This is a genomic window from Hymenobacter rubidus, assembly GCF_016734815.1.
In the GTDB taxonomy this organism is placed as follows: domain Bacteria; phylum Bacteroidota; class Bacteroidia; order Cytophagales; family Hymenobacteraceae; genus Hymenobacter; species Hymenobacter rubidus.
Map to the genome: position 1 here is coordinate 1 of NZ_JAERQF010000033.1, position 57,653 is coordinate 57,653.

The following is a 57,653-nucleotide window of genomic DNA, read 5'->3' on the forward strand; positions in this document are numbered from 1 at the left end:
ATGCCGCCGAAGGTGGGCTCGAGCGCCTTCACGATGCGGATAAACTCGTCCGGGTCGTTCGCGTCAATCTCAATATCGAAGCAGTCGATGCCGGCGAATTTCTTGAACAATACGCCCTTGCCTTCCATCACCGGCTTGCTGGCCGCCGGGCCGATGTTGCCCAGCCCCAGCACCGCCGTGCCGTTGGAGATGACGGCCACCAGGTTGCCCTTGGCCGTGTACTTGTACACGTCGTCGGGGTTGGCGGCAATGGCTTTGCAGGGCTCGGCCACGCCGGGCGAGTAGGCCAGCGCCAAATCGAGTTGGGTACTGACGGGCTTGGTGGGCACCACCTCAATCTTGCCCGCCGGCTCCTGCGAATGGTAATTCAGCGCGTCCTGTTGGTTGATTTTTAGCATCGGGAATTCTTCAGAAATGGAAACGGCCGCGCGGGGCAGCGCGGCCGTGTAGGGCGAAATTAGCGCCAAAAGCGCGGTAAAGCCGGGTTTATTGACTTTTTGCTCAATATCATCACCCAGGCTCCCGGCAAAGTAGCGCCGCCTCTACAATATGAGGTTTGCGATTCCCGACATAAAACAGCCTCAACGCTTGCAAAAGCTGCACTGTAGCGCTTCGCTAAGCCGGCGCATTTTACACACTGCTGGTGTCACCGCTCTTACTTTAAATATACGCGCTATTCACCAAGGCATGATTATTGGTAGGCTAGCTACCACACAATTATCTACCATGCAGAACATTACTCCTCTATTCCCCTGCTTACGCCGGCTTAATCACCTGCCGCTGATTCAATCGCCCACAAGTAGTAACGCTTAGCCGCTATGCGTGCCCACCTATTCCTATTGCTCTTCGTGCTAGGCATAAGCAGCAACGCCCAGCCCACTTTAGTCTGGCAAAACTACATTCGGGGCGGAACGCAAAGCACCGACTATCCTTATCGGATTCTTCGACTTAGTTCCAGTCGGTTAGCCATAATTGGTGCGCGTTGGTATGATGACCCACCTGTTGCAGGCCGTTTGCAATACGGTACAATGCCCTCGGTATGGTTTGTGAATAATACCGGCGACTCCATCGGCAATAAATCCATCACCCTGCGCGATTTTCGCTACGGTTCGTGGTACACCGATGGCAAACGCTTGCCGAATTCGGACTTATTATTGGTGGGACACGGCGACAGCAGCCGTACGTTGACCAGCAAGCCCTTTCAATTTATTGAACGGGCCGATACGCTCGGCAATGTGCGCTGGCGGCGCTTTCTTCCGCTAACAGGGCCCTTCACTCCGTTGAGTGTATCACCGGTTGTGATACCCTTGTCGGACGGAGGCGCATTGATTTCGTTGGCTGACTGTTTCATGCCCGGCAGTACCCGCAGCAGTCCCATTCCGATTGCCACACTGATAAGACTGGATTCCACTGGCAACGTCGTCTACTCACGCCGCTACGGCCAGCCTTACGGCGCACTATTCGCCATGCAGCCCAGCCGCGATGGCTCCTATGTGCTGGCGGGCTACCAATGGCGGGCGGCCCCCAACCAAGCCTACCGCGCCGATGGCTGGGTCCTGCATGTTAACGGTCTCACCGGCGACACCATTAGTTCACGCTATTTCACCAGTCCAGGACGGTTCGATGACAGTTTCTATGACGTTAAAGCTGCCCCGAACAACGAGGTGCAGTTAGCTGGCAAATACAACGGGCAAGGCTGGCTACTGCGCTTAGACAGCTTGAACAATATGAAGTGGCAACACACCGAACCGCCCTTATTGAGCACTTCTTCCGCCCAATTTGACTTCACTTATCTGCTGGCGAATGGGCAAGTATTGGTAATCGGTTCACGCGGGAGCAGCGTCCCCTACCAAAGCAATTACTTGGCCAGCTACGTCCCTCCTTCGGTCGGCAGCCCCGTCGGCACACCTGCCACTGCCAGTTGGCAACGCCAATATGGGCATGCCGGCACCGAACGTTGCGCTTGGCTTGACCCTAACGGCAACCTCACCTTAGCGGGATGGTTTGACCCCACCGCGCCCCCCGCCCCGCCGAACCCCAATATCGGCGGGCAGGACATTGTCCTTTCCCGCTACGCCAGTGCCGGCGTGCCCTTCGTGCCCGACCTGTGCCGCACGCCGCCCCAGGCGGTGTTTGGCTACACGGCCACGGCCGGTGGCGACAGCCTACGCTTCGTGAGCCTCTCCACCGCCGGCCCGCGCTACGCCCAGCTGCTGCGCTGGCGCTGGGACTTCGGCGACGGCACTTACTACGATGGGCCCACCCCGCCGCCCCACCGCTACGCCGTGGGCACGGGTGCCGGCACCGCCGTGCGCCTCACCGTGACCAACAACCTGGGCTGCGCCAGCACGCAGGTGGTCTATCCCTTTGCTTTGGCCACGGCCGCCCAGCGCGCCTTGCAGGCCCGGCTGGCCCTCTACCCCAACCCCACGGCCGGCAGTGCCACGCTGGAGGTGCCGGGCTGGGCCGGCACTGCTGCCGTTCCGGTCGAAATCACCAATGCCCTAGGGCAGGTGGTGCTGCGCCAGCAGGTGCGCCCGCAACAGGGCACGCTGCGCGCCGTGCTCGATGTGGCGGGCCTGGCCCCCGGCGTGTACGCCGTGCGCCTGACTTCCTCGGCCGGCCCCGTAGTGGGGCGGCTGGTGCGCGAATGAGCCGGCGCGAAAAGCACGTCCAATAATAGAAAAAGCACTTCATGCTGCGACAATCGTAGCGTGAGGTGCTTTTTCTATGTAGTCATGCGGAAATATCCGCGCAGTAAAAGGCCGTTACGCTGAGTTGTTCCAAGCATTTCTACTGCTTCGGCTGGCTCCCCTCTCTTTCGGAGAGGGGCCGGGGGTGAGGCGCCACGTTCAACGAAGCGGTAGAGATGCTTCGACCAGCTCAGCATGACGTTCAACACGATTCCATTGTTTACCCCTGCGGTACCAGCAACTTCTGCCCCAGCTTCACCTCGTCCGACGCGAGGTGGTTGAGCTCCCGCAAAGTCTGCACACTCACCCCAAAGCGGCGCGAAATGTTGAACAGCGTATCGCCGGGTTGCACCAGATGCACTTTGGGCGTTTCCAGCGGCTTATCCACCTTTGGGCGAGTGGTGGCGATGCTCCGAGTAGCAGCTCTGGATGCCGGCTGAGTTGGTTCTGTTGTGGTGGCAGCCTCCAGAGGTCCGCGCAACAGCAGGCGCTGGCCGGGCACGACGGTTTCCGATTCCAGCTTGTTCCAGGCCACCAATTGGGCCACACTCACGCCGTGCTCACGGGCCAGCTTGGTCAGGTATTCGCCCTTGCGCACGATGTAGGTGGCGCTACCATCAGGTTCTTTGGCTGAAGTTGAGATGGGTTCAGTGGCCTGCTCTACTGCTACTTCGGCCACTGCCGGAGCTTTTGCTTCCGTTCGCTTTGCTTCAGCCGCCTCAGCTTGAGCCAAGCGACGGGCAGCGGCGCGAGCCTGCACTTCGGCAGCCGCCTGCTGAATGGCCTGCCGCTGCCGCACGGCTACCAGCCGCGCCTCCTGCATTTTTTCCTGACGGGTCAGCTCCTGAATGCGGGCCACTTCGCGGGCATTGGCTTCGGCTTGTTCCTTGCGGGCGGCCGCTTCTTCCGCCGATATTACCGGCCGCACGGTGGCTACTACCGTTTCGGCAGAAGCCGTTTCAGCTGCCGGCGCGGAGTGGCGCGGAGCAGCCACGGCCGGCAGGGGCACAAATATCACCAGCTCCCGGCCCGGTTTGAGCGCCCGGCCTTTGGGTAGCTCGTTCCAGCGGCGCAGCTGGCTTTGGCTCACCTCAAATCGTTCGGCCAGACTGGCCAGGGTTTCACCCCGCTTCACTTTGTGCGGTACGCGACGGAAGCGGGGCGCCGCGGCTTCGTTGTCGGCGCGGGGGCCTTCGGTAGCGGCCAGCAGCTCGCGGCTCACCCACGGCTCCACGCCTTCGAGGCGGGGCGGCAGCGGGGTTATGGGGCGGGGCAACTCACTGGCAGGCTGGCAAAACGTGAGCAGCGTGGTTCGGTCAACATCCCCCAAGTGCACCGCCGCTGCGGCCGGAAACCGCACCACATACGGCCGGTAGCCGGCTGGCAGCGCGGCCCGCCGCAGCTCCGGGTTGAAGCGTGTGAGATACAAAGAGTCATCGTAGCCGCAGGCCCGGCTCAGGCGGCGCAGGTCGAAGGCGTAGCCGCGCAGGTTCAGCGTGTCCATGGCCTCGGCGTATTGATAGTGCAGGGTGGAGGTGCGCAGGCCGTGGGCCTCGGCGTACTTCATGCTGTACATAATGGCCGTGAAGGTGGGCACGTAGTTGCGCGTTTCGGCCGGCATGTGCGGGTACAGGTCCCAGAAGGTTTTTTTGCCGGTGCGACGCATCACGCGCTGCACACTGCCCGCCCCCCAATTGTAGGCCGCCAGCACCAGCTCCCAATCATGAAAGATGCCGTAGAGGTACTTCAGGTGCTTGCAGGCGGCTTCGGTAGCCTTTTCGGGGGCCATTCGCTCGTCTATCCACTCGTCGCGCTTCAGGCGCAGGTCACCGGCCGTGGGGCCCATAAACTGCCACAGCCCCGTGGCGCCTACCGGAGATTTCGCCGTTGGAATCAGGGCCGATTCCACTACGGCCAGGTACTTCAAATCGGTGGGCAGGTTGTACTGCGCCAGGTATTTCTCGAAAATGGGGAAATAGAAGTTCTCGCGTTCCAGCACGCGCTGCATATAGCTTCGGTTGCGGGCCGTGAACAGCGTCACGTAGGCCATCACCGAGTTGTTGAACTGGTGCGGCACGTCGGTTTCAATGCAGCCCACCCGGTCGCATACCAGGTCGCGCAGCGTGGGTGGGGTCCGCAGCCACTCCAGCCGCGCCGAATCGACGGGCGCAGTGGGCACGGCCACCAGCGAATCGGGCTGCAATTCCAGCCGCACCCGCACGGTATCGCCCAATAGCGCTGGCATGGTGGAAATCACGCGGCCGGCCGAATCCAGCTGGGGTACCTGCTGGGCCTGGCTTTTGAGCGTTGGTACCAGCAGCCCAAGCAGCGCCACCCCCAGCCACCGCTGGGAGTACGTGAGAGATTTTACGCGCTTAATCCCTTGCTTCATAGCACTAAGATAGGGCAGATATAAAGAACTTGTAGAGATGAATTGAAAAAAGTTGATACGCAGCCCGCTTAACATTGGTCGGGGCCACAAACGAAAAATGCCCCGACTATTAAGCCGAGGCATTGATACTTACTTCGTTCCGGCGCTAATCATTGGCCCCTGACTTGCGGTTTTGCTCCGCACAGGAATCCTGCAACTGCACCATTATCAGGCCACTACTTCCTCCGTGAGCGTACTGGCGAAAGCCAGCAAATCCGCTTCGCGGAAGGCGCCGGCCATCACCTGCAAGCCGATGGGCAGACCAGTGGCATCCTCTCCAACCGGCACCGAAATGGCCGGCACGCCCGCCAGCGAGGCCTGCACCGTGAAAATATCGGCCAAGTACATGGAAACGGGGTCCAGCTTCTCCCCTATTTTAAAGGCCGTGGTGGGCGTGGTGGGCAGCACCAGGAAATCGTACTGACGCAGCAGCTCATCGGTTTTGTCCTTGATGAGCCGGCGTACGCGCTGGGCCTTGGTGTAATACGCGTCGTAATAGTTGGCGCTGAGCACGAAGGTGCCGAGCAGAATGCGACGCTGAACTTCGGCTCCAAAGCCCTGAGCTCGGCTCTTTTTGTAGAGCGACTCCAAATCCGTGGCATCCGGGGCGCGGTAGCCGTACTTCACCCCGTCGAAGCGGCCCAGGTTGGAGCTGGCCTCGGCGGTGGTGAGGATGTAGTAGGTCGGAATCATGTAGTCGAGGTAGTGGAAATCCACGGGCTCTACTACGTGGCCCTGGCCGCGCAGAAGGTCCAACTGCGTTTCCATGGCCGCTTTGATTTCCGGATTCAGGCCCTCGTTATCAATGGCATCGGCAATGTAGCCGATGCGGTAGTGCGCGGCGGGCGCGAGCAACTGGCTGTACGCCGGCACTTCGCGCTGGCTGGCGGTGCTGTCCATGCCATCGGGCCCGGCCATGATTTCGGTCAGGAGCGCGGCATCGGCCACGGAGCGGGTGATGGGCCCAATCTGGTCAAACGACGACGCAAACGCCACCAGCCCGTAGCGCGAAATGCGCGAGTAGGTCGGCTTGAAGCCCACCACCCCGCAAAACGCCGCCGGCTGGCGCACCGAGCCGCCCGTATCGGAGCCAATAGACGCCAGGCACATATCGGCCTGCACGGCCACGGCCGAGCCGCCCGACGAGCCACCCGGCACCCGGCTGGTGTCGGCCGCATTACGAGCCGGACCGAAATAAGAACTCTCGTTCGAGCCGCCCATGGCAAACTCGTCGCAGTTCTGGCGGCCAATGATGATGGCGTCGGCATCGAGCAAGCGCTGCACGGCCGTGCCGGTATACAGCGACTTAAAGCCGTCCAGCATCAGGCTGCTGCTTTGCAGCGAATGGCCGGCATAGGCCAGCACATCCTTGATGCCAATGACCATGCCGGCCAGTGGCCCGGCCGTGCCGGCCGCCAGTTTGGCGTCCACGGCGTCGGCCTGGGCACGGGCCTCGTCGGGCCACACCTCCAGAAAAGCGTTGAGGGTGGGGTTCTGGCGCTCGATGTTGCCCAGGTAATACTCAACGAGCTGGCGGCAGGACGTGGTGCCCGCCGCCAGCTCGCTACGAACTTCGGATAAAGACTGAAAACGCTTCAAACTACTTGCAGATTAGGTGACCGAAACGGGACTTACGCGTCGGGAGATGCGGGAATATACGGCTGGCGGGGCTGCGTGCCCTCGGGGGCCAGATTGGGCGGCAGGGCCGGCGCTACGAAAGGCGCATCGGCCGTGGGCAGCGTGGGCTCGGCATGAGCTGTGGTAACAGCCGCGGCGGCAGGTGTGGCCCAAGGGTCGAAACCGGAGCCCGGCTCGGCAGCAGCAGCTTCCGGAGCCGTAGGCAGCGGGGCCGGGTACTGGTTTTGCGGGCCGTAGTTGGGGTTGGGCTGCTGGGGCACGTAATTCGGATTGGGCTGCTGCTGGGCATAGCCCTGGTTGGGCTGGCCGGCCTGCTCGAACTCGCGGCGAATTTCGGTGCTGGCGTCCTTGAACTCGCGGATGCCCTTGCCCAGGCCACGCGCCAACTCAGGGATTTTATTGGCCCCGAAGAACATCAGGATGACGACCATAATGAGCAGCAACTCAGAGCCGCCAATGTCGCCTAAAAACAGAATGAGAGGAGTTTGCATGGTTCGGATGCGCTTACTGACGCGGTTGGTTGTTGGGGTCGTTGGGGTTGAAAACAGGAGGTGCCGGCTGCTGGTAGCCCGGCTGCGGAGCCCCCTGGGGATAACCCTGCTGGGGTGGGTAGCCGCCCTGCTGGGGGTAGCCCGGTTGCGGGGGCTGCTGCGGGTAGCCCGGCTGCGGGTAGCCTTGCGGCGGGTACTGCTGCTGATAGGGCGGGGCGGGCTGGTCGCGGTACTGGGGCTGTTGGTCTTCCGGCTTGGCGGTGGCATCTTTAAACTCGCGCACGCCCTGGCCCATGCCGCGGAATAGCTCAGGAATTCGCTTGGCTCCGAATAGCAAAATGATGACAAACAGAATAAGCAGAATTTCGGTCGTGCCGAAGCTGCCGATTAGGAACAAAGAATGGAGCATGAAGCGGTGGGCGCCTGGGCCCGGTTGGGGTGATAAAGGAGGATATACGCAGCCGGGCGTCCTTTGGAGTATCAAAGATACCCGATAGTCCTGTTTTGCGGATGAAGCCTGCTTTCTTGCAGGTAAATCGTCCCTGTTTACCGGGCAAGAACAGGGGTTGAACGGATTGCATTTCCCGGCGCTGGCCCCAGGACTTAGCTTTGCTAAGCTTTTCACTCCGAGCCTACTCCATGAAAATGGTTTAGTGCCAACAATTAATTTTCTTCTGCCCTCCCTGTGAAATCATCCAAGCGCACTGCCCCACCCGAAGATGCCCTACGCCAAGTAAACGAACCGGAGCGGTTGGAGTCTCTTTACAGCTACCATGTTCTTGACACCGACCCAGAGCCGGCGCTCAACGACTTGGTGCAACTCTCGGCGTTCATCTGCGGCACGCCCATGTCGATGGTTTCGCTGATTGACAGCGAGCGGCAGTGGTTTAAGGCCAAAGTAGGCATTAGCACCCGCCAGACGCCCCGCGAATATGCCTTTTGCCAGGACGCCATGCGGGCCAGCGACGTGTACGAAGTGCCCGATGCCACTGCCGATAACCGCTACGCCGAAAACCCCTTGGTGACCGGCGACCCGCACATCCGCTTCTACGCTGGGGCGCCGCTGCTCACGCCCGAAGGCCTGCCCCTCGGCACCCTTTGCGCCCTCGACACCGTGCCGCGCCAGCTCACTTCTGACCAGCGCGAAGCCCTGCGGGTGCTGGCCCGCCAGGTAATGGCGCACCTCGAACTGCGCCGCACCCGCCTGCAGCTCGAAGACGAGCGGCAAAAGATGGAAGGGGTGCTGCGCATGGCCAACAGCTCGGGCGAGGCGCTGTATGCCAACAACCGCAACGAGATTTTTGTAAAGCAGGACCAGCGCTTGGTCCGCGTGGCCACCGCCGATTTGCAGTACGTAGAAGCATTGGGCGACTACGTGAACCTGTACACCATCCGCGAGCGCCTCACGGTGTACGGCACCATGAAAGACCTGGAAACCAAGCTGCCCGGCCGCGATTTTGCCCGCGTGCACCGCAAATACATTGTGCGCCTCGACCGCATTGTGGCCATTGAAGCCGACGCCGCCCTGCTCGATAGCAGCATGGCCGGTGCCCAGGGTCGCACGCCGGTGCGGGTGCCCATCGGCAGTTCCTACAAATCAGGATTGCTCGGCCGCCTGAACCTGGTATAGGTCCGGCCTGCTTTGCGCCCCGCCAGAGCCAACGTTCGCCGGGTGCTGCTGGCTGTTCGCCGAAATATCCGGCAAAGGCCCTCGCCCAATTAGCATCTTTGAAGTGGTTATCGGTTGCAGCTGGCTTTAGCCGCTCCTGCCGACAGCTAAGTTTGTTTTCATAGCTCAGAAAGACCCGCGCCTTTGGTTCGGGTTTTTTTTTGCCCGAGTATTTGTAACCGGCGAAGCTGATGAGGCCGTCTGCAGAAGCTGTAGAACGTCATGCTGAGCGTAGTCGAAGCATCTCTACCGTGCAAGTAACTATTTACTGCTGCACGCGAGATGCTTCGACTCCGCTCAGCATGACCGTTTTGGTTAACTCAAACAGCTTTTTAGAGATACTTCAATTTCGCTCAGCATGATTGCCTTTCAAGGTACGGCACTGCTACCGCCCCCTCCTACTTATGCCCCAGCCAGTTTTCCGGGTTGAGGTTGGCTGAGTTGTGCCACACCTGGAACTGCACCTCGGAGGTGCCTTCGGTGTCGGTGGCCACGGTGCCGATGACTTCGCGGGCACTCACGCGCTGGCCTTCGTGCACGTTCACGGAGCGGAGCTTGGCATACACCGTGAAGAAGTCACCGTGCTTAATCATGACGATGGTGTTCATGCCCGCGATGCTGGCAATCTTGTCTACGCGGCCATCGAAGCAAGAGCGCACGGCCTCGCCCTCGCCGGTCTGAATGTCGACGCCCCGGTTTTCGACGGTCACGTTTTTCAGCACCGGGTGCGGGTGGCGGCCAAAATGCTGGCTGATGAAGCCGCGGCTCACCGGCCAGGGCAAGTGGCCACGGTTGCCGGAGAAGGCCGAGGAAGCCAAGGCCGTTTCGGGCGTGAGGGCGATGCGCACGGCACGGCGGTCGGCCGCGGCTTCGGCGGCCGTTTCGGGGGCATCGGTTTCGGGGTTTGCGCTGGGGTCGTCGTTGCCGGCCGTTTCGGTGGCACCGTTTTCAGGGCCGCGGCGCGGCCGGGCCGGGCCGGCACCACCCGCCACATTGCGTGCCGCGGCGGCCCGGCGTGCGTCGCGGGCGGCGGCCAGGGCGGCTTCGCGACGGGCCGCCAGGCGGGCGGCGCGGGCGGCCCGCGCTATTTCTTCGCGCACCCGCTCGGCAATGAGGTTGTCGAGGCGGTTCATGGCTTGGCGGCGCTCCTCCAACTCCTGGCGCAGGCCCTGCTCCTGCTGGCTGAGCTGCTGCACCATCTCATCCTCTTTCGACTTGAGCGTGAGCAGGTTTTTATTTTCGTTCAACTGCGTGTTCAGCAGGCTGCTTTTGCGCTTTTGCTGCTCCGTGAGGCCCGAAAGCTGCTGGTGCAACCGGTACTGCGTGCCCATGATGCGGGCGGCCTGCCGCTGCCGCTCCTCGGTGTATTGGCGGATGTAGCGCAGCCGCAGCGCGAATTGGTTGAACGACTCCGAGGCAAATAAAAACATCAGCCGGTTGAAGCCGTTGGCCGTTTTGGAGGCTGTGTAGAGCAGGCGAGCGTATTCGGCTTTGAGCTGCCGCAGGGTTTGCTGGGTTTGCAGCACTTGGGTGGCCGTCTGGTGCACGTTGGTTTCGATGCCGTGCAGCTGGGTCGAAATGCCCTGGATGACCTGCTTTTTCTCCGTCAGCTTTTCGGTGATGACGTGCAGCTGGCCCAGGCTCACTTTTTTCTTTTCCTGGGTCTGGTTCAGGGCTTGGCTGGCTTGCTGAATCTGGCGCAGGTTGTTTTGGCGCTCACGCTCCAGTTGGGCTTTGCTCTTGGAGCTGCTGGCGGCAGCGGGCCGGCGGGTACGGGGCGCTGGTTTGGCCGTGTTTTTTTTAGCCGGTTGCTTTTTATGGCGCTGCTGGGCCGCAACGGGACTCAGCAGGCTCAAGCCGAACAAGAGAAAACCCAGGCAAACCAGCAACTGGCCCAGTCCGCGCCCTGCAAGCGCTTGGGAGCACGCGCCTGTGCCGCTCTTAGCCGTTCGTACCTGCTTCTCCAACGTGCGCTTTTACTTTGTTAAAATCAAAATTTGGGAGTCCGCAATCGGCTACTGCTTCATGCGCTTGTAGCCTTTGGGCACCGCAAAAGGGAAGGCCAGCCGCTCGCGGCCCACGTTCACCTTGCTGTAGTTGATGGCCGCCGTGACCACACCCGCTGCCGGCTGCTGCGCCTGAATAAAGGTGGAATGGGCGAATGGCACCGTAGGCTGTTCGTCAAGCACTTTGAAATCGGTGTAATCCACAGTCAAGTTGCGCTGGGTGGCTTCGTCGCTCACCTTCAGCTGCTGCACGCGGCCGGTGCCGGCTTGGAGCAACCGCTCTACCAGCACGCCGGCCAGCGGGTAGCTCACGCGCTGACGCCCGGCTTCTTCCACCGCAATTTTGGGTGTGATGCCGATAGGCGCGGGCAGGTAGTCGCCCAAAAGCAGGGCCTGCATCTGGGCGAAGGTGACGGGCACATTCAGCAGCTTGCTGAGGTAGTCGTAGCCGCCGGTGAAGTAGGTTTTTTCCAGCTTGTTGATTACCCGTACCGAATCGGGAGTGAGCACGGCGCGGACGCCTTCAATGCCCACCAGCCCGGCCGTGACCCAGATAATGCTGTCGCGCCGCATCCGCAGGGCAATGTTGGCGCTCTGCTTGTTGCCCTTCATGTTGATTTGCGCCTTGCCTTTGGCGTTCATGAACAAAAAGGCGGTGTTGGTGGCGTGCACCGCCGGCTCGGCCACGGAAACCGAAGTGCCGGGCCCTTTGGTAGACGTAGTGGGCACGGCCTTGCGGGCGCAGCTTGTTGCAATGAGCAATGCGCAATGCGCAATGAGCAATGTCCCCAGCTTGGCTACGCGGACAGAGGCGAGGCGGACGGGGACTTTGTGACAACGCCCGGTGGCGGCGACCGGAACCAAGTAGTCGTTATTACTCACTGTTAATTGTTCATTGTTCATTGAAGCAAGATTATTCATATAGCTTGTGTTCTTTCAGTTTGCGCTCCAGCTGGTCGGAAGTACCACCGATTTTGTGGGCGCGCTGCCATTCGGCCTCGGCTTTGGTTTTGTCGCCGAGCTGGTACAGGATGTCGCCGTAGTGTTCGATTATGGAGCCGTCTTTGGTGGTTTGCGCGGCTTTTTCCAGCGTGGATTTGGCGCCAGCGTAGTCCTTCATCTTATAGAGCACCCAGGCATACGTATCGAGGTAGGTGTCATTTTCGGGAAACTGCTTTATCACCTTGCCCGACATCTGCTTGGCCTTGTCCAGCTTTTCGCCGCGCAACGACAGGAAGTAACTGTAGTTGTTCAGCACCTGCACGTTGTTGGGGTCGCTCACCAGCGCGGCTTCGTAGGCGGCGTCCGACTTGTCGTACTGGTGCAGCTCGTGGTAGGCATCGCCCAGCTGCGCATCAAACTGGCCCAGCAGCTCGGTGTTGTTCACCACCAGCTTGCGGCCATGCTCCAGGGCTTTCACGCCCTTCGTGGGCTGCTTTTTCAGAATGTGGGCCACGCCGTTGTAAAACCACAGCGAGGCTTGGTTGGGGAATAGCTCCAGGGCCCGGTCGGTGTGCACGAGCAACGAATCGGTCTGGTTCAGCTCAGCGTCAATCAGCACCACCTGCTGCCAGATTTGAAACTTGGAATTGTCGTAGCGCAGGGCTTGCAGATAGGTGTTGCGGGCCTCTTTCTTGTGGTCGGTCAGGGTTTGGATGTCGCCGGCCACAGCGTAGGATTTGGCGTCCTTGGGGTATGTTTTGATGGTGGCCACGGCCAGGTCCCGGGCCATCTGGTTCACCGATTCTTTGGGGTTCGGCAGCTGCTTGATGTACCCCACCAGAATCCGTACCCGCGCATCAATGTCCAGCGCCGGGCTGGCGAAAGCCTGCTTCAGCTCCTGGTCCGACTGCTCGGGCTGGTTCTGCTGGCGATACACTTCGGCCAGAATCATGTGGGCCTGGGGGTTGTCGGGGTCGAGGCGCAGGGCCTGCTGAGCCACGCGCACGGCATCGGGCAAGCGGTTGTTGCTGGCGTACATCTCGGCCTGGGCCAGCACGTAGCGGGCCTCCGTCGGGTTGGCTTTGATGAGCTTGTCGCCCTCGGCCAGCGCCAAATCCAGCTTGTTCTGCTTGAGGAAAATCTGCTGCTTCTTGAAGGAAATTTCATCTACCTGCCCAAACTCTTTCTCGGCCTGGTCGAGGGTGGTCAGGGCTTCGGGGAGCTTGTTTTGGGCCAGGTACAAATCCGCCAGATTGAACAAGTAGTTGCCCGAGTTGGGCACTTCCTTGATGAGGCTGGCGTAGGTTTTGGTGGCGCCGTCGTATTGCTTCTGGCTGGCCTGAATCTGGGCCAACAGCAGGTAGTAATAGGCGTTATGAGGGTCGAGACGGATGGACGCCTCCGAGTAATTAGTAGCGTCGCGCAGGTTGCCGCTCAGCAGGTTAGCCTCGGCTATCTTGTAGTTGATGGCGGCGTTATCGGGACTGAGGGCGTAGGCGCGCAGCAGGTTTTCCAGGCCCTTGGTGTAGTCCTCCAGCATCACATACTTCACGCCTTCCACGAACAGGGCCTCGCTCTGCTCCCGCTCGCGCTCCGTGAGCACCGGGGCCGTGGGGCGTTTGGCGCGCGCCTCGGCCACTTTCTTCTCCAATTCGTGCTGCTCTTTTTCCAGGGCCCGCTGCTGCTTGCGCGTCAGCTTCGCCGGCGGCACCACGGTGCCGTCGGTAGACTGTGCGTAGCTCGTTGCCGCCAGCCCCAACCAAAACAACAGAATAAGAGCAACTTGACGCATACAAAAGAACGCCGGACCCATGGCCCGGCCCACGAAATTACGGGTATAATAACCAACGACGCGGCCCCCGGCAGAGGGTCGCGTCGCTAGTAACGTATTTAGGTGTTAAAATGTCACACGCGGAGCTGGTTATAATCGCCGAGGCTCAGGTCGTCGGGCGTGCCCACCACCGAGGCGAAGTTGCCAATCATGGAATTGGTGATGACGGCGTTGAGCACCGTGGCCGACTGCTGCACGATGGAGTTCGACAGGCGCGAGTCGCGCACGTTGGCGTGGTCGCCTACCGACACGTGCGGCCCCACCACCGAATCGGTGATAATGGCGTTTTCGCCGATGTACACCGGCTCCAGCAGCACCGAATTTGTGATTTTGGCCGACTCGGCTACCAGCGACTCGCCGCGCTCCTGCAGGTATTCGAGGTAGCGCTTGTTGGTGAATACCGTGGCGTCCTTGTTGCCGCAGTCCAGCCATTCGGTCACTCGGCCGGGCACGAAAACAGTGCCCTTGTTTTTCATGTTCTCCAGGGCATTGGTGAGCTGGTACTCGCCTTTGTCCTTGATGTCGTTGTCGAGCAGGTATTGCAACTCGCTGCGCAAGTACTCACCGTCCTGGAAGTAGTAGATGCCGATGATGGCCAGGTCCGAAACGAATTCCTGCGGCTTCTCCACAAACTCGGTAATCTGGCCCTGCTCGTTCAGCTTCACCACGCCAAAGGGGCGCGGGTCGTCCACTTTCTGCACCCAGATGGTGCCGGGCACTGAGGAATCCAAGGTAAAATCGGCCTTAAATAAGGTATCGGCAAAAGCCACTACCAGCGGGCCGGTCAGGCTTTCCTTGGCGCACAATATGGCGTGAGCGGTGCCCAGCGGCTCGTCCTGGTACACAATGGTACCCTTGGCGCCCACCGATTCGGCAATTTTCACGAGGCTTTTTTCTACCGCCTCGCCAAAGCGGCCGATGATGAAGGCCACCTCGTCCACGGGTTCGCCGCACACCTTGGCAATGTCCTCCACGAGGCGCTGCACTATGGGCTTGCCGGCAATGGGAATGAGCGGCTTGGGAACGGTGAGGGTGTGGGGGCGCATGCGCTTGCCCATGCCGGCCATCGGGACAATGATTTTCATGTGAGGAGAAGTAGTCAGATGTTGGGGGTCAGTTTTGCAGATTTTATAGGCTTAGCTTCGGCACGGAGCCGGTTGCCGTTTGGTGCCCCGAAGCTAGGGCCTGACCACGGACAACCAATTGCCGGATATTAGCTTTTTCCTGTACTTCCATACCCACCGGCGCCGCGTTGGGTTTCGCTCAGGGTTTCAACCGGCTGCCACGTAATGGTTTCGTGCTTCGCAACTATCAGTTGGGCAATGCGTTCGCCGTCGTTTACCACAAATGGCTCGTTGGATAAATTTACCAGCAGCACCCGGATTTCGCCCCGGTAGTCGGCATCAATAGTTCCCGGACTGTTCACGATGCCGATGCCGTGCTTCACGGCCAGCCCGCTACGGGGCCGCACCTGGGCCTCATACCCCACCGGAATTTCCATGCTCAGCCCGGTCGGAATCAATTGTCGTTCCAACGGCCCGAGTGTGACGGGACCCTCCGGCAAATGGGCCCGCAAATCGAGGCCGGCGGCGTGGGGAGTCTGGTATTCGGGAAGGGGATGGTTGGAATGGTTGAGAACGGGGATGTGCATAAAGAAAGGGCTGCCGCGAACGGTGCCATAAAGATAGGAACGGTACTATACCAGCCAACAGGAGTATTATGCCACGGCCGCAGCAGCGCGGGGCCGCTCCACCAGATACAGCGCTGCCAGGAATACCAGCGTCAGCCCAGCGTGCCAGGCGTGCCGCAGCCACCAGTCGGCTACCGGCACCCACCAGCCCAGCGCCACCAGCGCCGTGGCAAACAGCAGCCACAGGCCCAGCCGCACCGCCGGGTAGGGCACCGGAAAGTGCCGCTCGCCCAGCCGCCAGCACAGCATGGCCATGGTGAAATAACAGGCCAGCGTGGCCCAAGCGCATCCCATGTAGCCGAGCAACGGAATTAGCAGCAGGTTGAGCGCAACGGTTAGCACCGCTCCGCCCAGCCCAATGTAAGTGCCGTAATAGGTTCTATCCGTGAGCTTGTACCAAACCGACAGGTTGTAATAAACGCCCAGAAACAGGTTGGCCATCAATAGAATGGGCACCACGCCCAGTCCCTGCCGGAACTGCAGTCCCAGCATCTGGCCAAAATCTTCCAGGTTCAGGCTGATGAACACGAAAATGAGCGCGCAACATATCGTAAACCACTTCAGAACCAGTGCAAAGGTGGCGGGTGAGTTTTTCTGCGTGCTTTGCGCGAAGAAGAAGGGCTCGGCCGCGTAGCGAAACGCCTGAATAACCAGCGACATGAAAATACTCAGCTTGTAGCAGGCCCCGTATACCCCAACCGCCGCCTCGTTGCTCATTCCCGGATAAAAGCCTGCTGGCAGCCAGTATTTCAGCACAATACGGTCCAGCACCTCGTTCACCATGCCCGCCAGGCCCATAAACATCAGCGGGTAGGCATACTTCAGCAGGGGCCGCAACACGGCCCACTCCGGCCACCGGAACTGAAAGCCAAACAGCTCCCGCGCCAGCAGCGGCACATATAAGGCATTGGCTATCAGATTGACGAGAAATACGTAGCCAACGCCCAGCGTTGGGTCGTACAATGCTTCAACCAACGGGCGCAAAAAAGGCAGCATTTTGCCCGCCAGCACATCGGGACACAGCTTAATAAAGAACAGGTTCAGCCCCACGTTCACCCCAATGTTCAACAGCCGCACCGTGGCAAATTTGCGGGCCTTGTTTTCGAGCCGCAGCCGGGCAAACGGCAAGGCCACCACCGCATCAAGCCCCAGAATGATTGCCAGCCAAACGATGTACTGCGATTGGTCGGGGTAGTGCAACAGCGTCGCCAGCGGCCGCGCCAATAGCGCCAACACCCCGCTTAGTACCACGCTGGTAAGCACCAACAGGCTCAACACCCGGTCGTAGAGCATTTTTTGGTCGGCCCCTGCTTGGTTGGCAAAGCGGAAATACGCCGTTTCGATGCCGTACGTGAACACGATATTCAAGAAGGCTACGTAGGCATACAGCTCCGTAACGATGCCGTATTCGGCCCGCCCGAATACCCGCGTGTACACCGGCACCAGCAAGTACGTGAGCACCCGGCCCACAATGCTGCTCACGCCATACACGGCCGTTTGCGACGCTAGTCTTTTCGCTACACTCATTCTTGGATAATGAAGAATGAGGAATGAAGAATGAGGAACTGTGAACAGACGCGCATGGTCAATTCCTCATTCCTCATTCTTCATTCCTCATTATAAAGACGGCTTATTTACCTGTGAAAACCGCCGGGCGCTTTTCCACAAATGCCGTGGTGCCCTCCTTAAAGTCGTCGCTCTCGAACGCCTGCCCAAAGGCGCGGGCCTCGGTGGCGTAGCCATCAGTGTCTTTGGCGTAGTGCGCGTTCACGCAGTCGAGCACCAGGCCCACGGCCAAGGGCGCCTTGCCCAGTATTTTGGTCAGCACCTGCTCGCAAAACGGCAACAGTTCGGACTGGGGCACTACGTGGTTTACCAGGCCCAAGCGCAGGGCTTCGTCGGCCTTCACCATATCGGCCGTCAGGAGCAATTCAATCGCCTTGCCCTTGCCGATGAGCTGGGGCAGGCGCTGGGTGCCGCCGTAGCCGGGCGGCAGGCCCAGATTCACTTCCGGCTGCCCGAAACGGGCATTTTCGGAAGCAATGCGCATGTGGCAGGCCATGGCCAGCTCGCAGCCCCCGCCCAGCGCGAAGCCGTTCACGGCGGCCACCACCGGCTTGGTGCTTTCCTCAATCCGGCAAAAAGCCTCTTGGCCGCGCTCCGAGGCGCGGGCGGCCTGCGCGGGCGTGAGGGCGGCCAGCTCGGCAATGTCGGCCCCGGCCACGAAAGCCTTTTCGCCGCTGCCCGTGATGATGATGCCGCGCACCTGCGGCTCGTCCAGGGCCTGCTCCATGGCCGCATCAATCTCGGCAATGGTGGCCGCGTTCAAGGCATTGAGCTTGGTGGGCCGGTTGATGGTGAGCGTGAGAATGCCGCTGGCGACATCTAGGCGATACAGTAGGTTTTCAAACGAAGCAGACATGGCAAAAAGAAGGCGGGTTGGCTTGGTCCCGTCAAAGATAGTGCCCCGGGCCGGTGGGGCTGGTCGGGCCAGCGGCGGGGTTGAACGCCGTTTTGCCCCGGCCAACCGAAACCAGTCATTCGGTACCGCCGACAATAGCCAATTTTACCACTGTAAAGCGGCTATGTATTTGTTTTTAAATAAGTAGCTTTAGCACCAACTCATTCCTTCACCTACTTCATCCCCAACCGTTATGAGCGTCGTCTCCGAATTCAAGGAATTTATTGCCAAAGGCAATGTGCTCGACCTCGCCGTGGGCGTCATCATCGGCGCGGCCTTCGGCAAAATTGTCACCTCCCTTACCGATGATATCATCATGCCCATCGTGGGCCTGGGCCTCGGCAAAGTCGATTTTGCCAACCTTTTCGTGGCCATGAACGGCCAGCACTATGCCACCATCGAAGAAGCCAAGAAAGCCGGTGTGGGTACGCTCAACTACGGCCTGTTCATCAATGCCGTCATCAACTTCCTCATCATTGCCTTCATCATTTTCCTGATTGTGAAGGGTGCCAACAGCATCCGCAAAAAGCCCCTGGAAGTGGTGGCCGTCCCCGCCACCCCGCCCCCGCCCACCACCGACCAGCAGTTGCTGATGGAAATCCGCGATGCGCTGCGGGCCGGTCGCATCTAAAATCATCCGGCTTCGTTCGGCAAGAAAAAACCGCTGTCTACCGAGTAGTAGGCAGCGGTTTTTGCGTTTTTAGCTCAAGTTCAGGTTTTATTTAAGTCGGGTAATTGGCCGATTCAAAATAAGTTGCGAACTTAGGGGCGGTCAATCAATAAATGGCTACTAGCGTTGGCGGATTTTGAACCACCCATTCCCCGCTGCCGTTAGGCGACTATCCTCCCCTTCCACCCCTCAATTTTTTCCGCATGAAAGTATGGTTTGCTGCCGCGTTCCTGAGCGGCCTGAGTTTCGCGGTTACCTCGGCCGCTAATGCCCAGACCGGGCCCGCCTTTCCCATGCCGGGCAAGGCCACGAGCGAGGAAGGTGCCCGCAGCACCTCCGGCAACAACGCCCAGGAGCTAGCCCGCAACCAGCGCCGCGCCGCCATGACGCCCGATGAGGTGAAGCGCGACCAGCAGCTTGAGTTATTGGAAGCCCGCACCGGCAACACCAGCTTCGGCGGCCGCAGCGGCCCCGAGCGCCAGTTCGACCGCAGCGGCAATGGCTTTATGGTACGGAAGTACAAAGCCAAAGCCGGCTTCCTGGAGAACAAACGCGGCCAGAGCCACCCCGTTGGCGGCTCTAACCCCGCCGGCAAGCCGTTGGTGCACAATCATAATCGCAAGAAGTTTCTGTTTTTTTAGTTTCGATTTTTTTCAAAGAAAGCCCCGGCTGCACTGCAGCCGGGGCTTTCTTATTCGTATTGGCGTAGAACGTGTCAACCTGGTAATCGGGCGCAGACCACGAGTGTGGAGCTAAACAAGAGTGTTCGCTTCTATCGTTTGCGTTGACTTGCACTGTTCACCAACATAGTCCTCAACACCGATAAATCAAGCCGACGGATAGGCTGATGCCCCACCGACGCAAACAAGAATCCCCGGCTGCGGGCAGCCGGGGATTCTTGTTTTTCACAGCAAGCGCCATGCTTACAGCGTGCGCTTGATTTCCTTTTCTTCGAAGCCCTCAATGTTGTCGCCTTCCTGCAACTCGTTGAAGTTCTTGATGGAAATACCGCATTCGTAGCCTTGGCGCACTTCGCTCACGTCGTCCTTGAAACGCTTGAGGTCCTGAATTTCACCGGTGTGCATCACAATGCCGTCGCGTACCACCCGCACCTTGGTTTTGCGGGTCAGCGTGCCTTCCGTCATCATACAGCCGGCAATGGTGCCCACCTTGGTGATGTTGAACACCTGACGAACCTCGGCGTTGGCCACCACCACTTCCTGCACCGTCGGGGCCAGCATGCCTTCCATGGCATCCTTCACCTCGTTGATGGCGTTGTAAATGATGGAATACAGACGGATGTCAATCTGCTCGTTCTCCGCCAGCTTGCGGGCACTCTGCGAGGGCCGCACCTGGAAACCGATGATGATGGCGTCGGAAGCCGAAGCCAACAATACGTCACTTTCCGAGATGGCGCCCACCCCTTTCGAGAGGATGTTCACCTTCACTTCCGGCGTACTCAGCTTCAACAGGGAGTCGGCCAGTGCCTCCACCGAACCGTCCACGTCGCCCTTCACCAAGATGTTGAGTTCCTTAAACGAACCGATGGCCAAACGGCGACCAATTTCGTCTAGCGTGATGTGCTTCTTGGTCCGGATGGTCTGCTCACGAGCCAACTGCAAGCGCTGGGTCGCGATTTCGCGGGCTTCGCGCTCCGTCTCCATCACCTGGAGGCGGTCGCCGGCCTGCGGAGCACCGGTCAGGCCGAGCACCTGCACCGGCGTAGCGGGCGGGGCGGTCTTCATCTTCTTGCCGCGGTGGTCGGTCATGGCCTTCACGCGGCCGAAGTGCGGGCCGGCCAGAATCACGTCGCCCACGTTCAGCGTGCCGGTTTGCACCAGCACGGTGGTTACGTAGCCACGGCCTTTGTCCAGCGAGGCTTCAATCACGGTACCGATGGCGTTGCGGTCGGGGTTGGCTTTCAGGTCGAGCAGTTCGGCCTCCAGCAGCACCTTTTCCAGCAAGTCCTCAATACCAATGCCGGATTTGGCCGAAACCTCCTGGCTCTGGTACTTGCCCCCCCATTCTTCCACCAGAATGTTAATCTGAGAAAGCTCCTCGCGGATTTTCTCGGGGTTGGCGGCCGGCTTGTCAATCTTGTTGAGGGCGATGATAATCGGTACCCCAGCGGCTTGCGCGTGGTTGATGGCTTCCTTCGTCTGCGGCATTACCGAGTCGTCGGCCGCCACTACGATGATGGCAATGTCCGTCACCTTGGCACCGCGGGCACGCATGGCCGTAAAGGCTTCGTGACCAGGGGTATCGAGGAAGGTGATGGGCTGGCCCGACTTGGTTTTCACCTCATAAGCCCCGATGTGCTGCGTGATACCACCGGCTTCGCCCTTGGCCACACTCGCGTCGCGGATGTAGTCAAGCAGCGACGTTTTGCCGTGGTCGACGTGGCCCATGATGGTCACAATGGGGGCGCGGGGGCGCAAATCTTCTTCGGCGTCGCCGGCATCGATGCTAATTTCCTCTTCTTCTTTCGAGAGGAATTCTACATCGAAGCCAAATTCATCGGCAATCACGGTAATGGCTTCCGCATCAAGACGCTGGTTGATGGACACGAACATGCCCATGCCCAGACACACCTTGATGACCTCGTTCACGTTCACGTCCATCAGCGAAGCCAAGTCATTGGCCGAGATGAATTCGGTGAGCTTGAGGGTCTTGGCATCGAGCTCGTTCTGCGCGCGCAGGGCCTCGCGGTCCTCGGCCAGCATACTCCGCTTGTCGCGGCGATACTTGGCGCGGTTGGCCTGGCCGGTGGCTTTGTTACCGCCAAGCTTGGCCAGCGTGGCCTTAATCTGTTCCTGAATCTGCTTTTCAGCTTGTTCTGGCGTGAGCGCAGGTGCGTTCGGCTTGGGTCCGGGCTGGCCGGGGCGCTGGTTGCCGCCCTGGCCGGGGCGGTTGCCCTGGCCGCCCTGGCCACCACCTGGCCGGTTGCCTTGGTAGCCGCCCCCCTGACCGCCTTGGCCACCGCCAGCAGGGCGGTTGCCCTGATAGCCGGGGCTGGGCGGCGAAGTGGTGTTGCCGGGGGGGCCGGGCAGGCGCGTGCGCTTCTTCTGGCCGGGGCCAGCGGGCAAACCGCGCTTGCTCACATCCGACGACGCAATGGGACGGGGACCACGGCCACCCGGGCCACGCCGGTCGTTGTTGATGGACGATAAGTCAATCTTGCCCAGTACGGTCAGGCCTTTCAGTGTGTCCGACTTGGCAACGATAGTGCTGGTATCCTCGGGAGTTGCACCTTCAACCGGGGCTGCCGGAGCTTGGGCAGCAGGTACCGGAACCGGTGTAGCCGGGGCTGGGGTCGGAGCAGGTGCTACCGGAACGGGCTCAACCCGGGCTTGCGGCGGAGCTACCGGCGCGGCCGGTGCTGGTGCAGTTGCAGGTGCTTCTACTTTAGGAGCCGGTGCCGGTGCTTCCACTTTGGGCGTAGCGGGCGCGGGCGCAGCCGGCGCGGCAACTGGTGCAGCCGGAGCCACTGGCGCTACCGGAGCTGCTGTTGCAACGACAGCCGGAGCGGGCGCTGGCCGGGGCGGCACTACGCGGCCACGGCTGTCCAGCTCAATTTTGCCCAACACCTTCAGGCCAGGCGCCGCGGGGGCCTGAGCAGCGGGAGTTGGCGCAGGAGTTGTGGCAACAGGCGCCGCCGGGGCAGGCGCTGGTGCCACCGGAGCCGGTGCGGGCGCAGCCGCCTGTACCGGACGCGGAGCTGGAGCCGCCGGCTTAGGAGCAGCCTCAAGGTCGCTCTGGCGCTTGGCCTGAATGACCTTCTGAGCTTCCTGCCGGTCGTGGGCAGAGGCCGCGAATTCCTTTTCAAGCGAGGCCACTTGCTCACCCGTGAGCTTTGTGGTCGGCTTGTTTTCTACTTGTATGCCTTTCCGGGCCAGGGCTTCTACCACCCGGTCCATTCCAACGTTCAGGTCTTTGGCCGCCTGTTGTAGCCGTTTCGGGGTTGCTTCCGCCATTCTATCTTTCTCGCGTACGATACGCTTCTAAGTGCAAAGGTATTACATTAAATCTTGCCAGCAGGGCGCAAACCGCACCTGCTGGCACGATTTGTTACCCTTGCCGTACCGGCCGCGCGGCCGTCATTGGGCTGGCTCGGCGGGAGAGCTGGCGCCCGCTTCCTCAGTCGAGGGGAAATCTTGGCTGGCCGCTTCCGTTGCCAACAGGGTGTGTTCGGGGGCCGTTTCGGTGGCCGAAGCGTGCGTTACGGCAGCTTCTTCGTCGGTCGTTTTAGCGGCTGCAACGCGGTTTTTGGCCGCATCGAGCGTACTGTCGTCAAGGTCTTCGTCGTCGGCAAATTCTTGGCGGATAATGCGGTACACATCGTCCACCATTTCTTCTTCGAGCTCCGTGCGGCGCACGATGTCGTCTTTCTTCACGGCCAGTACGGCACGACCAGTATCGAGACCGATTTTTTTCAATTCGGCCAGTACCCAAGGCTCAATTTCGTCTTGGAACTCGTCCAGTGAAATGTCTTCCTCGTAGTCGATGGCTTCGCGGAACACGTCAATTTCCATGCCCACCAAGCGGCTGGCCAATTTAATATTGGCACCGCCGCGGCCGATGGCCAGGCTCACCTGGTCAGGCTTCATGAACACGGAAACGCGGCCATTCTCCTGGTTTATTTTCATAGAACCTACTTTGGCCGGCGATAGTGCCCGCGCAATATAAAGCTCTAAGTTATCCGTGTAATTGATAATATCAATATTCTCGTTCTCCAACTCGCGCACCACGGGGTGAATACGGCTGCCCTTCATGCCCACGCAGGCGCCTACGGGGTCGATGCGCTCGTCGTAGCTTTCAACGGCTACTTTAGCACGCTCGCCGGGTTCGCGCACCACGTTTTTGATAACGATGAGGCCGTCGTAAATCTCGGGCACTTCCAACTCGAACAAACGCTCCAGGAAAGCCGGCGCGGCGCGGGAAAGAATGATTTTCGGCGTACCGTTAATCACCTCCACGCGGTGCACCACGGCGCGCACGGTGTCGCCTTTGCGGAACCGGTCTTTGGGGATTTGCTCGCCTTTGGGCATCACCAGCTCGTTGTCGTCCTTGTCCATGATGAGGGCCTCGCGGCTCCACACCTGGTACACTTCGCCAGTCACGATTTCGCCCACTTGGTCCTTGTACTTCTGGTACAGGTTGTCGCGCTCGAGGTCTTTCACGCGCTGAATCAGCGTTTGGCGGGCCATGAGGACGGCGCGACGGCCGAAATCCTCCAGCTTCACGCCTTCGGCCACGGACTCGCCGACTTCAAAATCGGGCTCGATTTTCTGCGCTTCGGTCAGCGGAATTTTGTCGTGGTCCCAGATATCCTCGGAGTTGTCGTCCACAATTTCGCGGTTGCGCCATATTTCGAGGTCACCATTATCGGGGTTGATGATGACGTCGAAGTTTTCGTCTTGGTCGTACTTCTTCCGAATCATGGTGCGAAACACGTCGTCCAGGATGCTCATCATCGTGGGCCGGTCGATGTTCTTGCTCCGGGCAAATTCGCCGAAGGATTCAATGAGTTCGTGGCTGTTCATATTAGTACTGTCATCCTGAGCAGAGCGAAGGACCTTATCACGTCCGCGCCGCAGTGAGTTAGTAAATCTGACGAAAGCAGCGGTGATAAGATGCTTCCTTCGTCAGCATGACAAAATGCTTTACTTAAATGAGATAACAACTTTGGCTTCCTTAATGTCCCCGAAAGAATAAAAGGCGGCGGGAAGGGTCGTTTTTTTAGTTTTTTGCTTGATAACCTCTTCAATTTCCACGCCCTCAGGGGTAGCGGCGGTGAGGGTGCCGGTTTTCTCGGTGCCATCGGCTAGCTTCAGGGCCAGGGAGCGGCCGATGTGGCGCGGGAACTGGCGCGGGTCGGTGAGTGGTTGGTCGGCGCCGGGGCTGGTGACTTCCAGCGAGTAGGCCGAATCTTCGCCGTAGTGCTCGTCGATGCGGCGCGCCAGGCGGCGGCTGATGGTGGCGCAGGTCTGGATGGGCAAGCCCTCGGGGCCGTCGAGGGTGACGGTTACTTTGGGCAGCACCGAATCGGACACGGTGAGGCCTACGATGAACAGCTCCTGGTCGCCGATGGCGTCGCGGAGCATTTCCAGCAGCAGGGTGCGGTCGATGGTCATGGGATAAGAATCGGGGCAAAAAAAGAGGGGACTATGCGTCCCCTCTTTGCTAAAGCGAATACCAACTTCGGGGCAAAGGTACGACAATTGGCGGCGGAATGCAAGATAAGGCCGCGACAGCTGGTAGGGACGGTGCCCAACGCAACTATAGGCGAAGTTTGCGGACCTTAAACCTTGCGTTGCCGCGCGAGGTTGCTGGACAATACTCCGCGGCGCTTCATCCACCCTCACTCATCTTCAATTCCCATGCAAAACCTTCAACTGTTCCGCCGCCTGGCTTTTGGGCTGGCTGCGGCCCTCACCACCAGCGCCGCCTACGCTCAGGCTACTTCGGCCACGCCCGCAACACCGGCCACGCCCGCCAATGAAGCCAAGCCTAGCCCGGCCGCCACGGCCACCGGCAAAATCGGCAGCACGGATGTGACGGTGAACTACAGCAGCCCGGGCGTGAAGGGCCGCAAGATTTTTGGCGGCCTGGAAACCTATGGCAAAGTGTGGCGCGCCGGCGCCAACGAGGCCACCACCGTAGCGTTCAGCAAAGACGTGACGGTAGAAGGCAAGCCGCTGCCGGCCGGCAAGTATGGCTTCTTCGTGATTCCGGCTGAAAAAGACAAGTGGACGGTGATTTTCAACAAAGTACCGAACCAGTGGGGCGCCTTCAAATACGATGAAAAGCAGGACGCCCTACGCGTGCTGGTGACGCCCCGCAAATCGGCAACCCTAACGGAGCGGCTGGTGTACGAGGTGAAAGCTCCGGGCTTGGTGCTGCGCTGGGAAAATATGGAAGTGCCGGTAGCCATTAAGTAAGCGAAGCTAAACCGCCCTCATGCAGCGCGCAGCGAGGCTTGACGTTTTTTCTGTGGGCGGCCCAGCTTGGGCCGCCCGCGTACTTTTGTGCCTTTCCCTGACCTTATGGACTCTATGGAATACAAGCTCACCCAATACAGCCACGGCGCGGGCTGCGGCTGCAAAATTGCGCCGGCCGTGCTCGACCAGATGCTGCACACCAGCATTGCCCAGCCCCAGCACCCCAACCTGCTGGTGGGCAACGCCAGCCGCGACGACGCGGCCGTGTACGACATTGGCGGGGGGCAGGCGGTGATTTCGACCACCGACTTCTTCATGCCCATTGTGGACGATGCCTACGATTTTGGCCGCATTGCCTCAGCCAATGCCATTTCGGACGTGTACGCCATGGGTGGGCGGCCGCTACTGGCCATTGCCGTGCTGGGCTGGCCCGTAGATAAGCTGCCGGCCGACGTGGCCCGCCGCGTGCTGGAAGGCGCCCGCAGCATCTGCGCCGAGGCGGGCATTCCGCTGGCCGGCGGCCACAGCATCGACTCGCCGGAACCTATTTTCGGGCTGGCGGTGACGGGCATGGTCGACATTGTGGATTTGAAGCAGAACGACACGGCCACGGCCGGCTCGGAGCTGTTTCTGACCAAGCCGCTGGGCGTGGGCATCATGACCACGGCGCAGAAAAAAGGTCTGCTGCGGGATGAAGATGCCAACATCGCGCCGGCCCAGATGATGCAGCTGAATAGAATTGGGGCCGAACTGAGCAGACTCTCGGCGGTGACGGCCCTGACGGATGTAACCGGTTTCGGCCTGCTGGGGCACCTGGCCGAGGTGTGCGAAGGCAGCGGCCTGACGGCGGAAATTGACTTCGCTAAAGTGCCGCGCATTGCCGCAGCAGAACCGTACCTAAAGCAAGGGAGTGTGCCCGGCGGCACCGGCCGCAACTGGGCCAGCTACGGCCACAAAGTGGGCCCCATCAGCGACGAGCAGCGGGCGTGGCTGTGCGACCCGCAAACCTCGGGTGGCCTGCTGGTATGCGTGGACCCGGCCGGGCGCGAGGCCGTGCAAGCCGTGTTTGAAAAGCACGGACTGGCGCTGGAAAGCTTTGGGCACTTGCGGGCGCATGCGGCGGGCGAGGCCTGGGTGCAGGTGCAAGCGTAGCTTCTACGCGATGAAATCGACTTTTCTGCGCCCACTGCTGGAAGCGGCCGTGCTGCTGTTGGTGGTGCTAGGCGCGGCGCGGTGGGTCACAGGCATTTTTTCAAAGCGCACCCATGTGTACCATGCCACGGCAGCGCGGCAGTTGCGGCTGCTGTTCTGGCCGCTGCTGGCCCTGGGGGCGGGGCTAAGCGTGGTGCCGGCCGTAGCCATAGGCAATGCGGAGGTCAGCACCTTCGAGTGGGGATTGACGCTGGGTTTTTTAGTATTCACCCTGGTCCTGAGCGGGCCGGCGCTGCTGCTCCACTTACGCTACTGGTTGCTGAACCGCGAAACCACGTTGGTATTTCAGCCCACCCAAAACCGTTTCGAGGTGTACGAAGCCGGCCTGCGCATCGCCTTCGAGCGGCGCGACTTGGCCAGCATCAAAAGGGCGACGTGTAGCGCCCGTCGCACCTTCTGGGCCCGGTACGACTACTTGATTTTAAACCTGGTAGGTGGGCGCGTCATCGTTCTCACCTCCCTCCTAACCGATTTAGAACCGCTGGCGGTGTTTCTGCGGGGCTTGCCCACGGAAAGACGCCCCCTGCGCTGGTGCTGGGTCTAAAAGGCAGGTCATGTATAGCGGCCTACTGCCGCCGATACAAGCCGGGGGTGCTGGTCAAGGTATAAGGCTCGAAGATGCCAGGCAGCAACTGTTTCAGGCGTGGTACTTGGGCACTTTGGTCGAGGAGATAAGCGGGGGGGCGGGGACCCATTTTTTGGGCCACGCGCACCACGGCCGCATATTCGTTGAGGTGGCCGAAGTCGGCTTGTGAAAGGGCCCAGTCCAGGTAGGGCGTGGCAGGAAAGTTGTTGAAATAGGCGCGGTCATCGGGGCCCAGGATGAGCAGGGTTTGCCCGCGCAGGGCAGCGTAGCGGGGGTCAGGCTCCAGGCCGAAGCGGCTTTCGGCGGGCATGTGCAGCAGGGCTTCGAGACGGGGCACAAAAGCCCGGTAGCGCAGCACCACCGCAGCGTTGATGATGAGCAGCAGCAGCAGCTCCAGCAGCCAGTTTTGGCGGTAGCGCTGCCACAGGAAAAGACTGAAATAGGCCAGCGGCGGCAGCAGCAGCACCAGCACGCCCGGCGCGGAGCCGCGCTCGACGGCCGCCGTGGCAATGGCTACCACCAGCCAGACCAGCATCATTTGCCGGAATTTGGCCTGAAACACCAGCCCCAGCGACGTGCCCAGCGAGCGCAGCAGCGCCAGCACCAGCACCACACCGGGCACAATAAGCAGACGCAATTGCAAACCCGCCGGCAATCCGCTGGCAATCAAATCGGTGAGGCCTGGCTGCCAGTGAAACTGCACCAGGCCGGGCAGTGCCCCGGTGTAGAAAAAATAGGTAGCGACCAGCGCGTAGGGAAAGAAAAATCCGCAGAGCAGCAATAAGGAGCTGCGAAAAGAATTGGGCGCAAAAATCACGACTGCAAACAGGCCCACCAGTAAAAACAGCGTGAGGGGCAGGTAGCACAGCGCGCCCAGCCCAATCAGGAAACCGGCCCGAAACAGGCGGCGGTTGTCGTAGCCTTCGCGGGAGGTGGGCAGCAGCGCGCTCAGCGAAAACACAATGAACGTGTGCCCCAAAAGCAGCGGCGACAGCGCATCCAAATCGGTGCTCACACTGCCCACCAGCAGGTAGGTGAGGGCGGCCACGTAGCCGCGCTCGGGGTGCACGTCGTAGCGGTTGAACACCAGATTCAGGCGCAGCGCCTGAATCTGGAGCAGGCCCAGGGCTACCAGCCGGTAGAGCCATACCGGCCGCGAGAGCACAGCATCGAGCCCGGCAAAAAAAGCGGCCGCCAGCGGCGCCGTGCCGTCGTAAAGGTCGCGGTAGGGCATGGCCCCGCCGTGCACCCGCTCGCCCACCAGCAGGGCCCGCAGCTCGGCCGCCGTCACGGGCAGGCCAGCCCACAGCAGGGGCAGGCGCAGGGCCAGCACCAGCACCAGCAGGGCCAGCAACTGGGCTGGCAAAGAGCTTTTGAAGAAACGAAGCAAGTGGAGGAATAAGGAACAGGGGAAACGGGATAGGGCAAAGGTATCGGGATGCGGGTTGCTGCCGCTACTAGCCAGCTGCTAGGAGACAGAGCCGGCTGGCTACCACAGTCCGCCGCTGCCTTCTTTGCCCCTATTTCCTATCCCGTTTGCCGCTGCCTTACGCCCTTCTCCCCTATCCCGTATCTTTGCGAGTCATATGGAAAGCAAACGACAGCAAAAAATGGCCAGCCTGCTTCAGCAGGAGCTGGCCGCCGTGTTGCAGCGCGACCTGCCGCACCTCTTCGGGGGCGGCCTGGCGCCCGGCATCAGCACGGTGAAAGTGACGCCCGACCTGGGCCAGGCCCGCGTGTACCTGAGCCTACTGCTGGGCGGCGACGCCGAAGCGCGCCTCGCCACCATTCACGACAACGCCAAGGAAATTCGGCACGCGCTGGCCAAGCGCATCCGCAAAACGGCCCGCGTGGTGCCCGAACTCATCTTTTTTCACGACGACAGCGCCGCCTACGCCGCCCACATGGACCAGGTACTCGGCACGCTGGTGATACCACCCGCACCGAAAGAGGATGCCGACGAGAACGAAGACAAGCCCACCCGGCCACGTCTTTTCAAAGGCGAGTAATTTTTGAATGTGAAAATGTGCGAAGGTGGAAATGAGAGAATTAATCACTCGCCTTCCTCGGCAGATTTTCACGTTTCCATATCCGCACATTTTCACATCTTCCATTGTACTACGACCCGATTAAGAAGACGCTGGGCCAGGTATTTAACCGCACGCCCTGGCTGCGCCGGCTGTTTTATCACCTGCTCGATTTGCTGCTGCTCCGCACCTGGCACGTGCACCGGGAGCTGCGCCGCTGGGCCAAAGGCCGCACCCAGGAGCCGCTGAATATTCTTGACGCGGGCTCGGGCTACGGCCAATATTCCTACTGGATGAGCGGGCTGAGCACGAAGTGGCACATTCTGGCCGTGGATGTGAAGGAGGAGCAGGTGGCCGACTCGAACCAGTTTTTTCGCCAGATTGGGCGGACCAACGTGCAGTTTGCCGTGCAGGATTTGGTGCTCTACCAGGAACCCAACGCCTTCGACCTGGCCCTGTCGGTGGACGTAATGGAGCACATTCTGGAAGACGTGGAGGTGTTCCGTAATATTCACGCCTCGCTCAAAGACGGCGGCATGCTGCTCATTTCCACCCCCAGCGACCAGGGCGGCTCCGACGTACACGACGACGGCGAAACTAGCTTCATTGAGGAGCACGTGCGCGACGGCTACAACATCCACGAAATCCAGCAGAAGCTCAGCACGGCCGGTTTCGAGCGCATCGAAGCGCGCTACGCCTACGGCGAGCCGGGCCAGATTTCGTGGCGCCTGAGCATGAAATACCCCATTCTGATGCTGGGCAAATCGCGCCTCTTTTTCGTGCTGCTACCCTTTTACTACCTCGTTACGTTCCCTTTCTGCCTGCTGCTGAACTGGCTCGATGCGCGCCAGGTGCACGACTCCGGCACCGGCCTCATCGTGAAGGCCTGGAAGTAAAAACCGGGCCGGTCTGTTTTCCGGCGCTGACCTTCGCGGGAAAAGCCCGTACCTTGGTGCTGCATCTACCTTAGTTTTTCGTAACGCCTCTGTCAATGGACCCAAGCAATTTTCAAACTTTCATGGAGGCCCTGCTTACCCGGATGGAGCGGCAGGAATTGCAGACAACCACCACCAATCAGGTGCTGCTCGAACTAGTGGGCGAAGTGCGCACCATGCGGCAGGACAATCAGAAGTTTCAGCAGCAGCAAAGCACTTTTAACCAGCGCCTGCTGGACTGGACCGACCGCCAGGAATCTTTCAACGAACGGCAGGAGAAAGCCAACGAGCGCCAAGAGAAATTCAACGAGCGGCAAGACCAATTCAACATCATTTTTCTGGACGAAATCCGCGGCATGAAAAAGGACATTCGCGACCTGGCCGAGGTGGTGCTCAAACAGCACGAAGGACGGCTGAAACGACTGGAAGATTTTATGGACGGCTTGATGCGCAAAGCCAGCTAAGTCCGTATTACCCTGCTCCCCCGTGAACGTTCCCCTCCTCATTGCCCGGCGCTACTTCCGTTCCAAGAACAAGCGCAACATCATCACCATCATTTCCAACATTTCGATGATTGGAGTGGCGGTGGGCACTATGGCCTTGATTATCGTGCTGTCGGTGTTCAACGGGCTGGAGGAACTGGTGCGCACGCTCTACGGCAAGTCCGACCCCAATCTGGTGGTGTCGGCGGCCAAGGGCAAGGCGTTCGACGTGGACCGCACCTTCCTGATGAAGCTGGAAAACACGCCCGGCGTGGCCCTGCTCACCGAAGTCATCGAGGACAACGCCCTGCTGCAATACCACGACCGCCAGATGGTGGTGAAAATGCGCGGCCTTTCGGACAACTATTTTGGCCAAAGCCAGATAGACGCCAACATTCGGGAAGGCGACCACCGCCTGCGCCGCGACAGCCTGGAACTGGCCCTGGTGGGCGCCGGCGTGCAGCACGAGCTCAGCATCACCCTCAACAACCGGCTGGCGCCCATGCGCCTGCTGTACCCGCGCAACACGCCGGGCAAAAAATCCCTTAGCATCGACCCCAGCAAGGCTTTTAATGAGGAAGACCTGATTGCGGGCGGCGTGTTCCTCATCGAGCAGCACATCGACGACAGCTACATTTTCGTGCCCCTCGAGTTTGCCCAGCGGCTGCTGAACTACGGCACCCGCCGCACTGCCCTCTACGTGAAGGTGGGCCAGAGCTTCGAGATTGAGCAGGTAAAGGAGCAACTGCGCAAACAGCTGGGCCCCGACTATAAAGTGCAGGATTCCGACGAGCAGCACGTCAGTCTGTTCAAGGCCATTAAGGTCGAGAAGCTTTTTGTGTTCATCACCTTCACGCTCATTTTGCTCATTGCCTCGCTCAACATCTTTTTCTCGCTGTCGATGCTGGTTATTGACAAGAAAAAAGACATTTCGGTGCTGCTGGCCATGGGCGCCAGCCAGAAGGCCGTGCGGCGCACGTTTTTGTACGTGGGCGCCATTGTGGCCTTGGTGGGCGCGGCTACCGGGCTGGTGCTGGGCGTGGCGCTCTGCTGGCTGCAGCAGCGCTTCGGGTTTGTGAGCATGGGCATGGCCACGAGCGTAGTCGATGCGTATCCCGTCAAAATGCAGGCCTCGGACCTGGTTTTCACCTGCTTATCCATCATTCTCATTACCCTGGCCGTCAGCATTCGGCCGGCGCTGAATGCCAGCAACTTGGATTTGCGCGAGAATTTGTAGGGCATAACGGCATCCCTGCCTGCTTAGAGCCGTAAGGGCGTACTTCTACCTTTTGGCTGCGAAGCTCCCCTGTGGCTATTTCCGCTTTCAGCCCTACCTTGCGCTTTACGCGTGCCCGGCTATGAAAGTATCTACCGCAGAACCGTTTCAAATCGTTTACTCGCTCTTCGAGCACGAGTTCCTCGGCCATTTGTTTGCGGCCTACGTGGTCCAGCTCGGCCCTAGGGGACAGCTAACTCTTCAGCATCAGACCGTTTCGGGCAAAAACGCCCACGAGTTTGCCGCTAGTCTCGACGCCGTTGACTTTGAGCTGGTGGAGCTCTGCGACCAGATTCAGCAGGAGGCGGTGGTGAAGGAATTCTGGCCCCGCAAGATTTCCACGGCCGAGTTCTTCCTCAAAACCTACCACCCCGAGAAGGGCGACAAGCCGTTGCAGGAAGCCATTGCCAAGCACGTGCAGGCCCGAATGGCCGACATTTTGGCCCGACTGGCCGGAAAATGCGTGTTCATCATGGGCCGCGACGGCGAACCGACCTGGAAAGAAATTAACCTGGCTCCGGCCAAGGCCTCTATTCTTTTCCACTTTCGACGCAACGAGGAAGGGACGCACTACTTCCCCACCATTCAGTACCAGGGCCAGAAGCTGGACTTTCAGTACAAAGATGCGGTGCTGGTGTGCCTGCAGCCGGCCTGGCTGTTGCTGAATGACCTGCTCTACTCTTTCCGCACCGACGTGGACGGCAAGAAGCTGCTGCCCTTTTTGAAGAAAAAATTCATTGTGGTGCCGCGGCAGGTGGAAGAGAGCTACTTCCAAAAGTTTGTGGCGCCGCTCATGGAAGCCTTTGAGGTGCACGCCCGCGGCTTCGATATCCGCTCGGAGCGCTACGTGGCGCGGCCCCGCCTCACGTTCAGCGATGCCATACCGGCCATGCCCGCGCCCGAGGCGCCCGTGCGCCCGCCGGGCCCACCGCGCCGAGGCCGCATTCCGCTGCCCAAGCCTATTGCCCCACTGCTTACGGGTGCCGAAACCGAGCAGATTCACTTCGAACTAAGCTTCCGCTACGGGCCGCACCTGATGCCCCTGGGCACCAACAAGCCGGTGAGCGTACACCTGGAAAAAACGGCCGACAGCTACGTTTTCCACCGCCTGCTGCGTAACCCCGAGCAGGAGCAGGCCACCGTGGAGGAACTACACGCCCGCCAGCTCACAGTAGAAAACGGCCACGCCACCCTGCCCAAAGGCGAAGCTTTCAAGTGGCTGCACGATAACTCTCCGGCCCTGACCGAGCTCGGCTATACGGTGGAAGCCGCCGCTTCAGCCACCAAGAGCTACTTCATTGGGCCCACCAGCGTACACGTGGGCATTCAGGAAGCCGGCGATTGGTTCGATGTGCGGGGCACCGTGCGCTTCGGCGACATTGAGGTGCCGTTTATCCGGCTGCGGGGCCACATTTTGCAGCGCCGCCGCGAGTTTAAGCTGCCCAACGGTCAGATTGCCATTATTCCCGAAGAGTGGTTTACGGACTACCTGGAGCTGTTTGCTTTCGGCGAAGAAACCGAGGACGGCCTCAACCTGCGCCGCCACCACTTAGCCCTGGTAGCCGACCTGCAAAGCAACGAGCTGGCCACTGTGCGCATGGGCCGCAAGCTGGCCAAGCTCCGCGATTTTGCGGAGGTGGAAGACCACCCGTTGCCGACCGGTTTTTTGGGCGAGTTGCGGCCTTACCAGAAGGCTGGCTACAACTGGCTGCGCTTCGTGCAGGACTATCATTTTGGCGGCTGCCTGGCCGATGACATGGGCTTGGGCAAAACCGTGCAAACGCTGGCCATGCTGCAGCACCGCCGCGAAAGCGGCGAAGCCCAAGGTGCGGCTTCGCTGCTGGTGCTGCCGACCTCGCTGGTATTCAACTGGCTGAACGAAGCCCAGAAATTCACGCCCGACCTGCGCATCCTGGCTTATACGGGCACGTACCGCGACAAAAATCCCGACCGGTTTGCCGATTACGACGTGATAATGACCAGCTACGGCATCGTGCGGCTGGACACGGACTTATTGGCCAGCTACAAGTTCGACTACGTGATTCTGGACGAGTCGCAGGCCATCAAAAACCCGTCGAGCACCACTTCGCAGGCCGTGCGGCAGCTGCGCTCCAAGCACCGGCTCATTCTCACGGGCACGCCGGTAGAGAATAGCACCATGGATTTGTGGTCGCAGATGTCCTTCATCAACCCCGGCTTGCTGGGCACGCAGGCATTTTTTCGGAAGGAATTCCTCAAGCCCATTGAAAAAAATCAGGACGAAGGGCGCACCCGGCGACTGCACGCGCTTATCAAGCCCTTTATTCTGCGGCGGCACAAAGCACAGGTAGCAAAGGAATTGCCCGAAAAAACGGAGCAGCTCAGCTACTGCCCCATGACCGATGAGCAGGCCCACGCCTACGAGGAAACCAAGAGCTTCTACCGCAACAAGATTCTGCGCAACCTTGACGAGCACGGCCCGGCTAGTACGCAGTTTCTACTACTCCAGGGCCTGACGCGCCTGCGCCAGATTGCCAACCACCCGCGCCTGGCCGACGAGCACTACACCCACGAATCGGGCAAGTTGCGCGAGGTGCTGCGCATGATTCGTAACGTAGTAGCCGAAGGGCACAAGGTGTTAGTATTTAGTCAGTTTGTGCAGCACTTAGCTTTGGTCCGGGCGGCCCTCGATGAGCGTCAGCTCCCGTACGCCTACCTCGACGGCGCCACCCGCGACCGGCCCGCTGAGGTAGCCCGCTTCCAGGACGACGAGGCGCTAAAAATCTTCCTCATCAGCCTGAAAGCCGGTGGCGTGGGCCTCAACCTCACCGCCGCCGACTACGTCTTCATCCTCGACCCGTGGTGGAACCCGGCCGTGGAAGCCCAGGCCGTGGACCGCGCCCACCGCATTGGCCAGCAGCGCCCGGTGTTCACCTATAAGTTCATCACGCAGGGCACCGTGGAGGAGAAGATTCTGGCCCTGCAACGCCGCAAGCTGGCATTAGTAAGCGAGCTGATTGCCACCGATGAAGCCGTGATAAAGCACCTCACGCGGGCTGATATTGAGGAATTGCTGGGATAAGGAAGCTTTCGCAACAATTGCTGCCAGCCGGTGTTGGCTTGGGGTATGCACGTCATTCTTCGCACTGCGGTGGCCCAGCCGCCGGCTCAGGTCATGGCTGGGTTCTCCCGTGAGTTGTTTTTGGCGCTCGCTCCGCCTTTTCCCAAGCTGCGGCTGCGGCGCTTTGATGGCTGCCGCACTGGCGACCAAGTGGAAATTGAGCTGGATACGGTGGCAAAAAAACTGCCCTGGACTTCGCTGATTACCGACGACGGCGTGTTGCTCGACGGCACTCACTATTTTGTGGACGAAGGCCAGGTACTGCCCCCGCCGCTGCGCTATTGGCAGCACCGCCACCTGATTGAGCCCGGCCCGGCGGGTGGGAGCGTCATTGTCGATAACCTGGAATACCGCACGGCTTCCCGGCTGCTGGATGCGCTGATTTACCCGGCCATGTGGGCGCAGTTTGCCTGGCGCCGGCCCATTTACCGGCGCTGGTTTGGCCGGCCCCGCTTATAAGTCGAGCACCATGCGCACATCGCCGCGCTGGTAGGGCGACGGCCTGAGCGGCGCGGCCCGGAACCCCAGCTTGTCGTAGAGCGACAGCGCGGGCGCCAACTTGGAATTGGATACCAATTCGACGCGGCGGGCCCCCAGCTGCCGGGCCTTGCACAAGATGCTTTGCCCCAGGGCCCAGCCAATGCCCAGGCCTTGGGCGGCGGGCGCTACGGCCATTTTGGCCAGCTCATACACGCCGTCGTGCTCTTTGATGAGGGCGCAGGTGCCCACAATTTCGTTCTGATACACCGCCATCAGGATGTGGCCGCCCGAGTTCAGGATGAACGTCTGGGGGTCGTCGAGCATCTGGTGGTCAGGCTCTTCGAGGGTGAAATACTGCGAAATCCACTCGTGGTTGAGCGCCCGGAATGCGGGCTGATGCGCGGATTCGAAATCGATAATGGAAATATCGGCAGGCATGGGTGGGATTGGAGTAAGTGAGGAGGACGGCAACCGGGCCGCAAAGTTCGCACAAAGCAGGCTGTACCTTTGCGGCCCTATGCCAAATCCCGCCACCATCGTCCTCAAAAACGGAAAAGACCACAGCCTGCGCCGCCGCCACCCCTGGGTGTTTTCGGGCGCCATTGCCCGCGTGAAGGGCGACGCCTCCGAGGGCGACCCTGTGCGCGTAGAAGCCATTGATGGCGAATTGCTGGGCGTGGGCCACTTTTCGGGCGGCGGCTCCATTGCCGTGCGCATGCTTGATTTTGGCCAAGCCGCCTCATTGCCTACTGACTCGTTTTGGGAAGCCCGCCTGGGCAACGCCTACGCCCTGCGTCAGCGTCTGGGCCTGACCGGCACGGCCGATACCAATGTTTTCCGGCTGGTGCACGCCGAGGGCGACGGCCTGCCCGGCCTTATCATCGACGTGTATGGCGACGTGGCCGTGGTGCAGGCCCACAGTATTGGCATGTACCGCGCCCGGCCCCAGATTGCCGCCGCGCTGCAGGCGGTATTTGGCAATAAGCTGCGGGCCATTTACGATAAGAGCGCCGAAACCATTCCCGGCAATGCCGTAACCGACGCCAAAAATGGCTACCTCTTTGGCGAGAGCGCGGGCAATGAACACCTGGTGCAGGAAAACGGCCACCTGTTTGCCGTGGACTGGGAAACGGGCCAGAAAACCGGCTTCTTCATCGACCAGCGCGACAACCGCGCCCTGCTGGCCCGCTACTCGCCCGGCCGCCGCGTGCTCAACACGTTTTGCTACACGGGCGGTTTTTCGGTGTACGCGCTGGAAGCCGGCGCCGAGCTGGTGCATTCCGTCGATTCGAGCAAGAAGGCCATTGCCCTCACCGAGCGCAACGCCGAACTGAGCCAGCACGCCGACCGCCACGCCGCCTACCCCGACGACGTGCTGGCCTTCCTCAAAAGCCACTCGGCCGAGTACGATTTGCTGGTGCTGGACCCGCCCGCTTTTGCCAAGCACATGGGTGCCCGCCACGCCGCCCTGATGGGCTACAAGCGCCTGAACGCAGCCGGCATTGCGCATCTGGCGCCGGGGGGGTTGCTGTTCACCTTTTCGTGCTCGCAGGTGGTGAGCCCTGAGCTATTTGAAGGCGCGGTGCTGGCGGCAGCCATCGAAGCCGGCCGGCCGGCGCGCATCCTGCACCGCCTCACCCAGCCCGCCGACCACCCCGTGAGTTTGTTTCACCCGGAAGGCGCGTACCTGAAAGGGCTGGTGCTGGCCGTTGAGTAAGGCAGCAGCTATTTTCCGACGCAAAAAACTTCGCCTCAAACCGGGCGGTTGCTTCTCAAAACTATTGGCATACTTGTGAAGCAGGCTATCGGCAAACACTCATCTTCAACCGGTTTCAAACAGCCCGTGGCCGTTATCGGCGCGGGCATTGCGGGCATTGCGGCGGCGGTGCGGCTGGCAGTGGCCGGGCACGCCGTGACGGTGTTTGAGGCCGGGCCCACGTTCGGGGGAAAGATGCACCAGTTCACGCTGCCCGGCGGGTACCGGTTCGATGCCGGGCCGTCGCTCTTTACGCTGCCGCAGCTAGTGGACGACATCTTTCGGCTAGCAGGGCGCGAGCCAGCCGACTACTTCCGCTACGAGCGACTCGACCCCATTACAAACTACTTTTTTGCCGACGGCACACGGCTAAAAGCGTGGGCGGAATCGGCGAAATTTGCAGCAGAGGTAGAGGCAAAACTTGGCACGCCAGCGACCGAGGTCACAAAGTTTCTGGCGCGCGCCGGCAAGGCGTATGACGCCACGGCGGGTACGTTTCTGCACAAGTCGCTGCACAAAGCCGGCACCTACCTCAGCCCCGAAACCCTGAAAGCCGTGGCCGCCCTGCCGCAGCTGGGCCTGCTGGGCACCATGCACCAGCGCCACGTCGGCGCCTTCGGAAGTGACCCGCGCTTGGTGCAGCTCTTCGACCGCTACGCCACCTACAACGGCTCCGACCCCTACCAGGCGCCCGCTACGCTGAGCATGATTCCGCACTTGGAGCACGGCATTGGGGCTTTTTATCCGGAGGGCGGCATTTACGCCATTGCCGAAAGCCTGATGAAGCTGGCGCTGGAGTTTGGCGTGAAATTCCGTTACAATGAGGCGGTAGAGGAAATTGTCACGGCCGAAAAGCGCGTAACTGGCGTGCGCACCGCCCTGGATGTCTACGACTTCGGCCAGGTGGTGAGCAACATGGACGTGGTGCCCACCTACCGCCGCCTGCTGCCGCGCCAGCCCGCCCCGGAGCGCACGCTGGCCCAGCCCCGCTCCTCCTCGGCGCTTATTTTCTATTGGGGCGTTGCCTGTGAATTTCCTGCGCTGGACCTGCACAACATCTTTTTCTCCCAAGATTACCAAGCCGAGTTCAAGGCCATCTTCCAAGAGAAAACCGTGGCCGATGACGTGACGGTGTACGTGAACATCACGTCCAAGAAAACCCCCACCGACGCCCCGGCCGGCCACGAAAACTGGTTTGTGATGGTGAACGTACCGCACGACCAGGGCCAGGACTGGGCCGCCCTCGCCGCAAAAACCCGCGCCATCGTCCTCCGTAAGTTGAGCGCAGCCTTGGGCACCGAAATCGGCCCACTCATTGCCACCGAAAAAGTGTGGACGCCGCCGGGCATTGCGGCCGATACGTCGTCGTTTGGCGGGGCCTTGTACGGCAGTTCCAGCAACAATGCGCTGGCGGCCTTTTTGCGGCACCCCAATTTTTCGGGGCGGCTCGAAGGGCTGTACTTTTGTGGTGGCTCGGTGCACCCCGGAGGCGGCATTCCGCTGTGTTTGCTGTCGGCCAAAATCGTCGCGAACCTCATTGATAGTTAAAAGTTAAAAGTTGAGAGTTAAAACAGATGCGTAAAACGAGAGGGCTTTTAACCCTCAACTTTTAACTTTTAACTGCTTGGCTCCACCTAATGGAGTATTCTAAATCACTTACTTCGCCGGCTGCTACCAACCGGCTGCGTGTGGCGCAGGGCCTGGTGCTGCTGTTTCACGTCACGGGTTTTATTGGCCTGGCCTTTTCCAAAGACCCCGACTTTTACCTGCGCTTCACGCCGCTCACGCTGGGGCTCACGGCGCTGCTGCTGCTGGGCTTTCAGCCGGGGCGTGGGGCGGGGTTCTGGAGCTTTTGCTTGTCGGTGGCGGTGCTGGGCATCGTGGCCGAGTTTGTTGGAGTGAACACCGGGCGGGTTTTTGGCCACTACACCTACGGGGCCACGCTGGGCGCCAAGCTGCTGGATGCGCCGCCGTTTGTGGGCGTGCCGCCGCTTATCGGGCTCAACTGGCTGGTGCTTACGTACGTATGCGGCAACCTGGCCCGCTACCTGCCGCTGCCCGAGCTGCCGCGCACCCTGCTGGCCGCCCTGCTGATGGTGGGCTTCGACCTGTGCCTGGAGCCGGTGGCCGGCCGCTACGACTTCTGGCACTGGACGGCCAACATCATTCCGCTGCAGAATTTTCGCGACTGGTTCATTTTTGCCTGCCTGCTGCAAATGCTATTCAATCGGGCCCGATTTACTAAATTCAACCCGTTGGTGCCGCTGGTCTACCTCACGCAGTTACTCTTCTTTTTCTTGTTGGGCACTGTCCAGTAAACACTAACTGGCCCTACTGGCGAGCCTGGCCATCCGGCTGGGCGAAGCCCCCGGCGCTGGTTTTTCGGCCGACGGCTTTTTTTCCCTTTCCGCATATGCCCGATTTTACCCTTCCGGCAGCTTCTTTGGAAGCCGCTGTTCCTGTTTTTTATCAGCACGGCCTGCACGCCGCTCCCGATGCGGCCCTGGCCACGGCCCTGCACACCAGCGTGCCCGACCTAACGGCCCAGTTTCCGAGCCGCGAGCTGCTGGTGCACCACGTCATCCTGGCCGATATGGAGCGCCAGAAGCGGGAGCACGTGGAGTTGTACGCCAAATTTTCCTCTGCGGTAGAGCGGCTCTACGGGCTGTTGCAGCTTGGCCTGCGCGACCTGGCCGCCGTGCCCGGCCACTTCTATGCGGACCTGCAAACCGGCTTTCCCCAAACCTGGGAAGCGGTGATGAACCACCTGAACACCTACTCGGCGCCGCAGTTGCAGCAGCTGCTCAACGACGGCATTCGCAGCCGCCTGTTTCGGTCTGACATTAACATTCAGCTCGTTACCAAAATATTGGTTGAACAGCTCAACCTCTTGCTCAACCCCCAGGTGTTCCCGCCCGAGCGCTACAACATGCGCGAAGTATTTCGCAGCATTTTCCTGTACTACATTCGCGGCATCTGCACCGACGAAGGGGCGCGGATTGCGGCCGAGCATTTTGCCCGGTTGTAGGCAGCTTCGGCTTTCGGACCGGGCGTAACGGGTTGAATTGATGCATATACTCACGTTGCGCAGCTGGCTGGTGCCGGCTGCGGCAGGTCTGCTGCTGGCGGGTTGCCAGGGCCAGAACTCCACGTCGGAAAAGTCGACGACCACGATTCGCAACAAGGACGTGGTGGCCGATACGGCCAGCGTGCCGGCCCCGAACGACGGCATTACGCCGGCGCTTATTGCTCAGCACATCAAAGTGCTGGCTTCGGATGAGTACCAGGGCCGGCGGCCGTTCACGGTGGGCGAGGAAAAAGCCACGGCTTACCTGGCATCGGAATTCAAGAAGCTGGGGCTGAAGCCGGGACCGAATGGCAGCTATTTCCAGGCCGTGCCGCTGGTGGAAATTGCCGGTAAGCCCGATTCGATTGCCACGGTGACGGGCAACGGCAAGAGCTTACAACTCAAATACCGCGACGACTTTATGTTTCTGACCGAGCAGGAAAAGCCGGTTATCGACATTAGGAACTCGCCGCTGGTGTTTGCCGGCTACGGCGTGACGGCGCCCGAATACGGCTGGGACGACTACGCCGGCCTCGACGTGAAAGGCAAAACGGTGGTGGTGCTCATCAACGACCCCGGCAACACGGGCAACGACACCACCATGTTCAAGGGCAAGGCCATGACGTACTATGGCCGCTGGGGCTACAAGTACGAGGAGGCCATCCGCCACGGCGCCACCGGCCTGCTCATCATCCACGACACGAAGCCCGCTTCTTACCCCTGGACGGTGGTGCAAAGCAGCAACGGCGGCGCCAAGCTGCACCCCCAAACCGCCGACCGCGGCGCCAGCAAGCTGGCCGTGGAAGGCTGGATAACCCTCGACGCGGCCAAGCGCCTCTTCGCGGCGGCCGGCCAGCACTACGACGCAGCCTACGCCGCCGCCAACCAGCGCGGCTTCAAAGGCAAAGCGTTTGGGCTTAACCTCAGCACCACCATCCACAACAAAATCACGCGCAAAACCTCGAAAAACGTGGTGGCCGTGCTGCCCGGTACCACGCGGCCGAAGGAATACATCATCTATACTGCGCACTGGGACCACCTCGGCATTGGCAAAGCCGTGGCCGGCGACTCGATTTACAACGGGGCACTGGACAATGCCAGCGGCTGCGCCGGCCTGCTGGCCATTGCCAATGCCTTTGCGCAGGCCCAGGAAAAGCCCGCTCGCAGCATCGTGTTTCTGGCCGTGACGGGCGAGGAGCAGGGCCTGCTGGGCTCCGACTACTACGCCCAGCACCCGCTGTTCCCGCTGGCCGCTACTGTGGCCGACCTCAACATGGACGTGCTGCCCAGCTTCGGGCCAATGCGGGACCTGACCATTGTGGGCTACGGGCAGTCGGAACTGGACGACTACGCCCGCGCCGCCGCACAGGAGCAGAAACGCTACGTGCAGCCCGACCAGCATCCCGAAACCGGCAGTTTCTACCGGTCCGACCATTTCAGCTTGGCCAAAGTGGGTGTGCCGGCCCTCGATGCCCATGGCAGCACCGACAGCCGCCTGCACGGCAAGGCGTTTGCCGAAGCCCAGCGGATGGACTACACCGACAAGCACTACCACCAACCCGCCGACGAGTACGACCCCGCCTGGGACCTGCGCGGCGCCGCCGACGATGCCCGCCTGCTCTTCCGCATCGGCCAGAAGCTGGCCAGCGAAACGACGTTTCCGAAGTGGAAAGATGGTTCGGAGTTCAAAGCCATTAGGGCGAAAAGCGGGCGGTAAACCAACGCGCATCTCACCCCCTGCCCCCTACCGGGCCCGGCCCCTCTCCTGGGGGAGAGGAGGAAACGCAAAGACGCAAATGCATTAAATGAAAAGCAACAAGCCCGCTATGCACCGGGCTTGTTGCTTTGGTGTATTCGTGCCAAGCCCCGGCCTTTTCTCCTGCGGAGAGGGGCCGGGCCCGGCGGGGCTCAAGGGGCGAGGTGAACCAGCGGCACCTTCGCATCTAAGTGCCTCCGCTGCTCCAGCAGCTTGGCTGCGGCGGTGAGTTGGGCCGGGTCGTGGACGTTCACAAGGATGAGCGGGCCGGTGGGGCCGGTGGTGCTCAGCAGGAAATTCTGCTCGGGGCGCAGGCGCTGCTTGCGCAGGGCGGGCAGGTTTTCGCGCAGGTATTTGAGGGTGGCGGCGTGCTCGCGGGTGACGAGGATGACGGGTAGCACCTCGCCGCTTTGGGCCCGGCTTAGAGCTTTGGCCGAGTTCAGGATGGGTGTGGTGGAATAGGTGAACGTGCTCCGGAACCGGTCCTGAAACGGCTGCACGGTGGCCTGAAAATCGTCGGCATTGGTCCAGTAGAGCACGTTGCGAAACAAGTTGACATAGCTGGTGGCGGCCTGCGGAAACGTCTGGTCGAAGAGGCCGATGGCCTCATTGACGAAGGCGCTGTCGATGGTTTGGCCGCGCTCCACATAGCCCGTCATCAGGGGGTAAAGGGCTTTGGCGTAGCGGTTGATGTAATCGTCGAAGTACCACTCACCGCTTTCGGGGCGGCCGGTTTGCTGGGCATAAATCCACTCGCCGGCCACCGTGGCCAGGGCTTCTTCCATAAGATTGTAGGCGTAGCGGCCGTTGGGCGAGGGGTGGTGCAGGTACCAGCCCTCGAGCTGCTGTTGCAGGCCCAGCCGCTGCTGCGCCGAAAGCGTGTGGCTCATCTCGTGAAACACCACGGCCGTACCGTCCGCGAAGCTGCGCGAGGTGGGGTGGCAGTCGAGCAGCACCAGGTTGCCGAGGGCCGTGGCGTGGTTGGTAAAAACCAAGCCATTGAAGCCCTGGTTCACATCGAGTTGGGGCGTAAGCAACACGCGGTACGGCAGGGCATCGGGCCACACGCTGCCGTAGAACGTACGCAGCCGGCCAAACTTTTGCATGAGTTGGCTTTGGGCCAGAAAGTCGGCGTAGGCGGTGCGCAGCCGGCCCAGCTCGGCGGCGTGCGGCTGCCAAGCCAGCGTGTCGAAGGCAGGCGTGAAGTAGCGGTACATGCTGTCGAGGCTCACCAGCACCTCGTTGGGCAGCAGGCCGGCGGTGCGGCGTTGCAAGTCGGGCAGGTCCTGAGCATCGGCGCTGGCGGCCAGGTAGCTGGGCACAACGGAGCCCACGCTGCCCAAGCGCCCGGTTGGATAGCCGTCGCGGTCGAAACCGGGGTCGCGGTCGAGGCTTTGGTAGCGGCGCAACCAGCGCCGGGCGGCGGGCGTGTTGAAGCGACTGGCTTCGAATGCCCGCCGACTGCCCCGGTAGGTGTTGTTGCCGCCCGCCAGCGTTTCCACAAAGCGCACCAGGGCGTGCGTGCGGCTCACTTCGACGGTGACGGTGACGGCCGGGCCGGCACCAGCAGGAACGGTCGGCAGCGTTTGGGCGATGGCCGGTAAGCTGCGGAGCAGAAATCCGAGGAGCCACAGTTGCTTCATGCTGCTAAAAGTAGCGCCAGCCACTTGCTTCGTGGTCCGCCGTCGATGTCCGCAGCTTCATACCCACCTAAGTAGCACCCGCCACCGGCGGCCGGCCTGTTTTATTTCGCTAGAAAGTACCCGCCGGTGCTGCCCGGCTTAGCCGGGGCGGTTCTGAATCGGTAACCAGCCGGTTCAATAGCGCGAAGTTTGTAGTTGGCGTGCCCCACAGCCAACTCGTTCCGCCACGCGGACTACAAAGCGCGCGCCACTAACCAGCCCAACAATACTGCCCGCGCCGTCCAGGCCAGCGTGCGCAGCCAGTTGGTGCGCGTCAGGCCGTCGATGGCAATGTAGTCGAAACCCTTTTCCAGCCGGTTGTGGAAAGGAACCGAGATGAATAACGTGACGGCCCAAATCAGCAACACCAAACCCAGGCTCCACCAGCCCGTGCCACCGGGCAGCTCGGCGCGGCCGGCCCCGGCCAACCACATAGCCAAGCCCAGTTCCAGCACCATCGGGGCCATCACCACGTAGCTCATGCGGCGGGTGTGGGCCGCGTGGAAAGCCGCCCACGCTTCCTTCGGCACCTTGCCAAAGCTGGGGTAATGCACCATCTGCACCGTCCAGATAAGGCCGGTGAGGTAGGCCGCGACGGCGAAATTGAGCAGAACAAGGAGGTGGAGTGACATAAGCCAAAAAATAATTTTCGCCTGAACATACAGCTTCTGTGCCCATCAGCGGCACGCAAACGTTCCCGTAAATACGGCCCTGCGGCGGGACAGAAGCCAAACTTTTCAGTTGCGCCCCGCTTTTGCGTAGGTTCGCACCGCAACCTATTTCCCATCGGTCCCCAACTCAGCTATGTCTGTCACCACCGAAAACCTGACCCAACTCTTCCCGCCCGACGCGGCGGCTATTCCCGAAGCCTGGCGCTTGGCCGAGCCCCTGCACCAGCGCCAATACCTGCTCGACGGCGAGCTGCGCGAGTGGGCCGGCCCCACCCAGGAGGTGGTATCGCCCATGTTCGAGCGCCGGCCCGACGGCTCGCTCCAGCCCCGCGTCATCGGTTCTTACCCGCTGCTCGACGAAGCCGAAGCCCTCAAGGCCCTCGATGCCGCCGTGCGCGCCTACGACCACGGCCGCGGCGAGTGGCCCACTATGAGCGTGGCCGACCGCATTGCGGCCGTCGAGAAATTCACCCGCCTGATTGTAGCCCGCAAGGGCGAAATCGTGAAGCTGCTGCTGTGGGAAATCGGCAAGTCGGCCGCCGACTCGGAGAAGGAATTCGACCGCACCGTCGACTACATCCACGCCACCATCAACGCCCTCAAGGACCTGGACCGCGACTCGTCGCGCTTCACCATCACCGAAGGCATCATTGGCCAGATTCGGCGCTCGCCGCTGGGCGTGGTGCTCTGCATGGGCCCCTTCAACTACCCGCTGAACGAAACGTTCTGCATGCTGATTCCGGCCCTCATCATGGGCAACACCGTGCTGTTCAAACCGCCGAAACACGGCACGCTGCTACACTACCCGCTGCTGCAAGCCTTCACCGAAGCCTTCCCCAAAGGCGTGGTGAATACGGTGTATGGGCGCGGCAATACCGTGGTGCCGGCCCTCATGGCCTCGGGCAAGATTGACGCGCTGGGCCTCATCGGCAGCAGCCGCGTGGCCGACTCGCTGAAGAAAATGCACCCCAAGAGCAACCGCCTGCGCGCCATTCTGGGCCTCGATGCCAAGAACGCCGCCATTGTGATGCCCGACGCCGACCTGGACGTGGCCGTGAAGGAAGCCGTGCTCGGCGCGCTGAGCTTCAACGGCCAGCGCTGCACGGCGCTAAAAATGTTTTTGGTGCACGAGAGCGTGGCCGATGCGTTTGTGGAGCGCCTTGCTACCGAAATCAACAAGCTGAAGCCCGGCATGCCCTGGGATGCGGGCGTCAACATCACGCCCCTGCCCGAGCCCCAAAAGCCCAGCTACCTGGCCGAAGTTATTGCCGACGCCGAAGCCAAAGGCGCCCGCGTGGTGAACGAAGGCGGCGGCACCGCCAGCGGCCCGCTGGTGTACCCCGCCCTGCTCTATCCCGTGCAAGCCGGCATGAAGGTGTGGCGCGAAGAGCAATTTGGCCCGGTGGTGCCGGTGGCCCGCTTCGCCAGCACCGACGAGGCCATTCAGTACATCATCGACTCCGACCACGGCCAGCAGGTGAGCATCTTCGGCTCCGAATCGGAGGAAGTGGCCAGCCTCGTCGACCAGCTGGTGAACCAGGTGAGCCGCGTGAACATCAACGCCCAGTGCCAGCGCGGCCCCGACACCTTCCCCTTCACCGGCCGCAAGGACTCGGCCGAGGGCACGCTGTCGGTGTACGATGCGCTGCGCTCGTTTAGCATCCGCACGGTGGTGGCCACCAAGCAAACCGACGCCAACAAACACCTGTTGAATGAGATTGTAGAAGGCCAGGAAAGCAGCTTCCTGAGCACCCGGTTTATTCTGTAGTTTTTTAGCTACCGGGTTCTGTTCAGAACGTCCTGCTGAGCAGAGCCGAAGCATCTCTACCACGCAACTAATCCGAAATTTGGGTTACTATCGCAGTAGAGATGCTTCGACTTTGCTCAGCAGGACGTTCTTTATTTTTGAAAGCTTTTGGATTCCTTCTTATTCATGAAAAAACCACTACTTCTGCTCCCTCTGCTTGCAATAGCCGTCACCGGCTGCCCCTCCAATTCGCTGAAAACGGCCAACTCCGGCACCAAGCCCGATTTGCTCCACGCGGCGCTCGATACGACGGTGGCCCCCGGCGACGACTTCTTCACCTACGCCAACGGGACGTGGCTCAAAAACCACCCCATTCCGGCGTCGGAAAGCCGGTGGGGCATTGGCCAGGAAGTGCAAAACGAGGTGTACGCCCGCCTGCGCCAGACGAGCATCGAAGCTGCGGCAGCAAATGCCGCAGCAGGCAGCAACCAGCAGAAAATCGGGGATTTCTGGGCCGTGGGGCTCGATTCGGCGAAGGCCGATAAGCTGGGCTATGAACCGATTAAATCGGAACTGGACCGCATTGCGGCCATGAAAACGGGAGCCGAAGTGCCGGGCGTTATTGCCCACGAAATCCCGCTGGGCGTAAATGCGCTGATTGGTCCGCGCGTGAGCCAGGACGACAAGAACAGCGACAAAATGGCCCTGTACCTGCGCCAAGCCGGACTGGGCCTCCCCAACCGCGACTACTATTTCAACACCGACTCGCGCACCAAAAACATTCGGGCCGAGTACCTGAAGCACGTCGCCAATACCTTCAAGCTACTCGGCCAGGATTCGAGTACTGCGCAAACTAGCGCGGCCCAGGTGATGGCCCTGGAAACCACGCTGGCCAAATCATCGCGCAAGCTTGAAGCCCTGCGCGACCCCTACGCCAACTACCACAAGATGAGCATTGCGCAGCTCGACAAGCTCACGCCCGGCATCAATTGGAAAACCTGGCTGGGCCAGTTGGACTTTCAGCAGGCGGACACAGTTATCGTGGGCCAGCCAGAATTTTACCAGACCGTGGGCCAGCTGCTGAAATCCAAACCGCTAGCGGATTGGAAGGCTTACCTGGCCTGGCAGGTAGCCCGCGAGTATTCGCCCACGCTCAGCCGCCCGTTCGTGGATGAGAATTTTCATTTCTACGGCACGGTGCTACGGGGTGCCAAGGCCATCCGGCCCCGCTGGAAGCGCGTGCTGGACATGCAGGAAAACGCCTTGGGCGAAGCGCTGGGCCAACTTTTCGTGAAGGAGTATTTCAAGCCCGAAGCCAAGGCCCGCTACGATACACTGGTGAAAAATGTAGTGGCCGCCTTCGCCGAGCACATTCAGAACGTTGACTGGATGAGCGCGCCCACCAAAGTAGTTGCCCTGGACAAGCTCCACAAAATCACACCCAAAGTAGGCTACCCTACCAAGTGGAAAAACTACGCTGACTTAACAATTGACCAAAGCTCGCTGGCCGCCAACGTCATGCGCGCCAACCGCTGGCAATACAACTTCCAGCGCAACAAGCTGGGCAAGCCCGTGGACCGCACCGAGTGGCGCATGACCCCGCAGACCTACAACGCCTACTACAGCGGCTCAAACAACGAGATTGTGCTGCCCGCCGCGGCCTTCGCCATTCCCGGCCTGCTCGATGCCGACGCCGACGATGCCTTGGTGTACGGCTACGCCGGCGCCAGCACCATTGGCCACGAGCTCACCCATGGCTTCGACGACCACGGCAGCCAGTACGACGCCCACGGCAACCTGCACGAGTGGTGGAGCAAAGCCGACCGCCAACGCTTCACTCAGCGGGTAAATGGCATTGTGAAGCAGTTCAATAGCTACACCCTGCTCGACTCGCTGCACATCAACGGCAAGGCCACCGCCGGCGAAAACATTGCCGACTTGGGCGGCATCGTCATTGGCCTCGATGCCTTCAAAAAAACCAGGCAGTACAAGGAGGGCAAGAAAATAAACGGCCTCACGCCCACGCAGCGCTATTTCCTGGGCTACGCCCTGGGCTGGCAGATGCACACGCGCGACGAAAGCCTGGCCTCCCAATTGCTTACGGACGTGCACTCGCCCGCCCAATACCGCGTAAACGGCCCCATGGCCGACGTGCCGGCCTTCTACGAAGCCTTCGGCGTGAAGCCTGGCCAAAAACTCTACCGCCCCGACTCAACGCGGGTGGTGATTTGGTGAGACGTTGCGCTTAATGAGGAATGAGCAATGAAGAATGAGCAGTTAAAGCTAACATTCTTCATTGCTCATCAACCGACGCGTCACTTCGCCATGGGTAAGCTCACCGTGACGTTGGTGCCCGCGCCGGGGCGGCTTTGAATGACCAACGTGCCGCCGTGGCGGTGCACGAAAGCGCGGCTCAGCGCCAGTCCCAAGCCCAGGCCGGTGGTACGGGTCGTGGGTTCGACTTCATCACCGGGGGCGGGGCCGCTGGTGAGCGAGGCCACGGTGGCGGCGCTCATGCCCGGCCCGGTATCGGTGCAGCTGAGCAGCACCATGCCCGGGTCGTCGGGGTCGGGGCCGGCTTCAAGGTGCACGTGGCCACCAGAGGGCATGAATTTCAGGGCATTGCCTACGAGGTTGCGCAGAATGGTGCGGGTCATGTTGCGGTCGGCCAGCAGGCGCAGGCCGGGGGGGGCGGCCATGGTAATGTGTTGCCAGCTAGCAGCAGCCGTCGTTTGGTACAAGGCCTGGCACTCGGCAAACAGGTCCGAAACTAGCAGCGGGGCGGGGCGGCATTCCAGCTCGCCGGTCTGGCTTACGGCCCAGTTCAATACGTTATCGAGCAAGTGGTTGAGGCTGTCGGCGGCCTGGCGCACCAGTGCGGGTAGGCGAGCCAGCCCCACCTGGTCGTTTTGGGCAATGTAAGAGTCAATCAAGCTAGTAACGCCCGCAAAGGCCGTGACCGGGCCGCGCAAGTCGTGGGCCACAATGGCGTAGAGCTTGTCCTTCGACACGGCCACCCGGCGCAGTTCGGCTGATACTTTTTCCAGGGCCCGGTTGTTGGCGGCCAGGGCCGAGCGGCTGCGGCGCAGGTTGCGGTAGAGGTAAATGGCCACGGCCAAGCCAATGGCCAGAATGGCCACGGCCGCGGCCAGTAGCCGGCTGCGCCACACTTGCTCGTCGTGCTGGGCGGTGAGTAGGCGCAGGCGACGGGCCCGCTCCTGGGCTTCGGAGCTGACCTGGGCCGCGGCCAGGGTTTGCATGGTCGCGCGGTTGTTGAGGCTGTCGTTGAGCTCCACGTAGTGCTGGTTCCACTCGTACGCTTTGCGGTAGTCGCCCCGCTCCGCTGCTTCTGCCGAGAGAATGCTGTAGGCGTCCTGCACCCGCTCCAGGTAGTTGCTCCGGCGCGCCAGGCGCAACGCTTCGCGGGCCGCCCCCTCGGCTCGTTCCGGCTCCGAGGTTTGGATGTAATACATGGCAAACAGTACCAGCTGCTCCGCCTGATTGCGCAACGAGTGCTGGCGCCGGCTGATGGCCAGCGCCTGGGTCAGCAAGCGCTTCACGCGCGGCAGGTTGCCGGCTTGCATCTGGTAGGTTGCCAAGCTGGACAGGTAGGTGGATTCGGCGGTAGAGTCGCTGGCGCGCCGGGCCAGGGCCAGGGCCAGCGAATCGAAATGCAAGGCCTGCGGCAACTGGCGCCGATAGAAAAACAAGCTGCCGACGTTGCCCAGCAACCGCATGCGCGTGCGCGGCGTCACGCCGGCTTGCGAAACCAGCTGCAGTGCCCGCCGGTAGTGCCGCCAGGCCGTGGTGGAGTCGCCGCGCTCGTGGTAAATGCTGCCCTGCGAGGTGTAGGCCCGGGCCAGGGCATCCACATCGTGCAGGCGGCGCGCCAGGGTTTGGGCCTCCGAAATCAGGGCCAGGGCTTCGGGGCCGTTGGATAGGTTGGCGTAGCAAGTGGCCAAGCACAGCAGGCTATGCAGCAGCGGGGCGTCCTGCTCGTCGGCCGGCAAGGTGCGGGCCAATGACACAGCGGCTTCGCCATAGGGCAGCGCGCGGGCGGGCTGCTCGGAACGCAGCAGGTAACACATCCGGTCCAGAAGACGCAGGCGGGTGGTGTCGGGCAGGCGGGTGGCCAGCCGCTGGCGCAGAACATCGATGCCAGCCATTGGCGGCTCCCCCGCTACCGCCCGGTTCACGGGCAGCAGCAGCCAAAGGGCCACCAGACATCTCAGCAAAAACCCAGGCCGTGTCATCATTAGCTGCATAGTGCTAATTCAAAGATAAGCACTATTTCGCCAACCTTCACGCTTTAATACCATTTTCACCAAACTGCCCGTGTGCTGGTTTCCTCATTGCGGAAGCCAAAAATGGTGCACAAGGGTTAAAATGATTGGTTTTTGCCCTTTCAGTGCCCCAACAATTTACAGCCAATTACCGTTTCAAAAAGGCCGATACAATTTCTCTAACACTTTTGCACCTTACCTGCTCCCGCTGCATACTGGGCACATTCTAATTTAGCAGAATAGTGAAGCCCGCCCTTAGCCGGGCCGAAGCAGGCCGTTATTTACCCTGTTCAGGCCCCGCGCTCGGCCTGCCGGGCCAGCTTGGCGTTGAGGCGGGCAGCGTCGCCGCGGCGCACCACGCGGGCAATGTGAATGCTCAGCTCGTAGAGCAGCAAAATGGGGATGGTGACGATAATCTGGGCCGAAATGTCGGGCGGCGTGATAACGGCCGCAATGATGAGGATGACCACAATGGCGTGCTTGCGGTAGAGCTGCATGATTTCGGCCGAAACCAGCCCGGCCTTGGCCAGAAAGAACACAATCATGGGCAGTTCAAACACGAAAGCGCACGACAGACTCATGGTGCTCAGCGTGCTCAGGTAGCTCTGCATGTCAATTTGGTTTTCGATGGTGGGGTCGACCACGTAGCCAGCCAAAAAGTTGATGCTCAGCGGCGCGGCGATGTAGTAGCCGAACAGCAAGCCCAGGACGAAGAGGATGGACACGAAAAACACGGCCCCCTGCGAATTCTGCCGCTCGTGTGGGTAAAGGCCGGGCTTCACAAAACGCCAGATTTCCCAGAACAGGTAGGGAAACGCCAGGCAGATGCCCGCCATAAACGAGGTGCTGATGTGCATGGTGAGCTGCCCGCTCATCTCCCGGTTCTGAATGACAAACCCGATTTTGTCGATGCACAAGTCCGGGGCGTGCACCAGCGCGCCAAACTTGCAGAACATGCGATAAGTCCAGAAATCGGGCCGCGAGGGCCCCAGAATCAGGTCGTGAAACAGAAAATCCTTGGCAAAAAACGCCGCAGTCGAGAACACCACCACCGAAATAGCCGCCCGGATGATGTGCCAGCGCAGGGCCTCCAGGTGGTCGATGAAAGACATTTCGTGCGGTTCGCCCGAGGGGTTTTGTGGTTGCGGTTGAGGTTGCACGGATGAAAATCAGGGGATTTGAGGAGGAGTAAAATCGTTTGTCATCCTGAGCGCAGCGAAGGACCCCATCACGCTCGCGGCAGTTGGATTACTGCAAATCGTTTAACGGTGATAAGGTCCTTCGCTGCGCTCAGGATGACAAACGGCATCATCCCTTACGTAAAAGCTACGCAAACAGCGGGTAGTCCTGCAGCCAAGTGTTCACGCGCTGGCGCACCTGCCCGATGCGGGTGTCGTTGTCGTGGTGGGTCAGGGTTTCGTCAATCAGCTCCACGATGCGGGCCATGTCGGACTCGCCCAGGCCGCGGGTAGTTACGGCGGCCGAGCCAATGCGGATGCCGCTTGTCACAAACGGCGACTTGTCATCAAACGGCACCATGTTTTTGTTGATGGTGATGTCGGCGCGCACCAGCGTGTTTTCGGCCAGCTTGCCGCTGATGCCTTTCGAGCGCAGGTCAATCAGCATGAGGTGGTTGTCGGTACCGCCCGAAATGATGTCGTAGCCCAAGGCGGTGAAGCCCTTGGCCAGCGCCTGCGCGTTGCGGGCCACCTGCTGGGTATAAGTTTTGAAGTCGTCGGTCAAGGCTTCGCCAAAGGCCACGGCCTTGGCCGCGATGACGTGCTCCAGGGGCCCGCCCTGGGTGCCGGGGAACACGGCGCCGTCGAGCAGGGCCGACATGGGGCGGATTTCGCCTTTCGGGGTTTTCAGACCGAAGGGATTCTCGAAGTCCTTGCCCAGCATGATGAGGCCGCCGCGCGGGCCGCGCAGGGTTTTGTGCGTGGTGGTGGTCACGATGTGGCAATGCTCGAACGGCGAGTTCAGCAGGCCCGTGGCAATGAGGGCCGAGGGGTGCGAAATGTCGGCCAGCAGCAGGGCACCTACTTCGTCGGCGGCTTCGCGCAGGGCCTGGTAATCCCAGTCGCGGGAGTAGGCCGAGGCGCCGCAGATGATGAGTTTGGGCTGCTCGCGGCGGGCAATTTCTTTAATTTTGCTCCAGTCGATGAGGCCGGTTTCGCGCTCCACGCCATAGAAGCTGGGCTGGTAGAGCTTGCCCGAGAAGTTCACGGCCGAGCCGTGGGTGAGGTGGCCGCCGTGGCTCAGGTCGAAGCCCAGGATTTTATCGCCCGGCTGCAGGCAGGCCAGCATCACGGCCGCGTTGGCCTGGGCGCCGGAGTGCGGCTGCACGTTGGCCCAGACCACGCCGAATAGTTCCTTCACCCGGTCGATGGCCAGCTGCTCCACCTGGTCCACGATTTCGCAGCCGCCGTAGTAGCGCTTGCCGGGCAGGCCCTCGGCGTACTTATTGGTGAGCACGGAGCCTTGGGCGGCCATCACCTGTTCCGAAACGTAGTTTTCGGAGGCAATGAGCTCAATTCCGTGGGTTTGGCGGGTTTTCTCCTGAGCAATGAGGTCGAAAATGACGGTATCGAGGAGGGCGGAGGGGGCGGCTGTTTGCATGGCCGTAAAGGTAAGGGGGGATGAGGAATAGGGGAGGATACGGCTGTCATCCTGAGCGCGGCGAAGGACCTTACCTCGTTTGGTTTCTTTAGAATTTACTGCAAGCCGTTCAGCGGTGAGAAGGTCCTTCGCTGCGCTCAGGATGACAGCTGTATTCCTATTCCCTATCCCTTTCTTCCCTATCCCCTATCCCGTATTCCCCGTTTCCGTCGTTACTTGCTAGTGCCTTTATTCCCTGTTATGTCCGCGCCCCTCGCCGAAACCCTTACCCAGCTCCGCATCGGCAATCAGAAATTTCTGGTTGACTTTTACCAGCGCAGCCGGCACCTGTTTGCCCGCTGGGCCCAGCGCCAGCACCGGCTGAATGCTGCCCAGGCCCACACACTATTGCAGGATACCCTGCTCGATTTCTACGACCAGGTAGCCGATGGCCGCCTCACCATCCTACCCGTCGATTTGCGCGACTACATCTACGGCATGGCCCAGCAGCGCCTGGCAGCCCAAGTGCCCGCCAACGTGCCCCTGCCCGCCGCCGAAGCCAGCCGCCGCCAGCGCCTCTTGGCCCAGTTCAACCAGCTCGGCAACGACTGCCAGCAGGTGCTCACCTACTTTTACTTTCGCGGCTACAATTTTGAGAAAATGGGGGGCAAAATGGGCTTCCCCAACGCCACCGTGGCCCGCCGCCAGAAAACCACCTGCCTGCGCAAGCTTTACGAGCTGCTCCGCTAGGCAAGGAATAGGGAATAAGGGATAGGGTAGCAGGGTAGATACCATTGCTTTTTACTCCCACTCCATCTCCTCCTACCCTTTTTCCTTTTGCCTTCTCCCTACTTTCTTATCCCCAGTCTCCTCCTACCCTATTCCCTTTCCCCATGGACCTGCGCCCTTACTTCGATGAGCTGGAACGCTTTGCCGACGGCCAGATGGCTCCGGCCGAGCAGGATGCCTTCGAACTGCGCCTAGAGCAGGACGAGGCCCTGGCCGATGCCCATGCGGCCTTCGAGCAGTTTACCGCCGACCTGCGCTGGGCGGCCGGGCACGACACCCTGCGCCTGCGCCTGCAAGCCCTTGATGACCGCATGAACGAACGGGGCTCGGCCCTGGCCCGCGCCGAGCAGCTGAGCCAGCGTCGCCAGCGTCTTTCTACCCTGCTGGGCGCGTTGGGCGTGGTGTTGCTGCTGGCGGCGGGGGCCGTGGCGTGGTACCTCCTACGCCCCAGCGCTGCCCGCCCCGCCCACAATTGGGAAGCCTACTATCAACCCGACCCCGGCCCCGCCGTGACCACCGGCCTGCTGCACAGCCGCCCTCTGCTCTCCGAAGCCCTCGACCAGTACCAGTCGGGCCACTACCCGGCGGCCCTGCACTCGCTCGGGCGCGTGTCGCCCACCAACGTGGGCGCCGACACCCTCACCTACCTGCGCGGCCTCATGCTGCTGCGCCAGGGCCAGGGCAACGCCGCCCAGCTCTACCTGCGCCGCGTGGCCGACGACGGCGACGCGGGCGAGCTGGCCCGCCGGGCCCGCTACCACCTGGGCATGGCTTACTGGCAGGCCAAAGAGCTGGCTCCTGCCCTGGCCACTCTGCGCGACGTGGCCACCGATTCGCTCAACCCTTATCGGGCCTCGGCCCGGCGGGCCGTAGCAGCCGGCGTGTTGGACTAGCAGTAATCGTTCGCCTTGTCACTATGCAAATCCTCAGGCCACTGTATTGCAGCAGTCGCTACAACCCCAAAAACCCAACTGTCAAAGCAGTTACAGCGGTTTCGGAGTAGGTGTACAGGCGCTGGAAGTAGCGCGAACTGTGTAGTTCGCGTCCCCGAACAACTTGCAGATGGCTTTAGCGGCGCTGGGACGCTAACTACAAAGTTCGCGCTACGGTACACCGACTCCGAAACTGCTCTAGGGCTTTTTTACGACATGGCCGAGCATGTCGCTTGCCTGTTTCCGTTAGTAAGCGCTTGATAAATGGAGCGAGGCGCGTGGGCAGGAATGCCCGCTTGCACGTGGCTACCCAACAGCAGCAACAAGCCCAGCAGCAGGCCCACCAGTTGCCAGCGCCACCGGACCCACCACCGAGCAGCCGGCTGAGGTCCAAAAGAATGCATACCGGGGGGTAAGACGTCTTTCATAGGGTAGCAAAAACAAAATGAGACACCAGCGCCCCACTGGCCGCGCCGCCAATTCGGGTGCAGCCTCTTTGCGAATCAGCACTCCAGCTGCCATCCTCAGCCGACGTAGATGGGAGGCAGCGGCACAACCAGGATGACGCAGCTGTCCGGTTGTGCACAGAATAGGCCTGAAACCAAAACAGCAATTACCAAACTTAGGCTGCTGATATACAGAGCGCAATAGCCACGTCAATCAGCAAAACATAAAATACAATTCTGAAGGCATTTTATTAAAGATATCCTATTACTTTCGAAAAAATCTGCTATAATATTTTTTTATCTCCGGTTCTTATTAACAATATAACAATAGCGACTTGTCTTGATTAAGCATAAAGGAGCCAGTGCAGCCATGGGGTTTTGCAGCCTAGCTGGGGGTAGTTACCGATAATAATTTTGAGGCATACAGGATTCCTCAGCGCTTGCCAATGGCATAAGCGGGCTCGCAGTTGGGCACTTGGGTCAGGTCCCAGGTGTCGAGGTTGAGGGCGGTGAGGTGGGCCAGCTCGGGGTTGTGGCGGTACACGCAGCCGGTGTCCAGGCCCAGTGCGCCGGGGCGGGTGGCGGCTTTGGCGCGCACCTGGGCCGTGAGGGTGGGCACGTGCCCGTGCAACAGGCGCTTACCGGCCAGACGGGAAGGGTCGTACACGTATTTTTTAGTGTTGAGCATGGTGGTGTAGTCTTGGCGCATTTCGGTGGGCGGCAGGGCAAAGTCGTAGCCGGCGTGCACGAGCACAAAATCCGGCAACTCGATTTCATAAGGCAGCGTGGCCAGCCAGTCGAGGTAGTGCGCCGGGATGTCGGACATGCGCCGCACCCCGAAGCTGCGCAGGGTGGGCTGCCGGCCACGCGGCCCCAGCCAGTCCCAGCGCCAGCGGTGCCGGGCCGCGTCGAGCAGGGCCTGGTCGTGGTTGCCGCGCAGGCATTGCACGTTGTAGCCGCTGGCTTGCAACTGCATCAGGTAGTCGAGCACGCCCCGGCTGTCGGGGCCTTTGTTCACGTAATCGCCCAGCAGGTAAAGCTCATCGTGGCGGCTCAGGCACAGTTTTTCCTCCACGAGGCAGCGAAAGGTGTGCACGCAGCCGTGCAGGTCGGTGGTGGCGTAGCGGCTCACAAATAGCGTGGAATGAAGATTGATACGGATAAAAAGCACGTCATGCTGAGCGGAGCCGAAGCATCTCTACCGTGTTAGTAATCGTTTACTAGTGCGATAGAGATGCTTCGGCTCCGCTCAGCATGACGTGCTGTTGGTCAATCGATGACTGGCTTAGTGGCCGTTGCGCGGGGCAAAGCTTATTGGTCGATGGCCGTATCGGTGGCATCGGGGTCGGTTAGCTCGGCGTTGGTATCGGTGCCGGTGATGGGCGAGATGGGGCGGGGCTCCATCTGGCCCATGCCCACGCGGGAGTTGGGGTTCAGCATTTCGTCGAGGCCGGGGCGGCGGTCGTGGGCATCCAGCTCGTCGACGGGGCGGCCGCTGGGCACAATGGAATCGGTGTATTCATCGAACGCCGGCATGTCCTGGTTGGGGCGGTCGGGGCGGCCTTCGTCGGCGGAGCGCATGTTGTCCTGGGGCGGGCTCATGTTGTCGGCCGTTTCGTTCACGCCCACCGCCGTTTCACCGCCGGCCGTATCGGAACCGTACCCCTCCTTGCCCTCGCGGTTGCCAAAGCCGCCGCGGGCCGCTTCGTTTTTGGGCGGGTCGGCGTTGGGGATGTGGTGGCCGGCCTCCATTTCTTCGTTGGTCGTGTCGTCGTTGATGACGCGGATGGGGCGGTTGTTGGGGTCGATGGCCATTGGGAAGGGAAATGAAAAAAGGGAATGAGAGAAAGGTGCGACTGCAAGAAGGTGTACTTTGGATTTCTCATTTTGGTTTTACCCCAGCGTCCCCTCTGGACTCAGTCATCACCCTTCAATATAGTAAAAACCATGTGGATTGAAACCGACAACAGCCTCTGCCGCAGCTTTCGCTTCGCCGATTTTAAAACGGCCTTCGCCTTCCTGACCGACGTGGCCGCCGAAGCCGAGCGGCTCGACCATCACCCTTGGTTCAGCAACGAGTACAACGCCGTGGAATTCCGCCTGCGCACCCACGATGCCGGCAACACCGTGACCAAGCGCGACCACCGCCTGGCCGAGGCCATTGACGCCGTGGCAGCGCGGTATGTTTAGGGCGAAGCATTGGGCGGACCTGTCATCCTGAGTGCAGCGAAGGACCTTCTCACGCAATAACAATTCGCAGTATTTCAACCCATGCGAACGTGAGAAGCTCCTTCGCTGCGCTCAGGATGACAGGCGCCTACCATTTCCCAACCCGCTACCTTTGCATCATGCCCAATACGGTTCT

Annotated in this window: 46 protein-coding genes and 1 pseudogene; 23 read left to right on the forward strand and 24 right to left on the reverse strand. The window is 60.8% G+C overall.

The annotated features are described in order from the left end of the window. Positions 1–398, reverse strand: a pseudogene (locus JKL48_RS18400) (NADP-dependent malic enzyme); the annotation flags it as partial. Between the two features lie 630 nt (positions 399–1,028). Between JKL48_RS18400 and JKL48_RS18405 the strand changes: the two are divergent. Beyond that, positions 1,029–2,654, forward strand: coding sequence for a T9SS type A sorting domain-containing protein (locus tag JKL48_RS18405; protein WP_201985895.1), 1,626 nt, complete (start codon positions 1,029–1,031; stop codon positions 2,652–2,654). Positions 2,655–2,913: 259 nt separating this feature from the next. On the opposite strand, the gene JKL48_RS18410 is transcribed toward JKL48_RS18405, so the two are convergent. The 4 genes from JKL48_RS18410 to JKL48_RS23640 form a co-directional block, all read right to left on the reverse strand. Next, positions 2,914–5,085, reverse strand: a complete 2,172-nt coding sequence (locus tag JKL48_RS18410) for a lytic transglycosylase domain-containing protein (RefSeq protein ID WP_201985896.1) — start codon at positions 5,083–5,085, stop codon at positions 2,914–2,916. 207 nt (positions 5,086–5,292) lie between these two features. Further along, positions 5,293–6,723 carry an Asp-tRNA(Asn)/Glu-tRNA(Gln) amidotransferase subunit GatA gene (gene gatA / locus JKL48_RS18415; RefSeq protein ID WP_201985897.1) on the reverse strand — a complete coding sequence of 477 codons (1,431 nt, stop codon included), beginning with the start codon at positions 6,721–6,723 and terminating at the stop codon, positions 5,293–5,295. A 32-nt stretch (positions 6,724–6,755) separates the two neighbouring features. After that, a complete protein-coding gene (locus JKL48_RS23635) occupies positions 6,756–7,253 on the reverse strand; it encodes a Sec-independent protein translocase subunit TatA/TatB (RefSeq protein WP_201985898.1) in 498 nt (165 codons plus the stop codon). Between the two features lie 13 nt (positions 7,254–7,266). After that, positions 7,267–7,662: a Sec-independent protein translocase subunit TatA/TatB gene (locus JKL48_RS23640; RefSeq protein ID WP_317191968.1), complete on the reverse strand. Its 396-nt coding sequence runs from the start codon at positions 7,660–7,662 to the stop codon at positions 7,267–7,269. A gap of 276 nt (positions 7,663–7,938) precedes the next feature. Between JKL48_RS23640 and JKL48_RS18430 the strand changes: the two genes are divergently transcribed. Beyond that, complete coding sequence (locus JKL48_RS18430) at positions 7,939–8,883, forward strand: LytTR family transcriptional regulator DNA-binding domain-containing protein (protein ID WP_201985899.1); 945 nt, start codon at positions 7,939–7,941, stop codon at positions 8,881–8,883. Between the two features lie 437 nt (positions 8,884–9,320). On the opposite strand, the gene JKL48_RS18435 is transcribed toward JKL48_RS18430, so the two are convergent. The 7 genes from JKL48_RS18435 to JKL48_RS18465 form a co-directional block, all read right to left on the reverse strand. Then, positions 9,321–10,778 carry a murein hydrolase activator EnvC family protein gene (locus JKL48_RS18435; protein WP_236668899.1) on the reverse strand — a complete coding sequence of 486 codons (1,458 nt, stop codon included), beginning with the start codon at positions 10,776–10,778 and terminating at the stop codon, positions 9,321–9,323. Positions 10,779–10,937: 159 nt separating this feature from the next. Further along, positions 10,938–11,657: a DUF4292 domain-containing protein gene (locus JKL48_RS18440; protein ID WP_201985900.1), complete on the reverse strand. Its 720-nt coding sequence runs from the start codon at positions 11,655–11,657 to the stop codon at positions 10,938–10,940. A 184-nt stretch (positions 11,658–11,841) separates the two neighbouring features. Further along, the gene (locus JKL48_RS18445; RefSeq protein ID WP_236668900.1) at positions 11,842–13,662 is read right to left on the reverse strand and encodes a tetratricopeptide repeat protein; all 1,821 of its coding nucleotides are present in this window, start codon (positions 13,660–13,662) and stop codon (positions 11,842–11,844) included. 113 nt (positions 13,663–13,775) lie between these two features. Next, a complete protein-coding gene (locus JKL48_RS18450; RefSeq protein ID WP_201985902.1) occupies positions 13,776–14,786 on the reverse strand; it encodes a sugar phosphate nucleotidyltransferase in 1,011 nt (336 codons plus the stop codon). A gap of 128 nt (positions 14,787–14,914) precedes the next feature. Further along, positions 14,915–15,352: a dUTP diphosphatase gene (gene dut / locus JKL48_RS18455; RefSeq protein ID WP_201985903.1), complete on the reverse strand. Its 438-nt coding sequence runs from the start codon at positions 15,350–15,352 to the stop codon at positions 14,915–14,917. Positions 15,353–15,418: 66 nt separating this feature from the next. Then, positions 15,419–16,918, reverse strand: a complete 1,500-nt coding sequence (locus tag JKL48_RS18460) for a lipopolysaccharide biosynthesis protein (protein ID WP_201985904.1) — start codon at positions 16,916–16,918, stop codon at positions 15,419–15,421. A 103-nt stretch (positions 16,919–17,021) separates the two neighbouring features. Beyond that, on the reverse strand, positions 17,022–17,813 hold the full coding sequence (locus JKL48_RS18465; protein ID WP_201985905.1) for an enoyl-CoA hydratase/isomerase family protein: 792 nt from the start codon (positions 17,811–17,813) through the stop codon (positions 17,022–17,024). Positions 17,814–18,045: 232 nt separating this feature from the next. On the opposite strand from JKL48_RS18465, the gene mscL reads away from it, so the two are divergent. Together mscL and JKL48_RS18475 are read left to right on the forward strand one after the other, a co-directional pair. Further along, complete coding sequence (gene mscL, locus JKL48_RS18470) at positions 18,046–18,483, forward strand: large conductance mechanosensitive channel protein MscL (protein WP_201985906.1); 438 nt, start codon at positions 18,046–18,048, stop codon at positions 18,481–18,483. Positions 18,484–18,725: 242 nt separating this feature from the next. Then, positions 18,726–19,163, forward strand: coding sequence for a hypothetical protein (locus JKL48_RS18475; RefSeq protein ID WP_201985907.1), 438 nt, complete (start codon positions 18,726–18,728; stop codon positions 19,161–19,163). A 282-nt stretch (positions 19,164–19,445) separates the two neighbouring features. Here the strand turns inward: JKL48_RS18475 and infB are convergent, their stop codons facing one another. The 3 genes from infB to JKL48_RS18490 all read right to left on the reverse strand — a co-directional run bounded on the left by infB (position 19,446) and on the right by JKL48_RS18490 (position 24,656). Further along, positions 19,446–22,496: a translation initiation factor IF-2 gene (gene infB / locus JKL48_RS18480; RefSeq protein WP_201985908.1), complete on the reverse strand. Its 3,051-nt coding sequence runs from the start codon at positions 22,494–22,496 to the stop codon at positions 19,446–19,448. Between the two features lie 123 nt (positions 22,497–22,619). After that, positions 22,620–24,065 carry a transcription termination factor NusA gene (gene nusA, locus JKL48_RS18485; RefSeq protein ID WP_394368866.1) on the reverse strand — a complete coding sequence of 482 codons (1,446 nt, stop codon included), beginning with the start codon at positions 24,063–24,065 and terminating at the stop codon, positions 22,620–22,622. A 120-nt stretch (positions 24,066–24,185) separates the two neighbouring features. Next, positions 24,186–24,656, reverse strand: a complete 471-nt coding sequence (locus tag JKL48_RS18490; RefSeq protein WP_236668901.1) for a ribosome maturation factor RimP — start codon at positions 24,654–24,656, stop codon at positions 24,186–24,188. Positions 24,657–24,902: 246 nt separating this feature from the next. Between JKL48_RS18490 and JKL48_RS18495 the strand changes: the two genes are divergently transcribed. From JKL48_RS18495 to JKL48_RS18505, 3 genes are all read left to right on the forward strand, one after another. Beyond that, positions 24,903–25,463, forward strand: a complete 561-nt coding sequence (locus tag JKL48_RS18495) for a DUF2911 domain-containing protein (RefSeq protein WP_201985909.1) — start codon at positions 24,903–24,905, stop codon at positions 25,461–25,463. 114 nt (positions 25,464–25,577) lie between these two features. Then, on the forward strand, positions 25,578–26,615 hold the full coding sequence (selD, locus tag JKL48_RS18500; RefSeq protein WP_394368868.1) for a selenide, water dikinase SelD: 1,038 nt from the start codon (positions 25,578–25,580) through the stop codon (positions 26,613–26,615). A gap of 10 nt (positions 26,616–26,625) precedes the next feature. Continuing rightward, a complete protein-coding gene (locus JKL48_RS18505; protein ID WP_201985911.1) occupies positions 26,626–27,219 on the forward strand; it encodes a hypothetical protein in 594 nt (197 codons plus the stop codon). Positions 27,220–27,241: 22 nt separating this feature from the next. Here the strand turns inward: JKL48_RS18505 and JKL48_RS18510 are convergent, their stop codons facing one another. Further along, entirely contained in the window at positions 27,242–28,651 is a 1,410-nt protein-coding gene (locus tag JKL48_RS18510; protein WP_201985912.1) for a hypothetical protein, read from the reverse strand. A 196-nt stretch (positions 28,652–28,847) separates the two neighbouring features. Here JKL48_RS18510 and JKL48_RS18515 point away from each other — a divergent pair, with 196 nt between their 5' ends. From JKL48_RS18515 to JKL48_RS18540, 6 genes are all read left to right on the forward strand, one after another. Then, positions 28,848–29,270, forward strand: a complete 423-nt coding sequence (locus JKL48_RS18515) for a ribosome-binding factor A (RefSeq protein WP_201985913.1) — start codon at positions 28,848–28,850, stop codon at positions 29,268–29,270. 104 nt (positions 29,271–29,374) lie between these two features. After that, entirely contained in the window at positions 29,375–30,184 is an 810-nt protein-coding gene (locus tag JKL48_RS18520) for a class I SAM-dependent methyltransferase (protein ID WP_201985914.1), read from the forward strand. 122 nt (positions 30,185–30,306) lie between these two features. Next, positions 30,307–30,687, forward strand: coding sequence for a hypothetical protein (locus JKL48_RS18525; RefSeq protein WP_201985915.1), 381 nt, complete (start codon positions 30,307–30,309; stop codon positions 30,685–30,687). Between the two features lie 22 nt (positions 30,688–30,709). Beyond that, the gene (locus JKL48_RS18530) at positions 30,710–31,942 is read left to right on the forward strand and encodes an ABC transporter permease (RefSeq protein ID WP_201985916.1); all 1,233 of its coding nucleotides are present in this window, start codon (positions 30,710–30,712) and stop codon (positions 31,940–31,942) included. A 121-nt stretch (positions 31,943–32,063) separates the two neighbouring features. Beyond that, a complete protein-coding gene (locus JKL48_RS18535; protein WP_201985917.1) occupies positions 32,064–35,042 on the forward strand; it encodes a DEAD/DEAH box helicase in 2,979 nt (992 codons plus the stop codon). Positions 35,043–35,087: 45 nt separating this feature from the next. Then, on the forward strand, positions 35,088–35,540 hold the full coding sequence (locus tag JKL48_RS18540) for an SRPBCC family protein (RefSeq protein ID WP_201985918.1): 453 nt from the start codon (positions 35,088–35,090) through the stop codon (positions 35,538–35,540). On the opposite strand, the gene JKL48_RS18545 is transcribed toward JKL48_RS18540, so the two are convergent. Continuing rightward, a complete protein-coding gene (locus JKL48_RS18545; protein ID WP_201985919.1) occupies positions 35,535–35,999 on the reverse strand; it encodes a GNAT family N-acetyltransferase in 465 nt (154 codons plus the stop codon). The two genes, JKL48_RS18540 and JKL48_RS18545, sit on opposite strands and share 6 nt — an antisense overlap. 79 nt (positions 36,000–36,078) lie before the next feature. Between JKL48_RS18545 and JKL48_RS18550 the strand changes: the two genes are divergently transcribed. The 5 genes from JKL48_RS18550 (at position 36,079) to JKL48_RS18570 (ending at position 42,101) form a co-directional block, all read left to right on the forward strand. Continuing rightward, positions 36,079–37,278 carry a class I SAM-dependent rRNA methyltransferase gene (locus JKL48_RS18550; protein WP_201985920.1) on the forward strand — a complete coding sequence of 400 codons (1,200 nt, stop codon included), beginning with the start codon at positions 36,079–36,081 and terminating at the stop codon, positions 37,276–37,278. A gap of 75 nt (positions 37,279–37,353) precedes the next feature. Continuing rightward, positions 37,354–38,865, forward strand: a complete 1,512-nt coding sequence (gene crtD, locus JKL48_RS18555; protein ID WP_317191969.1) for a 1-hydroxycarotenoid 3,4-desaturase CrtD — start codon at positions 37,354–37,356, stop codon at positions 38,863–38,865. Between the two features lie 89 nt (positions 38,866–38,954). Continuing rightward, positions 38,955–39,635, forward strand: coding sequence for a carotenoid biosynthesis protein (locus JKL48_RS18560; protein ID WP_201985921.1), 681 nt, complete (start codon positions 38,955–38,957; stop codon positions 39,633–39,635). 95 nt (positions 39,636–39,730) lie between these two features. Further along, complete coding sequence (locus JKL48_RS18565) at positions 39,731–40,345, forward strand: TetR family transcriptional regulator (RefSeq protein WP_201985922.1); 615 nt, start codon at positions 39,731–39,733, stop codon at positions 40,343–40,345. A 40-nt stretch (positions 40,346–40,385) separates the two neighbouring features. After that, a complete protein-coding gene (locus JKL48_RS18570) occupies positions 40,386–42,101 on the forward strand; it encodes a M28 family metallopeptidase (RefSeq protein ID WP_201985923.1) in 1,716 nt (571 codons plus the stop codon). Between the two features lie 191 nt (positions 42,102–42,292). Here the strand turns inward: JKL48_RS18570 and JKL48_RS18575 are convergent, their stop codons facing one another. Then, positions 42,293–43,783, reverse strand: a complete 1,491-nt coding sequence (locus JKL48_RS18575) for a hypothetical protein (RefSeq protein ID WP_201985924.1) — start codon at positions 43,781–43,783, stop codon at positions 42,293–42,295. A 233-nt stretch (positions 43,784–44,016) separates the two neighbouring features. Further along, positions 44,017–44,454 carry a hypothetical protein gene (locus tag JKL48_RS18580; protein ID WP_201985925.1) on the reverse strand — a complete coding sequence of 146 codons (438 nt, stop codon included), beginning with the start codon at positions 44,452–44,454 and terminating at the stop codon, positions 44,017–44,019. A gap of 172 nt (positions 44,455–44,626) precedes the next feature. Here JKL48_RS18580 and JKL48_RS18585 point away from each other — a divergent pair, with 172 nt between their 5' ends. Beyond that, entirely contained in the window at positions 44,627–46,261 is a 1,635-nt protein-coding gene (locus JKL48_RS18585) for an NADP-dependent glyceraldehyde-3-phosphate dehydrogenase (protein WP_201985926.1), read from the forward strand. Between the two features lie 165 nt (positions 46,262–46,426). After that, entirely contained in the window at positions 46,427–48,475 is a 2,049-nt protein-coding gene (locus tag JKL48_RS18590; RefSeq protein WP_201985927.1) for a M13 family metallopeptidase, read from the forward strand. 80 nt (positions 48,476–48,555) lie between these two features. On the opposite strand, the gene JKL48_RS18595 is transcribed toward JKL48_RS18590, so the two are convergent. The 3 genes from JKL48_RS18595 to JKL48_RS18605 all read right to left on the reverse strand — a co-directional run bounded on the left by JKL48_RS18595 (position 48,556) and on the right by JKL48_RS18605 (position 53,142). Next, positions 48,556–50,460 (reverse strand): ATP-binding protein, encoded by a 1,905-nt coding sequence (locus JKL48_RS18595; protein ID WP_201985928.1) that lies wholly within the window; start codon positions 50,458–50,460, stop codon positions 48,556–48,558. A 353-nt stretch (positions 50,461–50,813) separates the two neighbouring features. After that, complete coding sequence (gene tatC, locus JKL48_RS18600) at positions 50,814–51,635, reverse strand: twin-arginine translocase subunit TatC (RefSeq protein ID WP_201985929.1); 822 nt, start codon at positions 51,633–51,635, stop codon at positions 50,814–50,816. A gap of 214 nt (positions 51,636–51,849) precedes the next feature. After that, complete coding sequence (locus tag JKL48_RS18605) at positions 51,850–53,142, reverse strand: serine hydroxymethyltransferase (RefSeq protein WP_201985930.1); 1,293 nt, start codon at positions 53,140–53,142, stop codon at positions 51,850–51,852. Between the two features lie 240 nt (positions 53,143–53,382). Here JKL48_RS18605 and JKL48_RS18610 point away from each other — a divergent pair, with 240 nt between their 5' ends. Both JKL48_RS18610 and JKL48_RS18615 read left to right on the forward strand, forming a co-directional pair. Then, positions 53,383–53,871: an RNA polymerase sigma factor gene (locus JKL48_RS18610; protein ID WP_201985931.1), complete on the forward strand. Its 489-nt coding sequence runs from the start codon at positions 53,383–53,385 to the stop codon at positions 53,869–53,871. Positions 53,872–54,014: 143 nt separating this feature from the next. After that, the gene (locus tag JKL48_RS18615) at positions 54,015–54,803 is read left to right on the forward strand and encodes a hypothetical protein (RefSeq protein WP_201985932.1); all 789 of its coding nucleotides are present in this window, start codon (positions 54,015–54,017) and stop codon (positions 54,801–54,803) included. A 918-nt stretch (positions 54,804–55,721) separates the two neighbouring features. On the opposite strand, the gene JKL48_RS18620 is transcribed toward JKL48_RS18615, so the two are convergent. Then, entirely contained in the window at positions 55,722–56,420 is a 699-nt protein-coding gene (locus JKL48_RS18620; protein WP_201985933.1) for a metallophosphoesterase family protein, read from the reverse strand. A gap of 179 nt (positions 56,421–56,599) precedes the next feature. Further along, positions 56,600–57,103, reverse strand: a complete 504-nt coding sequence (locus tag JKL48_RS18625; protein WP_201985934.1) for a hypothetical protein — start codon at positions 57,101–57,103, stop codon at positions 56,600–56,602. Between the two features lie 132 nt (positions 57,104–57,235). On the opposite strand from JKL48_RS18625, the gene JKL48_RS18630 reads away from it, so the two are divergent. After that, positions 57,236–57,478 carry a 4a-hydroxytetrahydrobiopterin dehydratase gene (locus JKL48_RS18630; RefSeq protein WP_201985935.1) on the forward strand — a complete coding sequence of 81 codons (243 nt, stop codon included), beginning with the start codon at positions 57,236–57,238 and terminating at the stop codon, positions 57,476–57,478. Positions 57,479–57,653: the final 175 nt, after the last annotated feature.

Coding starts and splice junctions, on each gene's coding strand:
- JKL48_RS18405 (WP_201985895.1), top strand. CDS start 1,029: ATGCCCTCGGTATGGTTTGTGAATAATACCGGCGACTCCATCGGCAAT.
- JKL48_RS18410 (WP_201985896.1), bottom strand. CDS start 5,085: ATGAAGCAAGGGATTAAGCGCGTAAAATCTCTCACGTACTCCCAGCGG.
- JKL48_RS23635 (WP_201985898.1), bottom strand. CDS start 7,253: ATGCAAACTCCTCTCATTCTGTTTTTAGGCGACATTGGCGGCTCTGAG.
- JKL48_RS23640 (WP_317191968.1), bottom strand. CDS start 7,662: ATGCTCCATTCTTTGTTCCTAATCGGCAGCTTCGGCACGACCGAAATT.
- JKL48_RS18445 (WP_236668900.1), bottom strand. CDS start 13,662: ATGCGTCAAGTTGCTCTTATTCTGTTGTTTTGGTTGGGGCTGGCGGCA.
- JKL48_RS18450 (WP_201985902.1), bottom strand. CDS start 14,786: ATGAAAATCATTGTCCCGATGGCCGGCATGGGCAAGCGCATGCGCCCC.
- dut (WP_201985903.1), bottom strand. CDS start 15,352: ATGCACATCCCCGTTCTCAACCATTCCAACCATCCCCTTCCCGAATAC.
- JKL48_RS18460 (WP_201985904.1), bottom strand. CDS start 16,918: ATGAGTGTAGCGAAAAGACTAGCGTCGCAAACGGCCGTGTATGGCGTG.
- JKL48_RS18465 (WP_201985905.1), bottom strand. CDS start 17,813: ATGTCTGCTTCGTTTGAAAACCTACTGTATCGCCTAGATGTCGCCAGC.
- mscL (WP_201985906.1), top strand. CDS start 18,046: ATGAGCGTCGTCTCCGAATTCAAGGAATTTATTGCCAAAGGCAATGTG.
- JKL48_RS18475 (WP_201985907.1), top strand. CDS start 18,726: ATGAAAGTATGGTTTGCTGCCGCGTTCCTGAGCGGCCTGAGTTTCGCG.
- infB (WP_201985908.1), bottom strand. CDS start 22,496: ATGGCGGAAGCAACCCCGAAACGGCTACAACAGGCGGCCAAAGACCTG.
- nusA (WP_394368866.1), bottom strand. CDS start 24,065: ATGAACAGCCACGAACTCATTGAATCCTTCGGCGAATTTGCCCGGAGC.
- JKL48_RS18490 (WP_236668901.1), bottom strand. CDS start 24,656: ATGACCATCGACCGCACCCTGCTGCTGGAAATGCTCCGCGACGCCATC.
- JKL48_RS18495 (WP_201985909.1), top strand. CDS start 24,903: ATGCAAAACCTTCAACTGTTCCGCCGCCTGGCTTTTGGGCTGGCTGCG.
- selD (WP_394368868.1), top strand. CDS start 25,578: ATGGAATACAAGCTCACCCAATACAGCCACGGCGCGGGCTGCGGCTGC.
- JKL48_RS18505 (WP_201985911.1), top strand. CDS start 26,626: ATGAAATCGACTTTTCTGCGCCCACTGCTGGAAGCGGCCGTGCTGCTG.
- JKL48_RS18515 (WP_201985913.1), top strand. CDS start 28,848: ATGGAAAGCAAACGACAGCAAAAAATGGCCAGCCTGCTTCAGCAGGAG.
- JKL48_RS18525 (WP_201985915.1), top strand. CDS start 30,307: ATGGAGGCCCTGCTTACCCGGATGGAGCGGCAGGAATTGCAGACAACC.
- JKL48_RS18535 (WP_201985917.1), top strand. CDS start 32,064: ATGAAAGTATCTACCGCAGAACCGTTTCAAATCGTTTACTCGCTCTTC.
- JKL48_RS18540 (WP_201985918.1), top strand. CDS start 35,088: ATGCACGTCATTCTTCGCACTGCGGTGGCCCAGCCGCCGGCTCAGGTC.
- JKL48_RS18545 (WP_201985919.1), bottom strand. CDS start 35,999: ATGCCTGCCGATATTTCCATTATCGATTTCGAATCCGCGCATCAGCCC.
- JKL48_RS18550 (WP_201985920.1), top strand. CDS start 36,079: ATGCCAAATCCCGCCACCATCGTCCTCAAAAACGGAAAAGACCACAGC.
- JKL48_RS18560 (WP_201985921.1), top strand. CDS start 38,955: ATGGAGTATTCTAAATCACTTACTTCGCCGGCTGCTACCAACCGGCTG.
- JKL48_RS18565 (WP_201985922.1), top strand. CDS start 39,731: ATGCCCGATTTTACCCTTCCGGCAGCTTCTTTGGAAGCCGCTGTTCCT.
- JKL48_RS18570 (WP_201985923.1), top strand. CDS start 40,386: ATGCATATACTCACGTTGCGCAGCTGGCTGGTGCCGGCTGCGGCAGGT.
- JKL48_RS18575 (WP_201985924.1), bottom strand. CDS start 43,783: ATGAAGCAACTGTGGCTCCTCGGATTTCTGCTCCGCAGCTTACCGGCC.
- JKL48_RS18580 (WP_201985925.1), bottom strand. CDS start 44,454: ATGTCACTCCACCTCCTTGTTCTGCTCAATTTCGCCGTCGCGGCCTAC.
- JKL48_RS18585 (WP_201985926.1), top strand. CDS start 44,627: ATGTCTGTCACCACCGAAAACCTGACCCAACTCTTCCCGCCCGACGCG.
- JKL48_RS18590 (WP_201985927.1), top strand. CDS start 46,427: ATGAAAAAACCACTACTTCTGCTCCCTCTGCTTGCAATAGCCGTCACC.
- tatC (WP_201985929.1), bottom strand. CDS start 51,635: ATGTCTTTCATCGACCACCTGGAGGCCCTGCGCTGGCACATCATCCGG.
- JKL48_RS18605 (WP_201985930.1), bottom strand. CDS start 53,142: ATGCAAACAGCCGCCCCCTCCGCCCTCCTCGATACCGTCATTTTCGAC.
- JKL48_RS18610 (WP_201985931.1), top strand. CDS start 53,383: ATGTCCGCGCCCCTCGCCGAAACCCTTACCCAGCTCCGCATCGGCAAT.
- JKL48_RS18615 (WP_201985932.1), top strand. CDS start 54,015: ATGGACCTGCGCCCTTACTTCGATGAGCTGGAACGCTTTGCCGACGGC.
- JKL48_RS18625 (WP_201985934.1), bottom strand. CDS start 57,103: ATGGCCATCGACCCCAACAACCGCCCCATCCGCGTCATCAACGACGAC.
- JKL48_RS18630 (WP_201985935.1), top strand. CDS start 57,236: ATGTGGATTGAAACCGACAACAGCCTCTGCCGCAGCTTTCGCTTCGCC.